Below are 42,796 nucleotides of genomic sequence, written 5' to 3' on the forward strand. Positions count from 1 at the left end.
CCGCAAGACCACCGCCGCCCGCCCATCCGGCCTCCGCCACACCCCGCCCGGCCCCCGGCCCCCGGCCTCCGGCTTCGGCACACGCCACCCGCCCTCCAGCACGCCCCGCACCCGGCCGATGCCCCCGCCCCGACTCTCGTCACACCCTCCCCCCCTTTTAGGGCGGGTGGTTGGGAAGAGGCCCGCGCCGCAGGCGCGGGGCGCGAAGGCGGGCTCCGGGCGGAATCCGGGACGCGGTGCCTGGGCCGGTGCGCTTCCGCGGGGCGGGGCTACTCCTCTGCCGTTTGGGCTGTCAGAGCCGCGTCCGAGACGTCTGGGGTCGGGTGGCGGCGCAGGGCGCGGAGGAGGTCGCGCCAGGGTTCGGACCAGCCCGAGCGGTCGCCGCCCGCCGTCGTCAGGGCGACGGCGAACAGGCCCGCCGCGTGCGTGCCGTCCCCCGCGAGGCGGGACGCGACCTCGCGGAGCCCGGCGTCCGTGCCCGACGCGCGGGCGTCATCGAGCCGGACCCGCAGGGCTGCGGACGTACGTTCCGCGAGTGCCGGGCGGCCCTCGTGGAGGCGGGCGAGGCCGGAGAGCTGCTCACCGAGGGCGGCCGGCCCGGCGTCCAGGTCCAAGGCGTCGACCAGGAGCCGTGCCGCGCTCGGCACGAACCCGCCATGGCGGGCGAGCAGTTCCGCCGTCTCCACCGCGACCGCGCGCGCCCCGTCGGGCCGCACGACAGCGCGTACGGCGAGTCGCTCCACGAGGTGTTCGACGCGGCGTCGTGCGGGCCGGTCCCGCCCGGCACCGGCATCCGCGTACGGCCCCACAGGCGCGGGGTACGCGCCCGCCCCCGCCCGCATGCCCGCACCCGCACCCGCACCCGCGTACGCGCCCGCGTCCGCCGCGACCAGCGCCCCCAGTACGCCACCCAGCGCCGCAGCCGCCCCCTCCACCGACGTGGCAAGCGACACGAGGCCGTCGGCCGCGGCACGCCACGTCCCGCGGTTGTCCAGGTCGGTGACGGCGGCCGCCAGTACGCCCGCCGCGTCCGGCGACCAGGGCGCCCAGCGCGCCAGCGCCCCGTAGGCGGACTCGGCGACCTCCCGGTCGTCGGTGTCGCTCGCCGCGGTCACCAGCCGTGCGTACCGCGCCCGTTGGTGTTCCGGCAGGTCGAGCGGTCCGGTGCGGAGGACGGCCTGCCTCAGGACGGGCGCTCCCGTCGCCGCGGACGCGGCCATGTCCCAGGCGCGCTCGTCGCCCAGCAGCCGGGCGGCGAAGGCCACGCAAGCGGCCCGTACGTCGCGGTGCTGCCCGGGCAGCTCGTACGCCTCGGCGAGCAGCGCCGCGGCCTCCGATACGGGCAGCCGCGTGGCGGCCAGCCGCGCCGCCTCCTTCCTGCTGGTGACCTTCACGCCAGAGCCCCCCGCGCCCCCGGCGCTCGCGGAAGCCCCGGCCCCCTCACCCGCGCCCCCCTTACCCGCGCTCCCGGCACCCGCACCCCGAACCCCCGCCACCAGCACACCCCGAAGCATCCCGCTGAGCCGGGACGGCTCCACGTACCGGCTGGCCCGGGTCGCCGCGTACGCCGCCACCCGCGCCCGGTCGTCCCCCACCCGCTCCAGCAGCATCGCCATGGCCTCCCCCGGCCGGTCCGTCCACGCCAGCGCCGCGAGGGCCGCCTCCGCAAGCTGCACGTCGGGCGAATCGGTCCAGCGGCGTACGGCGGCGGCGCCGAGTTCCGGTATCAGCGCGCCCTGCCGTAGAGCCGCCGTCCGCTGATGGGGCTGCAGCGAGGCGTCGCCCATCGCCCGCGTCATCAGCCGCGCGGCCGCGGCCTGCTGGCGCGGCAGCCAGCGGTCGACGTACCGGCCGACCGGCGGCAGCCAGTGACCGCCCGGGTAGCGGAAGCGGCCGTGCGGCGGCGTGCTCGCGAGGACGGCGTCGAGGAGATCGGTGCGGCGGCGGGTCAGCACCGACAGCACCGGCTCCAGAACGGCCGCCGAGGAGTCCAGCGCGAGGATCCGCCCGACCCGCTCGTCCCGCGTCCGCGGGTCCTCCAGCCACAGGTCGATCGCGGTCCGTACGGTCGCGTCGTTCCCGAACTGCACGGCCTGCCACAGCAGTTCCTGCAGCTCCGGCATCCCGGCGGCGCGCCGCGGCCCGACCGCGCGCGCGAGGGCGAAGGTCAGCCCGTGGTCGACCTTCTCCGCGCCCGCCTCGAGCCAGGGCCGCAGCGCCTCGAAGACCTCGTGCTCCTGCCCGCGCCGCAGCGAGCGGTCGAGCCGCCCCAGGTCGGCGCCGCCGGTGTTCCCCGACAGCCGTACGAGCGTGCGCAGGGCCCAGCCGATGAGCTGCCGCTCCGCGGTGGCGGCGTGCGCGCGCAGCAGCCCCACGGCGAGTTCGCTCAGGGCGCGGCGGGTCGCGAAGGAGGAGTCGCGGGACTGTATGGCGTCGGCGGCGATGCGGTCCAGGTATGGGGCGTCGTCGTCGGTGAAGCGGCCCGGCTGGACGCTGCGGAGGGCGGTCAGCGCGGCGGATCTGACCGGGTCGTGCTCGTTGCGCAGCCGCTCCATCTCGCGGAGCAGCCGCGACAGCGCGGCGGGGTCGCCGGAGGCGGAGCGCGCGGCGTTGCGGATGAGCAGAGCCCAGGCCTCCGCCCGGTCGTCGGCCGCGGGCCTGCGGGTGGCCGCGACCAGGTCGTCCCAGGCCTCGTCGACGGGCAGGTGGGCGACGGCGGCCAGGACGGCGAGGCCCACCGCCCCGCGCTCGCCCACCTCCCGCTCGCCTGCCCCGCGCTCGCCCGCCTCCCGCTCGCCCACCTCCCGCTCGCCCGCCTCCCGCTCGCCCACCTCCCGCTCATTCGCCTCCCGCTCACCCGCCGCGCCCCCGACGCCCTCCCGCTCGCGCGCCAGTCGGGCGAGCCGCCGCCCCTCGGCCTCGCGGCGGCTGCGCGGCAGGAGGTCCAGTACGGAGTCGGGCACCGGGTCGTCGGCGAGCCCGCGCCCCGCGGTCACGGTGTCGTAGAAGCGGCTCCTGCGGGCAGGCGGCAGGGCCCGCAGCAACGCGGCCAGGAGCTCCGGATACGGGGCCCAGGCGCGCCCGAGGGCGTCGAACTCCGGCAGAGCGGGCTCGTGCCGGGCGAGGCGGCTCAGGACGGACGCGGGCAGCCCGCGGCCGCGCAGGGCCTCCGCGTGCCGCGGGTCGAGGAGAAGGCGGAGCGTGCGGCCGGGGGCGGCGTCGGTCAGGGGGCCGAGGCAGTGCCACAGCGGCCCGGCCAGCGGTCCCGTGCCGCCCCGCTCGAGCAATTCCAGAACGCGGTCGGGGCGGGCGTGCACGGTGGCGGCGACCGTCGGCGCGTACCGCTGCCACCAGGTTTCCCGCAGCGCCTCGGGCAACCCGGCGAGCTGCCGCCCCGCCTCGTCCAGTACGGCGTCGGGGTGGCGGGCCGCGAGTCCGCGCAGCCCGCCGGCGGCGTGGAACAGCTCGGGCAGCAGCCGTGCGACGGTCCCTGCGCCGCAGCCGGGCAACAGCCTGGCCGCCTCGCGATCGCCCCAGCGCTCCCGGTACGGGCCGATGAGCCGCTCCGCGAGGGCGGTGCGGCCGCTCCCGGGCCCGCGGCCGACGATGACCCGGACCAGCTCCCTGCGTAGAGCCGCGGGCGCGTCCTCGAGCGCCGCCTCGAGGGCACCGTCGGAGACCGGCGCGGACTCGGCGGCGCGCAGGGCGTGGCCGCGCACCACCGCGTCCGGGTCGGCGAGCCGCGCCTCGAGGTAACCCGCGTCCCCTCCCACGGCCGCCGCGACGACGGCGAGCCGCTGCCCGTACGCGCCGCGCCGGGCGAGCTCGTCCAGCAGCGGACTGAGCTGCCCGCTCTCCGCGGACTTCCGCGCGCGGGCGGCGAGTTCGCGCATGCGCTGCGGGTACGGGAGCGGGTCGAGCGCGGCGAGCAGCTCGTCCACGTGGCTGGGCGGGTCCTGCGGGATCCGAGTCATGCCGGGGATTCTCCATGGAGGGCGGGTGCGGGGAGTAGAGGATTCGCCAGGGTGAAGTTCAGGATGGGTCCGCGTACCCGCGGGTACGAGCCGGTACGCCGGGTACGAGCCGATCACGCTTCCACAGGCCGTACGCCGGTCCGTACGCGGGCCCGTACACCGGTCCCTACGCAAGTCCGTCCGCAGGTCCGTCCGCCCGCACATCGTCGAGAGGGAACCACCGTGCCCAGCAAGAAGGCGTTGATCCGCCGCCCCAGTCCGCGCCTCGCGGAGGGCATCGTCACCCATATCGAGCGTTCGCCGGTGGACTACGGGCGGGCGCTGAGCCAGTGGGAGGCCTACGTCGGGGCGCTGCAGGCGCACGGCTGGGAGCCGTTCGAGGTGGAGCCCGCCCACGACTGCCCGGACAGCGTGTTCATCGAGGACACGGTGGTCGTCTACCGGAACGTGGCGCTGATCGCCCGCCCCGGCGCGGACGCCCGCAAGCCGGAGACGACGGAGGTCGAGGAGGCCGTGGCGCGGCTCGGCTGCTCGATCAACTGGGTGTGGGAGCCGGGCACGCTCGACGGCGGTGACGTCCTCAAGATCGGCGACACGATCTATGTGGGGCGGGGCGGGCGGACGAACGCCGCCGGGGTGCAGCAGCTACGGGCCGCCTTCGAGCCGCTGGGGGCCCGGGTGATCGCCGTACCCGTCAGCAAGGTGCTCCACCTGAAGTCGGCCGTGACGGCGCTTCCGGACGGCACGGTCATCGGACACCCGCCGCTCGTCGACGACCCGTCGCTGTTTCCGCACTTCCTGCCCGTGCCGGAGGAGTCGGGCGCGCATGTGGTGCTGCTGGGCGGCGGGAAGCTGCTGATGGCCACGAGCGCGCCGAAGACTGCGGAGCTGCTGGGCGGGCTCGGCTACGAGCCGGTGCCGGTGGACATCGGCGAGTTCGAGAAGCTGGAGGGCTGCGTGACGTGTCTGTCGGTGCGGCTCCGGGACCTGTACGCGTAGTGCCTCGCCGGTACGCGCAGCGCCCCGCCTGTACGCGTGGTGCCTCGCCGGTACGGGAAGCGCCGCACGCAGATACACAGCGCCATGACCCTGGACACGTAACGGGACAGAACGACCCACACATCCCCCACTCTTGGCCAGAACCTTACGGTGCCTTTAACCTACGGCTTCGTAACCTACGCAGCCGTAGCTGTTCTGCATGCCTGCCTTCGGCATGCCCGCGCGCGTCCCCCAGGAGCCACCGTGAGCATCACCCCCGCCCCGCTCGTCTCGTCGTCGGAGGCGTGGAGTGACGCCCGGCTGCTGTACGCGCTGGAGGAGGTCGTCGAGACCGAGCTCAACCGCCACCTCAAGATCGCCAAGGAGTGGATGCCGCACGAGTACGTGCCGTGGAGCGACGGCCGGAACTTCGACGGCCCGCTCGGCGGCGAGCCGTGGGCACCCGAGCAGTCGAAGGTCAGCGACATCGGCCGGGTAGCCCTGGTGGTGAACCTTCTCACCGAGGACAACCTCCCCAGCTACCACCACGAGATCGCCACCCTCTTCGGCCGCGACGGCGCCTGGGGCACCTGGGTGCACCGCTGGACCGCGGAGGAGGGCCGGCACGGCATCGTCATGCGCGACTATCTGCTCACCTCGCGGGCCGTCGACCCGGTGGAGCTGGAGCGCTTCCGCATGGCGCACATGTCGGAGGGCTTCGAGTCCGACAACCGGCACAGCATGCTGCACTCGGTCGCGTATGTGGCCTTCCAGGAGCTCGCGACCCGCATCTCGCACCGCAACACCGGCCACCACTCGGGGGACCCGGTGTGCGACCGGATGCTGGCCCGGATCGCCACCGACGAGAACCTCCACATGGTCTTCTACCGGAATCTGCTGGCCAAGGCGTTCGAGCTGGCCCCTGACCAGACCATGTCCGCGGTCCGCGACGTCGTCGTGAACTTCCGCATGCCGGGCCACGGCATGCCCGGCTTCGAGCGTGCCGCCGCCCAGATGGCCATCGGCGGGATCTACAACCTGCGCATCCACCACGACGACGTACTGCAGCCGGTGCTGCGGTACTTGAAGGTGCTGGAGATCTCGGGGCTTGGCCCGGAGGGCCTGAAGGCGCAGGAGGAACTGGGCCTGTTCATGGGCGGCCTGGACACTCAGGCGACGAAGTTCGACGAGCGCCGCGAGGCGCTGCTCGCCCGCCGGGCGGCACGGGCGGCGTCCGCCTGACGAGACGTCTCGACGACGCGCACCGCGGAAGCCGCCCCCTCGTACGCCGGCGGGCGGGGCGGTACAGCGCCGGCCCTCGTACGGCCTCAGGTCACCAGGTCCTCGTCCCCCGCAGGGGCATTCCGGCCGGCCACGGCAAGACGCAGCTGTTCCTCCTCCACGATCCGGCGGGCCAGGGACTGCTCGGAGATGTCGACGGCCTCGGGCGTCGACTCTGCGACATCGCTGCGCCGCGCGTACGCGTCGAAGAGGCGGCTCTTCGAGCTGAGGATCTCCAGCATCCGCTGGTCGATGCTGTCGGTGGTCAGCAGGCGGTGGACCTGAACGTGGCGGACCTGGCCCATGCGGTGGGCACGCGCCACGGCCTGGGTCTCCATGGTGGGTTTCACCTGCGGTTCGCAGAGGACGACGATGGACGCGGCCTGCATGTTGAGGCCCACCCCACCGGCCTGGATCTGGCTGAGCAGGACCGCGTGGCCAGGGGCTGCGGCGAACTCGTCGACCAGCTCCTGGCGTCTGACGGCGGTCAGGCTGCCGGTGATAGGGCCGTGGGTCAAGCCGTGAGTGGGGCCGTGGGCCCGGCCGGGGGCGCGGGATACGAGCGCTTCGTGCACGGTGCTCAGGACGTCGCGGAAGTAGGAGAACACGACGACCTTGAGGTCGTTCTCCGCCGCCTCACCGACGATCTCCAGCAGACGATTGAGCTTGGCGGAGTCGGCGGGCTCCGCGTAGGCGGCGCGGCGCATGGCCATGAAATTGCCGTCGTCGACGGCCGTGCGATAGGCGTTCAGGTCGGAGCGGGTGAACTCCTCCCATGCGTCGACCTGCACGAGCTCGGGAAGTTCGGTGAGGACGTCCTGCTGATTGCGGCGCAGGTAGGCGGGGGCGACCGCTTTCCGGAAGGCCTGGGAGCCCGCGACGGCGTCGCCGTGCCGGATATGCGGTACGAGGCCGGGCTGAAGGTAGTGGACGAGATTGCGGAACTCCTCGACCCGGTTCTCCATCGGCGTACCGGTGAGAAAGAGGACGTGGGCGGTGCGCCCCGTCCATTCGGCGACCGTCCGGGCGCGGCGGGCTTCCGGGTTCTTGACGTAGTGGGCCTCATCGACGACCAGCATGCCGAGCGGAACGTCGTCGGGGATGGGCAGGGAGTGGAGCGCGTCGAAGGTGGTGACGGCGACATCGCCCTGCTCGATCCACTCTTCGAGGGCCGCTTGACGGTACGGGCCGTGCACCCGGTAGGCGTCGAGGGCGCTGCGGGCTTCGATCTCGCGGATCCAGTTGATCAGTACGCTGGCCGGGCAGACCACCAGGAAGTGCGTCAGGCCCTGTGACTTGAGATGCGCGAGCGCGGCAATGGCCTGGATCGTCTTGCCCAGACCCATCTCATCCCCGATGATCACGCGCCGCCGGGCGAGGGCGAAGCGAGCGCCGAAGGCTTGATAACCGCGCAGTGAGACACGGCGATGGGTGTCGTCCAGCGGCTGGGCTCGGACCTGGTCCGAGATATCGGTCGGAAGATAGCCCTCGGAAGCCTGGGCGTCCGGCGCCATGTTGGCGATCTCGCCCAGCAGGCGGTAGTACTCGGCGGAGCGGAGCTCGAAGTCGATCCAGGCTTCGGTGGGGTCAGCGGGCGGGCGCAGCAGGTCTGCTGACGCCTGGGCGAGGAGGAGGTGCTGTTCCCGGGTCGCGGACTCGGCGACCAGGCCGCTGATCCGCGCGACCGCGTCCTGTGTCTCCCTGCGCCGCCGCTGCCCGGTGAGCAGCATCCGCAGCCGTCCCCGGGCCGGGCGGGCAGCGGGCAGGAGGCTCGCGAGTTCCCCGGCGATCCGCTCTGCCGAGTCCACGGCGCGGGCGGTTTCGGGGCCCGCGTTCACCATGCGGTGGAGCGCGATGACCAGCGCGGTGGTCCGGGGATCGTCGGTCGCATCGATGTCGATACGGACGGCAACGCTGTCCCGTACGGCTCCAGCGATCTGCCGGGCAGCGGAGATCGCCTGGCTCGCGCTCTGCGCGCCTATTCCGGGGATCTGCTGCAGCGCGTACGGCCTCGCGTCCAGGACCTGCCGGACCGTGGAGTACCCCGCCTGCTCCAGGGCCCCGAGCCGCAACCGCCCCCCGGTGACGTCCTTGAGCCTGGACACGGGGATGCCGTCGAGCTCGCGGGCGACCAGCCGTTCCCTCAGAGGGGACAGGGCGTGCTCGATATCCGCACGCACTCGGGCATGGTCGGAGAGAACGGTCCGAACGGCGGCGAGGAGCGCCTCGGCCTGCCGCAACACAGCCTTGGCACTCCTCCCGACGGACACCGGCTGCTGCTCCGCCCCCACCCCGTCCATGACGCCCCTTGAGATCCATGTGCCGCTTCGGGCACATGATTCCACCCTCAGGGCAGGGGGGCGCGTGCTCTGCGGCCATCGGGCAACCCGCAGCGATTGTCAACCAGAGTTGACGCGGAGCCCTTTGTAAACCTAAGTTGACACAAGCCCCGCGCGAATCCGCGCCCACCACGAAAGGAGGATTCCATGTCGCGCGCCCAGTCGGCGCCCGCCGTGGATGGTGCTGAGTCACCACCACCCCGCAAGCAGGCGGTTCCGGTCTTCATCGGACTGATGCTCGCCATGCTGCTGGGCACACTGGACACCCAGATCGTCGCCACCGCCATGCCGACCATCAGCGGTGACCTCGGCGGCGTCGTACAGTTCGCCTGGGTCAGCACCGCGTATCTGCTGACCTTCAGCGTGGCCACGCCGCTCTACGGAAAGTTGGGCGACCTCTTCGGACGCAAGCGCGTCTTCCTCTTCGCCATCGCGATTTTCTTAGTCGGCTCCGCGCTGTGCGGTGCCGCCGGGTCGATGACCCAACTGATCGTGTTCCGCGCCGTGCAGGGCGTCGGCGGCGGCGGACTCACCGTCTCGATCTTCGCGATCCTCGGCGATCTCTTCAGCCCCCGCGAAGGTGCCCGCTACCAGAGCTACGCCACCGCCACCTTCGCCGTCTCCAGCGTCAGCGGTCCCGTTCTGGGCGGACTGATCACCGACCACCTCGGCTGGCGCTGGGCCTTCTTCATCAACATGCCGGTCGGCGCGATCGCCCTGCTCATGGTCATCGCCTTTCTCTCGCTGCCGGACCGCCGCGGGACCCCGCGCGTCGACTACGTGGGCATCGTCACCCTCGGCGGCGCGGTCAGCTGCCTGGTGCTGCTCACCAACTGGGCGGGCACCGCATACGCATGGGGCTCCACCGTCATCATCGGACTGGCCGTCGCCGCCCCCGCCCTGGGTCTGCTGTGGTTCGCGGCGGAGCGCCGCGCGGCCGAACCCGTAGTTCCGCTCCGCATGTTCGGCAGCTCCACCTTCACCCTCTCCAACATCGTGGCGTTCATCGGCGGCTTCATCTCCATCGGCGCACTGAACTACCTGGCGCTCTACCTGCAGATGGTAACCGGCACCAGCCCGCAGAACGCCGGTCTGCTGATGCTCCCGATGACGGCCGGAATGCTCCTGGCCACGATGACCACCGGCCACTTCATGGCCAAGACGGGCCAGTACAAGTGGTATCCCGCCGCGAGCATGGCCACCTCCGCCCTCGCCCTGTACCTGCTGTCGACCATGACCAGCAGCACGAGCTTCGCCGTCGCCTCCGCCTTCATGGCCATGCTCGGCCTGGGCGCCGGCCTCTCCCAGCAGGTCACGGTCCTCGCCTCGCAGAGCGCGGTGGAGCCGCGCGACATCGGCGCCGCGACCTCCACCGTCACCTTCACCAGGATGTTGGGCACCTCGATCGGCGCCTCGGCCCTCGGCGCGATCCTCAACAACGGGCTCGCCGACCATGCGTCGAATCTCAGCCACGGCGCATCCATCAGTCCCGAGGCCGTACGCCGGCTGCCGCCGCCCGCCCAGGACGCGTACGCCTCGGCCTTCGCCGACTCCCTGTCCACGGTCTTCCTCACCGCCCTGCCACTCGCCCTTGCGGGCCTGGCCTTCGCACTCTTCCTCAAGAAGCTCCCGCTCCGGTCCCGCCGGGATCGGCGCGCGGGTGGGCCGGACAGGTCGGCCAGTTAAAGCAGTTGATGCAGATCGGCCCCCTGCGGAACCGTCGGCGGTCCGTCACGCCAGTCGGAAGGAGCCGCGGCGGCGATGACCGCTTCGCGGCTGCGTCAGTCGCAGGCGAGGGAGAGTTCGGCCCAGACCGTTTTGCCGACGGGGTCACGGGGTTCGGTGCCCCAGCGGGTGGCGAGGGCGTCGACGAGGAGCAGCCCGCGGCCGCACTCGGCGCCGGGCTCGGCCTCACCGCCGCCCCGCACGGGGACCTTCTCGCCGCGCGCGTCCGACACGTCGATCCGCAGGACGGCCGGGTCCGGCCGGTCCGGACCGGTGACGAGCGTCAAGCAGAGCCTGAAGTCACGCCCGGGTACGCGACCGTGGCGGGCGGCGTTCGCTGCCAGCTCAGCGACGAGGAGTGCGGCGTTGCCGCAGGTCTCGCTGTCGTGCGGCCAGCCCCACGCGACGAGTTGGCGAACGGCAGACATCCGGGCGAGACGCGCGCCGCGCGGGGTCGAGCTGAACTGCTGGGTGAACGTGGTTGCCGGGAGGGTGATTTCGGGCTTCATGTCACCGAGCGTGGTCGGCCGGACATAGCCTGACCAGGGAAAGACCCGGTACGGAGCGTGAGTTGTACGGACACGGACGGTTGCCTGTCCGGCCCGGCGGCCGTAACCGGGTGCGCGGGCGTGTGCGTAAGGCGGTAGGCAGCAATGGCAATGGATGACCGGGGCCGTGAACAGCGTCCGGAGCCCCCGGAGGACGCGGACGGCGCGACGGACCTCTTCCGGGCGATCGGCAAGCAGGTGAAGCTGCTGCGGGAGCGGGCGGGCTGGACCCAGAAGGAGTTGGGCGACCGGCTGGGATACGGGGAGGACCAGATCTCCTCCCTGGAGCGCGGGCGCCGTACGCCGCAGCCGGAGTTCCTGGAAGCGGCGGACGAACTGCTGGGTGCGGGCGGGCTGTTGAAAGCCCAGAAGGAGGATGTCGTACGGGCGAAGGCACGGGCTCGCGTACGGCACCCGGCGTGGTTTCGGGACTATGCGCGACTGGAGGCGGAGGCAGTCGAGCTGCACTACTACAGCAACCAGGCGGTCCCCGGTCTGCTCCAGACCGAGGATTACGCCCGTGCCATCTTCGCCATGCGGCGCCCTCTGTTGGACGAGGAGACGATCGAGCGCCGGTGGTCGACCGACTGGCCCGCCAGGAAGTCTTCAGCCGCTGGCCTGCGCCGACCGCGAGCTTCGTGCTGGAGGAGGTCGTGCTTCACCGGCCTGTCGGCGGACGGGCCGTACAGGCGGGCCAGCTCAAGCACTTGTTGCGGATCGGCGGCCTGCGGACCGTCGAGCTGCAGGTGATGCCGACGGACCGCGAGGAACATCCCAGCATGGGTGGTCCGTTCACCCTTGTGACCCCCAAGGGGAGGCAGCAGGTGGCCTACACGGAAGTCCAGGGCAACAACCGCTTGATCATCGATCAGGAAGAGGTCCGCATCATCGCTTCGCGGTATGGGATCCTGCGGGCACAGGCACTCACTCCGCGTGAGTCTTTGGCCCTGATCGAGAAACTGCTGGGAGAGCTATGAGCATCGAGGAACTCGCCTGGTTCAAGAGCAGCTACAGCGACGGCGAAGGAGGCGAATGCGTCGAGGTCGCCGTCTCCTGGCGCAAGAGCAGCTACAGCGACGGTGGATGCGGCGAATGCGTCGAGGTCGCCACCTGCCCCGGCGCCGTCCACGTCCGGGACTCCAAGGACCCGCAAGGCCCCCAGCTCACCGTCACGCCCGAAAGGTGGGCGGAGTTCGTGGAGTTCGCCTCCACGCTCTGAAAGGCCGGGCAGCCATGAACATGCGGCGGCGGAAGAAACTGTCGAAACGCCTGGTGCTCGCCGCCATGTTGGGCGAGCTCACGGAGGTGAACGCCCTCCTCCGAGCAGGCGCACCACCCGAGACAGCAAACGCCGACGGCACCACGCCCCTCTACGCGGCATCCGTCCACGGCGCGGCCGACGTCGTCCGCCGCCTCCTGGCCGCTGGCGCCTTGCCGGATACCGAGAGCGGGCGGGGCGAGGAGGGTACGCCGCTGTGCGCCGCGGCGTGCTGGGGGCACACCGGCGCCGTACGCGAGCTCCTCGCCCACGGCGCCGACGCCAATCTCCGCGAGGACCACGGAACCGGCCATTCTCCCCTCGAGTGGGCAGAACAGGGCCCCCACCCGGAAACCGTCGAATTGCTCCGCGCAGCAGGCGCACAAGCCGACGCAGCGAACGTGTAGCCCACTGGCCCGTCCGGTCACGGCTGCGTGTCCGGAGGTTCGGCGATCGGGCCGCCGACGCCGGCGCGGCCTCCGCCGGCGCGGAGGCCGTTTCGGTTCACGGCGCGGGCCTTGAAGAACGTGTAGTGGAAGGTCCCACCGTCGTCGGCGGTCCTGCGCAGATCGGCGATGCCCCGCTGCCAGTCGGCCGCCGTGGTGAGGCCCGCGGCCAGCGCGTCGTCCTGGACGGACTCGATCATGGCGATGAAGGTGTCCCTGGTGAAGCCCTCGGCCAGGGCGGGCCGGGTGCCGTCGGCGTAGACCGTGCGCGGGTGGACCATGACCTCGTCGTATCCGGCATCGGTCAGCAGTGGCTGCAGTTGCCGGCCGATCAGGGGGTTGCCGCCGACGGCGGTCTGCAGCCGGATCTGGCAGTCGATCGCCGCGCGGGCGTGGGCGCTGTCGGGGTGGAAGACCGCCGATCCGTGGTCCCCCTCGATCACGGTGATAGTGCCCCCGGGTCGCAGTACCCGTCGTACTCCGGCCAGCGCTCGCCGAGGATCCCGCAGATGCTCCAGGACGAAGCAGACAAACACGTGGTCGAACTCCGCATCGGGGAAGGGCAGATCGAACAGGTCGGCGCGGCACCACTCCACGTCCGCGCCGGTGGCATGGGCCGCCACATGGGCGCGGGCCTGGGCCAGCGACGCGTCGGAGCGGTCGACGGCGACGATGCGCGCTCCCGGGCTGGCGGCGGCAAGATGCACTGTCTGGGCGCCGACCCCGCAGCCGATCTCCAGCACGCGGCTCCCCGCGGGGAACGCCGTGCCGGCATGCAGCAGTGCCGCCAACGTGTCCGCCTGATCGGCCAACCGGCGGGTCTCCTGCTCCGAATACCCGTGCACATAGCCGCTCGTCATCGCGCCTCACCCTCGTTTTGCATGCGCCATTTCCCTCCGTTCCGGTGATTCCACCCTGCTGTGACAATGGCCCTGTGAACAGGTCCGACAGCGAGGCTTCTGACAGGGCCAAAAAGCCCGGAGCCGACTTCCTGCAGCTGGACACCGACCAGGCGCCGGTGGGCGGGCTGACCGACTGGCTGGCTTCACAGCTTCGGCTCGCGATATCCGACGGCCGCCTGCCGGTGGGCAGCAGACTGCCCGCCACGCGGGTGCTGGCAGCAGAGCTGCGGGTATCCCGCGGCGTCGTCACCGAGGCGTACCAGCGCCTGAGCGAAGACGGACAGGTCGCCGGGCGCGGGCGCAACGGGACGGTCGTCATCGCCGCCCCCCTGCCGGCCCCGGCGCCACCGCGTCCACACCCGACCGCGGAACCGCCCTCCCCGAAGGCGCTGTTCGCCGCCACGCCCGGCGCAGACGTCTTCGACGCGCTGCGAGAACTGCCGGTCCGGGTCGATCTGTCACCCGGCACGCCGGACCTGACGGCCTTCCCGAGGACGGCCTGGCTACGCGCCGAACGCTCCGTACTCGGCGGCCTCGCGGCCTCCGGCTTCGGGTACGGGGATCCCCGTGGTGCACCCGAGTTGCGTCGTGCCGTCGCGAACTGGCTGGCGCGCAACCGGGGAGTCCGGGTGGATCCGGAGGAGGTGCTCATCGTCGCCGGTACCGCCCAGACGCTCACCCTGTTCGCGCAGGTACTCCGCGATGAAGGGATCCGCGCGGTGGCCGTGGAAGACCCCGGCTCGCTCGGAGCACGGCAGCATCTGAACAGCCGGCAGGTGGATACCCCGCCGGTCCCGGTCGACGCGGAAGGTGTCCGCGTCGATGAGCTCCGCGCCACAGGCGCTCCGGCCGTGCTGCTGACCCCGGCTCATCAGTTCCCGATGGGAGTGGTACTCGGCGGTGTCAGACGCGGCGAGTTGATGCGCTGGGCTGTCGAGGGCGGACTGATCATCGAGGACGACTACGACGCCGAGCACCGTTACGACCGGCCTCCGGTCCCCGCTCTGCGATCCATGCTCCCGGAACACGTCGTCTACGCCGGGAGCGTGTCCAAGCTCCTCGCTCCCGCGCTGAGAGTGGGGTGGGTCCTCGCACCACCGAAGTACCGGGACGCCCTCGTGGAGGCCAAGCGGTACGCCGACCTGGGCAACGCCCTACTGCCGCAGCTCGTTCTTGCGCGGTTGATGGAATCGGGCGAGCTGGAACGCCATCTGCGCCTCCTGCGCGGCCGCCACCGCCGCCGGCGGGACACCATGATCGAGGCGGTCGCAAAGCACCTTCCGGGGGCGGTCGTACACGGCGCCGCAGCGGGCCTGCATCTGACGATCACCTTCGACGCCGCCGAGTTCGCCGACACCGACCTCGCGGCCGCCGCGCTCGCCGAGGGAGTGAAGGTCCAGCCGCTGTCGTGGCACACCCAGCACCCTCATAGCCCGCCAGGGCTTGTACTGGGCTATGCCGCGAGGACGCCGACCGACATCGACGAAGGAGTGGCGACCCTCGGCAATGTCCTGCGGCGGCTGGCCTGACGTTCTTTCAGCAATCCTGACGTGCTTTCAGAATTCAGAAGCCCTTGCGCCACAGCCAGATGCGCCGGGCCGTCCGTCGGCGGGCGATGAAGCGGGCGGGGCCGCTGAGTTTGGGCGGATGGTCCATGTGTTCCAGGCCGTCTGCGAGGGAGTTGACGACATTCCGTACCAGCTTGCGGCCCCGCCCCCTGGGCTGGCGCTTGAGCTCGCCCAGCAGCTTGGTCCAGGAGATGTTCAGCATCCTGTCGACCTGCGCGGTGAGCTGGTCCACCTCGACACCCTCGCTCTTGAGGACGGCCCGCTGCGTCTCCTCCACCCAGTCCGGGCCCTTGCCGAGCACCTTGCCCAGGTGGGCGACGGCGTCGAGGCGGCCGATCAGCCAGTCCCAGTCCCGCCAGGACGGGTCGCCGAAGGCGCCGAAGTGGTGGAGCTGCGTGCCGTAGAGCTTGCTTTCCGCCTTGATTTTGATTCGGGTGTTCAGACTCGGGCCAAGAATGGGCGATTCCACGTCAGGCCCGAGTCGTAGGAACTCGAACGGCGGCACCGGGCAGACCGGGGACCGGGCGTTGAAGGCGCGGGAGATCACCTCGACGCTCAGCGCGTACCGCAGGATGTCATGCGCACCGAACCTGGTCTGAGCAGCGCTCTTGTAGACGTCCACGGCTTGGCGGACCAGCCACGCGAGCGTTTCCGGTGCGCGCAGGCTCTCAAGCGAGCGGTTCATGGCGATCAGGGCCGCGGCGTCATCGGTTGCGTCCGCCTTCGCCAGCTCGGTCCGCTGAGCCCGGACGATCTCCTCACTCATGGCGTCGATACGGGGAATCCACTCCCTGCTCAGACCGGCGAGGCCGTCGCAGAGGGCGGTCCGCGCTCCGGCCGGCATGGTTTCGTCGGCCGAGTCGAGGCGTCTGCGCAGGTCGCGAAGGAGCAGGCGCACCGTCTGGCTCGCCCCGGTCACGCCCCAACGCCACGGGTCCGCGGCGAGGTCCCGGTCGAAGTCGGTGGCGCGGTCGGGGACCCACAGCGGGGCCGCGGGCAGGTCACGCCCCGCGGCCCTGGTCGGGGCGAGCGAGGAGGTGGCGACCAGCCGGCGGGCCTCGAACATGTCGCCGACGGTTCTCGCCCGGCAGTAGGTGGGCAGCAGCGTCCTGGCCGCGGCGGTCGCCCGCTCGCGCCGTTCGTCGGCGGCAGCCGCATACCGGGCATCGCCGGGCTCCTCCAGCAGACTGCCGAAGAACTCGGTGCCGTCGCCCCAGAGCCCGTCCGCCTGGCCGAGCAGGGACTGGATGCCTTCCACGTCCGCCCGGAAGTCAGCCTCCCTCGGATACTGGATCGCGGAGGAGACGATCTCCGTCCACCGGGGCATGGGGAGCGGACCCGCCGGTGCGGTCGCGGCCGCTGTCGCGGCGGCGGAGGCCTGGCTGCCGGAGGAGGGCACCACGTAGACCAGCAGCCTCCGCACCGGCCCGGACAGTTCGCGGCTCGCGATGGCCTGCAGTACGGGCGCGAAGGGGGCGTTGTCGAGGACTCCGCCGTCGATGAGCCACGCGGGGCCGCCCACCCGTGGCTCATCCACACGGAGCTCCTGGAGCCCGGTCTCGTCGACCGGCGCGAAGGCCACGGGGTACGAGGCGGAGGCGCGGGCGGCGGAGACGAGTGCCTCGGGGAAGCCGTTCTTGACGCCGAAGTCGTTGCGCGACAGCTTCTCGAACGCGTCCTGACGTGGCTCCAGACCGGCGACCACCGCGTGGTACCGGTACTTGTCCACGCGCCTCTCGAAGCGGAAGATCCGGCGGTGATCGGCGCAGGACAGCGGATTGCCGAACGCGTCGACATACGTCTGGGCCTCCGGCCCGGTCGACGTCGCCGTCACGAACAGGCTGACCGGCCGGTCCTCGGCCCCCGCCGCTCCCTCGGCTCCCTCCCCTCCCTCCGCCTCCGGGATGCTCTCGATGAAGGATCTGATCGCCGAGGCGAAGTGATCGCCGCTGAGGACGGAGGGACGGGGCCGGTCGCCGGGCCGGGGAAGGAGCTTGCCGAACTCCAGTGACGCGTCGTTGCGCCAGACGTTCTTCAGCTTCGGCCCATGGGAGTTCCTGCGCTTCGCGGGCTTGTCCGGGAGGGCGTCGAGGGCCGTGCCCCGCGCGATGGCGGTGGCGAGCAGCGTGCCGTTCAGCCCGCCGGCGCTGGTACCCGCGACCACGTCGACGACGACGCGGCGCTTCGGCCCGTCCGGCGACCCGCCGCACGCCTCGCGCCACCGCTCGAAGACGGGCCGGTCCTCGGGGCGCACCATCTTGGGTCCCACCTGCGGATCGGAGGCCCGGCGCAGCAGATCGATCTCGTGGGTGACCCCGCCCATCCATACGGCCAGGCTCACGCCGCCATTCATCACCAGCGCGAGCCGGATCTCCTCGTCAGTCGCAACGCTCATGTGGCCACCCTCGCCGCCGCGCCGTACGCACGCATGCGGTGACGAGCCGATCGGGCGTCGGCTCATCGAGCCGGCCGCCGCCCCGGCCTCAGTCCAGGATCACGCCCTGCGGATACAGTCCGTCGCAGTCCGCCCGCCCCGGATCGGTGGCCGGGCGGCCATCAGGGCGGAGGCCCCTCCCCCGGCAGGCCGGGGAAGGGATCTGCCGTCACGCCGGCCCCTTGATCAGGTCCGCGCACTTCTCGCCGATCATCATCGTCGTGATGCACGGGTTGACCGCCGTCAGGAACGGCATGATCGACGCGTCGGCGACCCGCAGCCCGGTGACTCCCTTGACCTTCAGCTGCGGGTCGAGTGGCGCGTCCGGGTCCTCGGGCGCTCCCATCCTCGCCGTGCACGCCGGGTGGTAAACGGTGTTGTGGGTCTTGCGGATGTAGTCGAAGAACTCGTCGTCCGACTGCGCCCCAGGGCCGGGAGCCAGTTCGGTGCCCGCCCAGTCCGCCAGCGGCTGCTGCTCCGCGATCCGCCGTGCGAGCCGGAGCCCGTACGTCATGACCCGGACGTCGTGCTCGTGCGTGAAGTAGCGGGGGTCGACCTTCGGCTTGTCGCGGAAGTCGCGGGTGCGGAGCCGGACGGTGCCGGTGGAGCGGGCCCGCGTGACGTTCGGGGTGAGGCAGAAGGCGTTCTCGGAGGTCGGGTAGCCGCGCCGGTAGGTGTTCATGTCGAAGGGCACCGAGCCGTAGTGGAACATCAGGTCCGGCCGGTCCAGGCCCGGTTCGGTGTCGGCGAAGATGCCGATCTCCCACCACTGCGTGGAGGAGGTGACCATGGGCTGCCTGGCGTCCCACATGATGACGCCCTCCGGGTGGTCCTGGAGGTTGCCGCCGACCCCGGGGGCGTCCGCCCGCACCTCGACGCCCGTCTCACGCAGGTGCTCCGCAGGTCCGATCCCGGACAGCATGAGCAGCTTCGGGGTGTCGATGGCCCCGCAGGAGACGATGACTTCCCGCCGGGCCCCGACCGCCAGCGTATGGATCAGGTCGGGCGCCAGGTACTCCACTCCCGTGCAGCGCCCGGCATCGTCCAGGACCAGGCGCTTGGCCTGCAGCCCGGTGCGGACGTCGAGGTTCGGCCGCTTGCCGAGGACCGGGTGCAGATACGAGACCGAGGCCGAGGAACGTACGCCGTCCTCACGGGCGTTGATCTGGAACCAGTTCGCGCCGCGCACCACCGTCCTGCCGGTGTTGAAGGGCGTGGTGGGGATGTCGACCGCGGCGCAGGCCTCCAGGAGCGCGCGCCCGCACGGGTCGTACGGCGGGACGGTGCGGAGGGTCACCGGGCCGTTCCTGCCGTGGTGGTCGCCGGGCGCGTCGTTGGACTCGAGCCGCTGGAAGAGAGGGAAGGTGTGCCTCGCGCCCCACCCCGTACAGCCCTGGGCCTCCCACTCGTCGAGGTCCTCCGCCGGGGCCCAGAAGGCGATGCAGGAGTTGTGGGAGGAACAGCCGCCGAGCACCTTGGCGCGGGCGTGCCGCAGGAAGCTGTTGCCGGACTCCTGGGGCTCCACGGGGTAGTCCCAGTCGTATCCGGACTCCAGCAGGTTCATCCAACGGTCGAGGCGGAGAATGTTCTCGTCGTCGACGTCGGGCGGTCCTGCTTCGAGGAGACAGACGGTGACGTCCGGGTCCTCCGACAGCCGGGCCGCGACGACGGATCCGGCCGTGCCGCCGCCGACGACCACGTAGTCGAACGAGCCCCCGTCCACGGTCGGATCATCCATGGTCACTCCTTCAGCAGCCCCGCGGGCTGGGCGCGGTGCTCTTCGAGGACGCCCGTGCGGTGCCGCTGGACGAACCAGTAGTAGGCGAAGCCCACGCCCGCGACGATGCCGATGAACAGGAAGGCGCCCCACTGCAGGTACCAGTGGCGCGGGCCCGTCGCGTTGTAGACGTCGGGGCGCGGCCAGGCGAGGTTGATGGACATCGCCGCGCCCCACAGCACGGCGATGATGTTGACCGGCAGCCCGAAGCGGCCGAGCGAGAAGCGCCCCTCGGCCGGCTTCCACCGGCCGCGCAGCCGCTGGACCAGCATCGGCGTGGTGACCGCCAGATAGGCCAGGTAGATCATGATGATCGCGATGCTGGTGATCACCGAGAAGATCTGCGGCTGGTTGATGTTGACCACCAGGATGACGACGCCGACCAGGCCGATGACGATGGCCGGCACCACCGGGGTCTGGAAGCGGGGGCTCACCCGGGCGAGGAGCGAGCCCGCGGGGAGGTTGTTGTCCCGGGCCATGGCGAACATCAGCCGGATGCCGGCGGCGTGCACGGCCAGCGCGCACACCGTGATCGCGACGACCACGCTCCACAGCACGATCTCGCCGATGGTCGATCCGAGCACCGTGAGCACCACGTACTGCAGACCGCCCGTGGACAGCTGCTCGGCTCGCAGATCCGGCACGGCCATCAGCGCGAAGAGCAGGATGAGCCCGCCGATGACGAAGGAGGCGACCAGGGCCCGCAGGATGGCGCGCGGCGCGTTGCGCGAGGGATCCAGGGACTCCTCGCCGAGGGACGACGCCGTGTCGAAGCCGTACATCACGTAAGCGGAGGCCAGCGACGCGGTCAGGAATGCGCCGAAGTAGCCGAGGTTCTCGCCGCCGCCGAGCCCGTAGGTCTCGGTCAGGGTGGAGCCGGGGCCCCGGGTGATGTGCGCGGCCAGCAGGATGATCAGCACGATGGCGGCGATCAGCTCGATGAAGACGCCTGCGGAGTTGATCCGGGCCATGAGCTTGACGCCGAAGGCGTTGATCAGCGTGGTGAAGAAGATGAGCGCGGAGCCGAGCAGTACGGCGTTGGCCGCGGCGTCGGTCTCGCCGGTGCCGTCGCCCACGAACTGGAAGAACTGGTCGATCTGCGGCAGCGTGATCTGGTAGGCGAGGGCGACGGCCGACAGCGTCACCATGGTCGCCGTCATCATCATCCAGCCGCCGATCCAGCCGACATGGGGGCCGCCGAGCTTCTTCGCCCAGTTGTAGACCGAGCCGGCCACCGGGTAGCGGGCGGCCAGCTCGCAGAAGCACAGGGCGACCATCAGCTGTCCCGCGAAGACCATGGGCCAGGACCACCAGTAGGCGGGCCCGCCGAAGGCGACGCCGAAGTAGAACAGCTGGAAGGTGCCGGTGAGGATGGAGATGTAGCTGACGCCGGCCGCGAAGGTGTGGAAATTGCCGAGCGTGCGCTTGAGTTCGGGGCGGTAGCCGAGTTCCGCGAGCGATTCGTCGTCGTGCCGGTCGCCGGGCGCGGGGGCCGGGCCCGACGGTTCCGTGGCGGTCACTCGAACCACCGCTGCGGCCGGGGCGATGTGTTGCGCCAGATGTGCTTGGACTCCTGGTACTCGGCGAGCCCCGCGGGCCCGAGCTCCCGGCCGATGCCCGATTGCTTCATGCCTCCCCATTCCGCCTGCGGTACGTAGGGGTGGAAGTCGTTGATCCAGACAGTGCCGGCGCGCAGCTTTGAGGCGATCCGCTCCGCTCGCCCGGCGTCCTGCGTCCACACGCCTCCGGCCAGGCCGTACATCGTGTCGTTGGCCAGCGCGAGGGCCTCGTCCTCGTCGCGGAAGCGCTCCACTGTCAGGACGGGGCCGAAGGACTCGTCCCGCACCACGGACATGCCGGGCACGCAGTCGTCCAGCACGGTCGGCAGGTAGTAGTAGCCGTCCCGGAGCGCCGGGTCGTCGGGGCGCTTGCCGCCCACGCGGAGCACCGCGCCCTCGTCCAGGCCCGCCGCCACGTACGCCTCGACCTTGTCGCGGTGCGCGGCCGAGATCAGCGGGCCGGTCCTGGCGTGCTCGTCGAAGGGGCCGCCGAGCCGGATCGTACGGGCCCTGGCCGCCAGCTCGTCGACGAACGCGTCGTGCAGCTCCTGCTGCACCAGCAGCCGCGCCCCGGCCGAGCAGACCTGCCCGGAGTGCAGGAAGACGGCGGTGAGGGCGTAGTCGACCGCGGTGTCGAAGTCGGCGTCGGCGAAGACGATGTTCGGGTTCTTGCCGCCCAGCTCGAGCGCGATCTTCTTCACGGTGGGCGCGGCCGCGGCCATGATGTGCCGCCCGGTGGCGACGCCTCCGGTGAAGGACACCAGGTCGACCCGCTCGTCGCTGGTCAGCGGCGCGCCGACGGCGGGCCCCGCGCCGAGCACCAGGTTCGCGGCCCCGCTCGGCAGCCCTGCCTCGGCCAGCAGGTGCATGAGCCCGATGGCGGTGTGCGGGGTGAGCTCGCTGGGTTTGAGGACGAAGGTGTTGCCCGCGGCGAGCGCGGGGGCGACCTTCCAGGCGGTCTGCAGCAGCGGATAGTTCCAGGGCGTGATCAGCGAGCAGACGCCGACCGGCTCGTGCACCACCCGGCTGTCGACGCCGGGCTGCCCGGTGTCGACGACCCGGTCGGCCGCCCCGGAGCCGATCAGGTTGCCGAAGTAGCGGAAGCAGTTCGCGATGTCGTCCAGGTCGTACTCGCTCTCCACGAGCCGTTTGCCGGTGTCCAGCGACTCGGCTCTGGCGAGGGCGTCCTTGTCGCGCTCCAGAAGGTCGGCGACGCGGAGCAGCAGGCGGGCCCGCTCGGCCGCAGGGGTGTGGGGCCAGGGGCCGCGGTCGAAGGCGTCGCGGGCCGCGGCGACCGCGGCTGCGGCGTCCTTCGGCCCGGCCTCGTCCACGGCGGCCACGAACGCGCCGTCCGCGGGGCAGCGGATCTCGCGGGTCTGTCCGTCCACGGCGGCGGTCCATCGGCCGTCGATGAAGAGCTCCGGCATGGGCTCCCTCCGGGTTCGCCCGGTGCCCCGGGCGCGGCATGCGCACGTGACGTGCACCACGGATGAGTTTATGTGATGCCCGTCACAGGCGCGCCACGCTGTTGATGAGACGTTCAGAGACCGTTGATCGGCGGCCGCGAGAGTGGCCCATATGTTGATCCACTTCATACGTCCGGACGTGCGCGAGCCCGACTGGGAGCAGGCGCTGTGCGCGCAGACCGGTCCCGAGTTCTTCTTCCCGGAGGCGGGCGGCTCGACGCGGGAGGCCAAGCGGGTGTGCCTGGCCTGCGAGGAGCGCGCCCAGTGCCTGGAGTACGCCCTGGTCAACGACGAGCGCTACGGCGTCTGGGGCGGCCTGTCGGAGAAGGAGCGGGCCAGGCTCCGTCGCCGCTGAGGGCGTGCTTCGCTGCGGGGGCGGCGCACGCGTAACGCTTGGACGGAGCAGGGGTCGAGCAGGTCGGGAGGGGTTGAGCAGGGGTTGATCAGGGGGCTTCTCTGGGGTTGATCAGGCGGCTGCTCTGGGGTTGAGCAGGGGCGGCGCGAGAACGATTTGGCGGAAGGGCCCCGAGCGCGTAAGGTCGTGTTCACCGACGCGGGGTGGAGCAGCTCGGTAGCTCGCTGGGCTCATAACCCAGAGGTCGCAGGTTCAAATCCTGTCCCCGCTACTCATCAGGTGGGCCCGGTGCAAGCGCACCGGGCCTGCTGCTTTGATGGGCGGCATGAGCATCTACGAGATTCCGCTGCGCACCCTGTCCGGCGAACCGACGACCCTCGCCGAGCACCGGGGCAAGGCCCTGCTGATCGTGAACGTCGCGTCCAAGTGCGGTCTGACCCCGCAGTACACCGGCCTGGAGCAGCTGCACGAGCACTTCGCAGGCCGCGGCTTCAGTGTCCTCGGCGTTCCCTGCAACCAGTTCGCCGGGCAGGAGCCGGGCACCTCGGAGGAGATCGCGGAGTTCTGCTCAGCGACGTACGGCGTGACCTTCCCGCTCCTGGAGAAGGCGGAGGTCAACGGCGAGGGACGGCACCCGCTGTACGCGGAGCTGGTGAAGACGCCGGACGCGGAGGGCGCCGCGGGCGATATCCAGTGGAACTTCGAGAAGTTCCTCGTCAGCCCGGCCGGCGAGGTGGTCGGGCGGTTCCGTCCGCGCACCGAGCCGGAGGACGCGGCGCTGGTCTCCGCCGTGGAGGCCCAACTCCCGGTGTAGACAAGCCCGGCCGGCCTCCGCTACGGCTTCACCGCGATGCGGCCCTCGTCCATGCGGAGCAGGAGGAGGGCCGCTCCGGTCTTCTCCAGGAACTCGTCCACGGCCTGGCGGGAGCCCTGCCAGTAGCCGTAGTCGTCGATGAGCAGCACGCCGCCGCTGACCAGGCGGGGGTAGAGGTGCTCCAGCTCGTGCCGGGTCGACTCGTACCAGTCGGTGTCCAGGCGCAGGACCGCGATCTCGTCCGGCGCGGCGGCGGGGACCGTGTCCTCGACCCGGCCCTGTACGTAGTGGATCCGCTCCCCGGGATACGGGATCTCCTCGAAGCCCCGCCGTACGTCGTCCAGCGTGGCGACGGCCCAGATGGGGCGGTCCTTCGACTGGCGGGCCAGAAGGTCCGCGGCGAATTCGCCGTCGCCCCGCCGGTCCTTGTCCGTGGGCGGGGGCATGCCCTCGAAGGTGTCGAAGAGATAGAGGTCGCGGGTGGTCTCGCGGGCGGACACGAGCGTACGGGCGACCGCCTGCATGCTGCCGCCGCGCCACACGCCGCACTCGACGAACGCGCCCGGGATCTGGTGCCTGGCGACGTGACGGGTGGCGAGGATGAGCGCGTTCAGCCGTTCGGGGGAGGTCATCGTGTACGGCCGCACGGCCTGGATGCACTCGCGCGCCTCGTCGTCGTAGTCGGCGGGGAGTCTCAGCGCACTCGGCGCACTCGGCGCACTCTGCCCGCTCGGCCCGCCGGACGACGGCGCCGGGGCCTTGCCCCTGGCGCGGCGCCGCAGCCGCGCGGCGGGCGCCTTGCGCACCTCGTAACCGGTGAGACCGCGAAGGGATCGGTTGACCGCGTCTTTCCAGCCCATACAGGCAACGTAGCCCCGGTCCGGCCCGGCCGCTCGGGGAGAGGGGCGGGGGGACGAGTGCGGCCGCTGCCCGAGCGCCTCAGCGCGGCACCCGGCCCGCCGCGCGGCGGAGGATCGGCTGCGGGGCGTACGGACCGGTCGCGCGCCGGCGCCATTCGCGCGGGTAGCCGAGCGAGACCTCGGTGAACCGGACGCCGTCCTGCCAGAGCGTGCGCGGGATGTGCAGATGCCCGTAGACGACTTCCGCGGCCCGGTACTTCACATGCCAGTCCGCGGTGAGCTCCGTGCCGCACCACAGGGCGAACTCCGGGTAGCGCAGGATGCGGGTCGGCTCACGGGTCAGCGGGAAGTGGTTGGCCAGGACGGTGCGCAGGCCGGGGTCGAGGTCCGCGAGCCGCCGCTCCGTCTCGGCGACGCGGGCGTGGCACCACTCCTCACGGGACGTCAGGGGATCGGGGTGCAGCAGCATCTCGTCCGTGCCCACCACCCCGGCGTCGTACGCCATGCGCAGCCCCTCGCGCGCGTTGGCGGCGCCCCCGGGCAGAAACGAGTAGTCGTAGAGCAGGAACATCGGTACGACGGCGACCGGCCCGCCTTCGCTCTCCCAGACGGGGTACGGGTCTTCGGGGGTCAGCACTCCCAACCGGCGGCACAGGGCGACGAGATGGCGGTAGCGCTCCTCGCCCCGCAGCTGCACCGGGTCGTCCGGCGGGGTCCACAGCTCGTGGTTGCCGGGCAGCCAGATCACCTCGGCGAAGTGCTGCTTGAGCGTGGTCAGAGCCCATTCGATGTCGCGGACGAACTCGCCCACATCGCCGGCCACGATCAGCCAGTCCTCGTCGGTCGTCGGCCGGAGCCCCTCGACGATGGGCCGGTTCTCCTTGTGTCCGACGTGCAGGTCGCTGACGGCGAGCAGACTCGGCAGACTCGGCAACGCCCCTCCTCTCCCTCCGCACGGGCCGAGCGGCCCGCTCGCACTCCAAGGATGGGGCATACGGCGGGGCGCGCACCGAGCGGGGCGCACACCGAGCGGGGCGCGCCCCACCGCGTGCCGCGCCCTGCGCCGGTCGGCTACGTTGTGTCGGGCGCCAACGGCGGCGCGGGTCTGTGTGGGGAGTTGCGTGCAATCCGGGGATGCGGCCACAGTGCTGCTGGCCGATGACGAGAAGGCCATCACCGAGCAGCTCAGGCCGGTGCTGCAGCGGGCAGGATTCCAGGTGAGTGTGGTGCACGACGGTTCCACGTCGTTACGGCGGATCGTCGAGGACGACCCGGACCTGATCGTCCTCGACGTCGTCATGCCGGGACTGAGCGGGCGCGACGTACTGCGGGAGCTGCGCCGGCAGGGACGGTGGACCCCGGTCGTCCTGCTGACCCGGGTCGGCGAGTCCACCGAGCGCGCGATGGCCCTGGAGGAGGGCGCGGACGACTACCTCAACAAGCCGTTCGACCCCTACGAGCTGGTGGCCCGGCTCCGCGCGGTACTGCGCCGGGCGCGGCGCGGGCTCCCCCCGCTGGTCGCCGCACAGCAACTGCGCGCGGGGGCGCTGCGCCTCGACCGGGTCTCGCGGCGGATCTGGCTCGCGGGGCGCGAACTGACGCTGACCCCGAAGGCCGCCCTGCTGCTGGACTACCTGATGACCCATCCCGACGAACTGCTGACCAGGGAGCGGCTGCTGGAGGCGCTGTGGGGATGGCAGTGCGCGACGGGCACCCGGGCGGTCGACAACCGGATAGCGGAGCTGCGCCGCGCCCTGGGTGACGAACCGGGCAGGTCGGCGCGGTGGATCGAGACCGTTCCGGGCCAGGGCTACCGCTTCGCGGCGCCGGTGGAGCGGATGGCATGACCGTGCGATCGCCTGCGCTACGGATGCTGCGCGTGTGGAAGGGGCCGCTGCTGTGCGTGGCGGTGACGGCGGGGGCGACCCTGTGGCTGAGGCGGACCGCTCCCGGCACGGAGGTCTACATCAGCGGCTCGGCCGCCGCGGCGGCGCTGGGCTGCGGGACGACACTGGTGCTGCTGGCCGCCGCCACGGTCCTGGTCCGGCTCCGGATCGTCGCGGCTCGCAGGACGGGGGCGCTCCAGGAGGCGGCGGTCGGCCGGGCGGCGCACCACCGTTTCCTGGAGCGGCTCGACCACGAACTCAAGAACCCGCTGACGGCGATCCGGGCGGGCCTGGCGAACATCGCGGCGTCCAGCGCGGCGACAGAGCCCCTCCGAGCCACCGTGACGGGCGTGGAGGCGCAGACGGTACGGCTGGAACGGCTGGTGCGGGACCTGCGCAAGCTCACGGATCTCGCCGACCGCCCGCTGGACCGGCAGCCGGTCGACATCGGGGAGCTGCTGACCGAGGCCGCGGAGGCGGCCGCGGACGTGGAGGGCATGAACGGGCGCGAGATCAAGGTGGTGGTCCCGACGGTCCCCTGGCCGCTCCCGCCGGTCGTCGGGGACGCCGACCTGCTGGCACTTGCCGTGCACAACCTGGTGGTCAACGCGGTCAAGTACAGCGGCCCGGACGGGACGGTGGAGCTGCGCGGCTTCCACGAGCGCGGGCATGTCGTCGTGGAGGCCGCGGACACCGGCATGGGCATCGAGGCGGACGAGGCCCCCCAGGTGTGGGAGGAACTCGTCCGCGGGCGCGCGGCGCGGGCCCTTCCCGGATGCGGGCTGGGGCTGTCGCTGGTGCGCACCATCGTGCAGCGGCATGAGGGCGGCTGCGAGCTGCACAGCGTCGCGGGGGTGGGAACGGTGGTACGGCTGCGCCTGCCGGTCCATCCGGACCTCCCCGGAAGGCCGGGGGCACGGCGGGATGTCGCGAACTCGGCACACGGTCGGCAAACCCGTGCCACACCCGCCCGCTACCGTAAGAGCGTTTCTTGACGCGGCAGTTCAGGACATCCCGGGGAGCGCCCATGCGCGTATGTGTCATCACCGCTGTCGGGGTCGGCCTGGCGGCGCTGGCGGTCAGCGCCTGCCAGGTGGGCGTGGTCGACAAGGCACCGCGCCCGACGGCCCCGACGGCAGCGCCCCCGGACCTCCCCGACGTCATCGAGGGCGATGAGCGGTCCTCCGACGCGCCCACCAAGTCCGCGCAGCCGACCACCCCCACCGCGACGGCGACGCCCTCGCACACCCCCAGTCGCGTCAGACCGGTCGAGCACACGACCGAGGTGCGCGAGGCGCCCGAGACGTCGGACAAGCCCCGGAAGCCGAGCAGTTCCCCCACGAGCCCGAAGCCGCAGCCCACATACGGCGCAGGTGTCCAGGAGTGGGATGGCGCCGCCATCGACTGCCAGGGCAGAGAGGTCGTCATCGAGGCCAGCGGTGCCACGGTGGGCCTCCGCGGCGAGTGCCCCAGCGTTTCGGTGTACGGCGACGTCAACGACATCGTCATCGACCAGGTGGGCGAGGTCACGGTGTACGGCGAGAGCAACGACGTGAGCTGCGGTGGCGGCCTCGACGGCGCGCAGCCGAGAGCCCACTCCAACGGCGGCGACAACGACTTCACCGGCTGCGGCACGCCCGACTGAGCCCTGCTCCTCCGGCACCCCGCGGCTTCTCGCGCCCGCCCGCGCCACCTGCCCTGACACCCGGCCGGCCCGCCCCGGCACCGGCCGGGCACCCTGCACGGAGCTCGGCCGCGGCCATTCCCGTACGCCCGCCGGGACGATGGCGTACGCCGAATTTCGTACAGCCGATTTCGTACAGCCGAATTTGGTACGCCGCACGGCGCTCGGACACCGCGACACCGGGGACGGGTGCGTGACCTCCGGTGCACCCGCCCCTCCGCCCCTCCGCCCCTCCGCCCCTCCGCCCCCAAGGAGGTTCGCCATGCGGCCACGCCGCGGTCCCCATTCCGACGATCGCGCGGAATCCCGCTCCGACGCCAAGCTGCTCAGCCTGGTGCGCGAGGGGTGGACCGCCGCGTTCGGGACGCTCTACCGCCGCCACTATCCCGCGGTGTTCGGCTACGCGGCCCACTGCGTCCGCCGTCCCGCCGACGCACACCAGCTCGCCTGCAGGGCCTACGCCGAAGTGCTGCGGGAGACCCTGGAGGGAACCGTCGCGGTGCTCGACCGGCGCCACCATGGCTGTCTGCGCTTACGGCTCCTGAACGCGGTGCGCACCACGGCCGTCCAGATGCACACCGCGGGCGTCCAGGGCCAGGCGTGCGAGGTCTCCTTCACACCGAGGTTCCGCAGTTGGGTGGCCCGTGGCTGCCAGTGGCCGCTGTACGACGACCGGCCGCTCATCACCTCGTTCACCGGCCTGCCGGAATGCGCGCGGTGCCTGCTGTGGCACGCCGTCGTGGAGCGGGACGAGCCCGGGCTGGTGGCGAGAATCACCGGGCTGGACCCGAGGCAGCTCGCCCTGAGAACGAGGCAGGCCGTGGACATGCTGCACCGCGCGGTCGCCGACCCCGGCACCGGGGCCGGCTCCTCCGAGGAGCTGTCCATCCGGCTGCGGCGGATGCTGCCGCCGCTGCTGCTGGGCTGGTGGCCGGGGCACACCTATCAGGTGACCAAGACAGCCACCGCGCCGCCGGAGCGCGAACCGCGGTTCCTCGAACGCGCGCTGCTCGGGCTGGACATCGAGAGCCTTCTGCCCGAACCGGCGCCGTATTCCCTCCCCGGATCCTTTCCGGAACCGATGCCCGAGACCGGCCCCGAGCTCATTCCCGAAAGCGGACCCGGACCGATACCCGAAACCGGACCCGGACCGATTCCCGAGTCCCGTCACGGATCAGTTCCCGAAGTGGTGCCTACCGGCCCGGGGCGCAGGCCCGGGGAGCGCGGAACCGGAGCCGCCGGCCGACGGCACCCGCTGCCATTGCCGTTGCCGCTGCGGGCCACTGGGCTCGGTGCCGTGGGGTTCATCGCTGTGCTGGCGGCCCTGGTGTGCCTGCCGAAGGGAGAGCCGACCGCTCAGGACAACCCGCCCGTGCCCGCCGACACCTACGCGGTGCAGGCCCGTACCGTGCCCGGCCGTGGCGAGCACCCACAGGCCAGGGCACTCGGCCCCTCCTCCTGGCTGCGCTACGACCGAGTGGACTTCACCGGCGCCGCGGCCACCCGGCTCAACGCCTGCATCTCGGCCCCGGTCGGCGGGCGCGGTGTGCTGGAAGTGCGGCTGGACTCGCTCGCCGCGCGCCCGCTCGCAGTGCTCGCCGCGCCCGCCGACGGCTCCGTCGGCGAGGTGTCCACCCCGATCCCCGCGACCCGGGGCGTGCACGAGGTGTACCTGACCGCCCGCTGTTCGACACCGGCCGCGGCGTGCACCGAGGTGCTGTGGTTCGGGGCGGGCCGGCCAGGTGGCGATCGGTGACGGACTCCCATCCACGCACACGGCCGCCTCCGGCGGTCGTCACCCCCGCGCCGTTCCGCCCCGTGAGGAGGAGAGCAGCCGTGTCCCACATCCCTTGGCGAGGCACCGAGCGGTCCCGGTGGGCGACGACCGGCGCGCCCCCGCGGCCGCATCGCCGCCCTCGCAGGCTCCGGGGACCTGCCTCGGGCCTGGTCGCTGCGGTCCGGATCGGCGGCGTGGTCGGGCCGACCGTGCGGGACAGCCGGACCGAGGCCGAGGGCTGGCTCCGCGGGGGCGCCTCGGACCGGCCCCCGCAAGGGGGCCGCAAGGGGGCCGCAAGGGGGCCGCAAGGGGCCCCGATACGGCGCCGTCAGCGGGCGGGCCCTGGAGGCCACGAACGAGTCGTCGGGCACCCCCCGCCCCAACTCCACCGACTCCACGGTGTGCTTGGAGAAACCGGACCCCCTCTCCGAAGGCGACCCGGCTGAGTCCCGCGTACTCGCGCAGAGCCTGGACGACGGCCCTTGTGGCCGAAGCTGAGCTACGGCCCCGGCTGAACGCGGCATCGGGTCGGGCGGCCAGGCGGCGAGTCCCTCATTACCCTCGCCTTCCAGGGCGCAGGACGAGGCCGCCGTCCGCCGGGGACTCCACGGTGACCGTCCAGCCATGTAGAACGAGTAGTACACTGGGCCCATGAGTGACAACGCGGAGGTCCCGCTGAGGGAACTCAACCAGCAGACATCGCGCGTCCTGGCCCGTGTGGCCGCCGGGGAGACGGTGACCATCACCAAGGACGGGGTGCCCATAGGAGACATCGTGCCCCGGGGTGCGTTGACGGGCCGGCCTGCGTACCCGTTCCGGACCGACCCCATGGGGGACCTGAACCTTCCGGATCTGGGCGGTCCCGTACTTGACGACGACGAGATCGAGGCGACTCTGCGGGGCATGGGCGGAGCCGATGCGGCTGAGGGGACAGATGACTGACATCCCGGTCGCGATCGCCGACACCAACGCCCTATACCGGCTGTTCACGGCGAAGGATCCCCGCCACGCGGCCCACCGGGAAGCACTCGCGCGAGTGGGCCACCTCGTGGTGTCGCCCATGGTGCTCACCGAGCTGGACTACCTGTTGACCTCAAGGATCGGCCCTACGGCGTCCATGAACGCGCTCGACTTCATTGCCCAGCAGGCGGAGACCCGCCGGTTCGAGATCCCGGATACCGCGCCGCACCTCCGGAGCGCCATGGCGGTGATGCGCGGGTACGCGGACGCGGGCGGCGGAGCGGGGGTGGGACTCGTTGACGCGATGAATGTGGCCCTGGCGTCAGCCTTCCAGACGGCGGACATGTTCACCACGGACAGCCACTTCCGCATGATGCGGCCGCTCACGGGCCAGCCCGCCTTCCGGCTGCTCCCCGACGATCTGTGACGACTTCCGGGGCATGGAGCCGCCTCCCGTCGAGGGGGGACGAGCTTCCCGAGGGCTGGGTCACCGGTTTGTCTCGACGGCGGGACTCGTGAACTGCACCGACTCGGGGCGTGGAGTAGGTCAGTATCGAGGTGGCGGGACTCGCCGTCGCCGTCGCCAGGCTTGCTCCAGGGCGATGCGCGAGCACAGACACAAAGACGCGGACTGCGACCGTCAGCCACAATCCGCGTCACTTGAACACATAGTTAAGAAGTAAGTGTCCGAGGGGGGACTTGAACCCCCACGCCCTTTACGGGCACTAGCACCTCAAGCTAGCGCGTCTGCCATTCCGCCACCCGGACGAGGTGAACCGCGGTCTCCCGCGGCGACGCCCACCACGATACCAGGGGTTCGACGTGGCTTTCACCTGCGTATCCACGGGTGCTGCCGCACTTGGAGTGAGCGGCCTGACACAGTCTGTGCCCAGCGGATCGCGATCTTGGAGATCCGGCGCGCGGGTGTGGCGCCGCCACAGGTGACGCGGCGGCTGTTCGCTGCGCTGGACCACCTGATGCTGCTCGCGCCCGCTGTTCGCAGGGAGCCGCTGCTGCGGCACCGGGCGCTCCTGGAAATGGCGCTGGGGCGCACGCTGCCTGACCCTGCCGAGCGGCAGTTCTCCAACTCCCCAGACCGGCAGGGCGTCAGCTGAGGCCGGGGCCGGGACCGTCGGCCGGCCCGGGCCGGGACGGGACGGGCCGGTGGCCGGGCGGCGGGGCTGCGGGGCCGGGCGCGCGCCGAGGCCCGTCCCCGCACCCGCCGAGGCCCGTCCCCGCATCCCCGCCGTTCTACGCCGCCGTCGGCATCAAGTGGTAGTCGGGGAAGTTCCCCGGCAGCCGCTCGCCCGCCGGGCCCTGGGTCACCGCCCGTACGAGCAACTCGCCGCCCACGAACGCGCCGCGCCAGGACGCGCCGAAGCCGCCGAAGAGCTCCTCCCGGTCGCCGCGCGAGCGCGGCTTGCCCAGGCCGACCTTGAAGGCCCGCACCTCGGAGGCGAGCCGCCGCGCGGTCTCCTCGTTGTCGCAGGACAGCGTCGCGACCAGCGCGCCGTTGCTGGCGTTCATCGCGGCCAGCAGCTCGGCTTCGGTGTCCACCAGCACGATGGTGTCGACGGGGCCGAAGGGCTCGGCGTGGTGCAGCGGCGAGCTGGGCGGGGGACCCAGCAGCGTCACGGGCGGGAGGTACGCGGAGGTGTCCTGCCCGGACAGGAAGCGGCTGTCATCCAGGCTCCCCCGGTGCAGGGGTACGGCGCCCCGGTCGATGGCCTCGGCCACCTGGTCGGCCAGCTCCTTGGCCTTCGCCGCGTTGATCAGCGGGCCGAAGTCGAGCTCGGGCAGCGGGTCGTCGGGGAATGCGACCGCGAGCGGGTGGCCCAGGCGTACGGACTTCACCGCCGGGAGGTAGGCGGCGAGGAAGGAGTCGAAGAGCGAGCGCTGGACGACGAAGCGCGGGTAGGCGGTGCAGCGCTGCTTGCCGTAGTCGAAGAGCTTGGGGATCACGGCCGAGAGGGCGTCCCAGTCGCTGTACTCCCAGATCCCCCAGCAGTTGAGGCCCTCCTGCTCGAGGATGTGGCGCTTGCCGAGGTCGGCTACGGCGGTGGCGACCCGGCCGCCGGTGTCGCGGCCGCCGACGAAGGAGACGCAGCCGATCTCCGGTGAGCGGACCAGGGCCTCGGACAGCTCGCTGCCGCTGCCGCTGACCAGCGTGACCGGGACGCCCTCGCGGTGGATCAGGGCGCACGCGAGGGTGAGGCAGGCCAGGCCGCCGTCGGTGGGGGCCTTGGCGATGACGGCGTCCCCGGCCAGCGCCTGGACGAGCATGGCGTGGACGAGCACGCTCATCGGGTAGTTCCAGCTGGCGATGTTGCTGACCGGTCCGTCGAGCGGGACGCGGTCGCCGAGCATGGGCTCGATGCCGTCGACGTACCAGCGCACCCCGTCGATGGCGCGATCCACATCCGCCTGGGCCAGCCGCCACGGCTTGCCGATCTCCCAGACGAGCAGCAGGGCGAGCAGCTCGCGGTGCTCGGTGAGCGCGTCGAGAGCGGCGGCGATGCGGGCCCTGCGCTCGGGCAGCGGTGCGTGCCGCCAGCCGCGGTGCTGGTCGAGGGAGGCGCGTACGGCCTGCTGGGCGGTGGTGGAGTCGAGCCGGGGCGGTCCGGCGATGGGGCTGCCGTCGACGGGACTGGCAGCGGGCAGCGGGCGGCCGTCGGCCTGCCAGCTCCCGGCCCAGAGGTTGAGGACGCGGTCCTCCCGGAAGGCCTCGGGAGCGACGGCGAGACAGCGCTGCCACGCGTCGGACCAGGCGGTTCCGGGCTTGAGGGTGAGGGTGGATGCCATCGGGTGTCTCCGCTCTCGTTGCACGGGCGGGGCGGGGATGTGGCTTTTCGGCCGGGCACCCCGAGCGAAGTGCCCGACCTCTCTTTACTGGACGGTAGTGAGTGAGGGGGGATCCGGATACGGGCTCCGTGTCAACTATGAGTCAGGTCACCTGCGGCCGCGATCCGGTCCAGGACGAGACCGGTGGTCTCGGACGGCGTGCCCCCGACCCTGATGCCTGCGGCCTCCAGGGCCTGGCCTCCTTCTTCGCCTGCGCCGTGCCGGACGAGCCCGGCACGATGGCCCCGGCGTGGCCCGTCGTCCTGCCCTCCGGTGCGGTGAAGCCCGCGACGCAGCCGATGACCGGCTCGCTGACGTGCTCGGCGGCGTACGCGGCGGCGCGCTCCCCACGTCGCCGCCTCTCCGGTGAGCACGTCAGCAACTCCTGCACCGCGGCTTCGGGCCGGGCCGCGTCAGGACGAAGCTCAGCGGTGAGCGGCCCGGCCGCGAACGGCGCTGCCGTCAGCCCGAGTACCGCCGGCTGCGCATCCTCGTGGAAGGCCGTACCGGCCCAACTGATATACCGATCCCAGGCATTCGTGGAGCGGGGAGTCGTCGGTGAGTCAGTTGGAGAACGAGCCGGGCGCGCGGATTCGCCGCGCCCGCCAGGAGGAGCGGGACGCGATCAGCAGGCTGCTGGGAGAGGCGTTCATGGACGACCCGGTCAGCGGCTGGGTGTTCCCCGACGAAGCGCACCGACGGGCCGTCCAGCCCCGCTTCTTCGGCGTCTTCCTGGACGCGGCCCTGAGCGAGGGGTGGGTCGACGTCACCGACGACCTCTCGGCGACAGCGCTGTGGCTGCCCGTACCGGCGGGGAACGGGGAGGGCGACGAGGACGAGGGCGACGAGGACGAGGGCGACGACATCGGCGCCCTGCTGGCGGAGGCCGACCCCGGCAACGAGCGCACCGGCATCGTCGGCCGCCTCACCTCCGAGGTCCACCCCCAGCACAGCGCCCACTACTACCTGCCCCTCATCGCCGTCACCCCTTCCCGCCACGGCCAGGGCCTCGGCAGCGCGCTGCTGGCCCAGGTCCTGCGGCGCTGCGACCGCGAGGGAACCCCCGCCTACCTGGAGGCGAGCAACGAGCGCAGCAAGGCTCTCTACGAGCGCCTCGGCTTCGTCTCCACCGGCAAGACGGTCGACCTCCCGGGCGGCCCGCACATGTGGCCCATGTGGCGCGAACCACGCCCCTGACCCGTATTTCGTCCGCAGCCGGGAAGGGCTGTTCGGGCGCCGCACGTGGCGGACGATGGCCGTGGCGTGGCCCGAGCGAGCCGGCGACCCGTTCGCCGACCGGATGAACACCATCCCGAAGTACGTCGTGTCCGGCACGCACGGGCGTGCACGTGTGCACCTACCGGCCGGTCGCCGAGCGGTAGGTCGCTGTCGGACATCCTCTAGCCGGGCAATACGCACACCGGGGCCGGTGCCGCGAACGGGCTGCCGGTGGCGGCCAGTTCGCCCGTGGACCCGTCCACCGTGAAGGTGGTCACGGAGCCGGACTTCTGGTTCGCGGCGAACAGCAGCTTTCCGTCGTTGGAGAAGGCGGTGTGCCGGGGGTAGTCGCCGCCCACCGGCACCGCGTCCAGCAGCGTGAGCGTCGCCCCGCCGTCGCCCACGGCGTAGCGCGTGATGCCGTTGAGTCCGCGGTTGGCCAGGTAGACGAACCGGCCGTCGGCCGACACCAGCACCTCGGACGGGTAGTTGCGCTCGACTGCCGGGGCGTCCTTGGGGGCCGTGGGCTGGGGTGTGCCGACGCTGAGCTTTCCGGTGCCGCTCTCGTAACCGCAGACGGCGATCGTGTTGTCCAGCTCGTTCGCCAGATAGACGAATCGCCCCGACGGGTGGAAGGCGAGGTGGCGCGGCCCGGCGCCCGGCCGCGTGGCGGCCTCCGACGCGTGCGCCAGCCGGCCCGTGCGCTCGTCGAGGCGGTAGCTGTGCACCCTGTCGGAGCCCAGGTCCACCGCCAGGACGTGCGCGCCGTCCGGGTCGGTGATGACCTGGTGCGCATGCGGGCCGGTCTGCCGATCGGGGTCGGGACCGGAGCCGGTGTGCTGTACGAGATCGGTACGCGCACCCAGGCTCGCGTCCTCGCGTATCGGGTGCACGGCGACGCTGCCGGAGCCGTAGTTCGCGCTCAGCAGGTAGCGGCCGCCCGGGTGCACGGACAGATGGCAGGGAGCGGCGCCTCCGGTGCTCTCCGAGCCGAGTACGACCGGCCCGCCTGCGCCGCCGCCGAGCGCGATGGCGGTCACCGCGCCCTGATCCTGTTCGTTGACCGCGTAGAGGACCTGCCCGCCTCGCGCGAGCGCGAGGAAGGAGGGGTCCGCGACTCCCTCGATCACTCCGGTCGAGGTGAGCTGTCCGGTCTCAGGCTGATACGTGGCGAGCCCTATGCCGGTGCCGCCACCGCCGCCCGAGGTGTACGTACCGAGATAGCACGGCCTCGTACGAGTGGGGCGGCCGTGGCCGTCGCCGTTGCCCTGGCCCTGGCCGTTCTGGAGCGGCGGGGTCGCGACAGCGTTCCCGGCTGCCGCCGACCCCGCGGCTATACCCGTTGCCGCCATGCCCGTTGCGGCCACGCCGAGGAAACGGCGGCGGCCCATCCCTCCATGTGCGCCCATGCTCTGCACCCTCCGGATTCCGGTTCGGTTCCTGTCGACCGTGGGTGAAACATTGGCCTGAACCAATGCACATGACAAGTGACGCAATCGAGATTGCACAAGGCGCAACGAAAGGAAGGGGCGGGGCTCAGGCTCAACTCCTCGTGAAACGCCATGTCTTGCTGTCGCTGACCACGCAGACGCCGGGCGAGAGCACGATGACCCGCAGCGTCCCGGTGCGGCGGTCGAAGTCGATGCCTTCGGCCTCGAAGTTCCCGGAGCAGCTGCTCTGCAGGGGCAGTTGGCGCAGCGCCGTCACGTGGCCGGTGACATCCGAGCCGGACGGGGCCGCCGAGAGGTCCACCTGGAGCAGGGGCTTGGTGATGCCGAAGAGCGACCCCTCCGGGTCGTCGGAGGAGCACAGCAGCGTGACCGGGCCGGAGAAGTCGCAGCCCTGCACATCGCGTACGGCGTGGTCGAGGTTGATGGCGAAGCCGTAGGGCAGGTCCGCCGAGGGGGAGGTCGCGGGGTGGATGCCCGGGGTGGGGAAGACCAGCAGCCGGGTGGTCGTACCCCACTCCCCGGAGACCATCCACTGCCCGTCCGGCGAGATCGTGACGAACGAGTTGTTCAGCGCCTCCCCGGACACCAGCTCGTGGGTGTACTCGGACCAGCTGCCGTCCGGCGCCTGCACGCGGAACATCTTGGCGCCGCCGTCGTCCCGCTGGTACGGCTCGATGTAGTGGCCGTCGTAGGAGGCGTCCGGGTCACCGACATGGTTCCAGCCGCGGCTGCTGACGTCGCCGGGGATGGTGCCGATGCCGGTGTAGCGGTTGGGGCTGTCCGCGGGGACCTCGACCGAGGTCAGCCCCTGACTCTCCGTCAACGGATCCGCGCGGTCCGACCCGGCCTCCGTCCAGGTGTCCGCGCCCAGCGCGGGCGCGGCACATACGGCTACGGACACCGCCGCCGCGACCGCCATGGTGACCCCGCGCCGACCGAAACGACCGCGCCGACCGTGCCGACAACGTTGCCAGAAACTCATCGTGACCCCTTTCAACCGCACCGGACCGCTTGGGACTGCGGCTCAGTCTGGCAGAGGGATCAGTCATGGACAGGCCAACTTCTCCCCAACTTCCGTGTCATCTCAGGGGATGTGAAGTGGCGGACACGCGGAAACCACCCGACGGCGGTCTGCGTCAGCTCGCGGCCGGGCAGGGGTCCAGGTCCGGGTAGGGCGCCGCACCCGTGGTCTTCCACAGCGTCTTCGACAGCGCGTCGACCCACGTCCCGTCCCGGTAGGAGCGGCTCAGGGCTCTGCTGAGGAACTCGCACATCTGGGTGTCGCCCTTGCGGTACCCCACGCCGTAGCGCTCGGTGCTGAACGGATCGCCGACAACCTTCAGTTCTTCGGGCTTCTCTGCGGCGTAGCCCAGCAGGAGCGCGCCGTCCGTGGTGACCACGTCGACCGACTCGGCGAGGAGCCGGTCGACGCACGCGGTGTAGGACTTGTCGGCAATCGGCTCGGCCCCGTACGTCTCCTCGACCCGCTGAATCGATGTCGTGCCCGCGACCGAGCAGACCCTCTTGCCCTTGAGGTCCTGCGGGCCGGAGATGCTCGTGTCGTTCTTCCGTACGAGCAGCTGCTGACCGGTCTCGTAGTAGGGACCGGCGAGGCCGACGACCTTGCGGCGCTCGGGGGTGATCGAGTAGGTGGCGAGGACCAGGTCGACCGTCCCGTTCCGCAGGTGCGCCTCGCGGTCCTTCGGCACCGCCTCGACCCACTCGATCTTCTCGGGCGCGATGCCCAGCTTCCCGGCGATGATCTTCGCCATCTCGATGTCGAAGCCCTCCGGCTCTTCGGAGCCGGACTTCTTCAAGCCGACCCCGGGCTGGTCGAACCCCACGCCGATCCTGATCCTGCCCGCGGAGTGGAGCTTCTCCATGGTGCTGCCGGGCTCGAAGGTGGGGTTGGGCGCCACCCACACCTCGTCCTCGGCGTCGGTGTCCGTGGCGCCGCATCCGGTGGCCGTGAGAGCGGTGGCGATGCATACGGCGATGCCCGCCGCGAATCTCTGTCTGCGTCTGCGGGCGGTTATGCGGACGGTCATGCTGCGCTCCAAGGGTGTGTGCCGGGCTCGCCGACGGTCGAGACCTCGCGTGGCTCGCCCCCCTCACCCCGCTCTCCTCCGTCCCGCCGAGGCGAGCACTGTACGGCACGGCAACGGGCCGTCGGTATCGCGCGGAACTGCGGAGCACGTCACATGTGAGAGTCGCGCTCCGTACTGCGGTGTGGGATGCAACCTGACCCTGCACGTGCAGGACAATGAGATCGTGAAGGTCACCTCACCGCACGACAACCCGGTGACCCACGGCAACCTCTGCATCTAGGGCCGCTTCGGCTACCAGCACATACGCAGCGTTGATTGAACCGAGTGAGGCTGATCATGGGACGGGTCACCGAGCGACGCCGCGTCGTACGCATCCGGGACGAGGCGGTCAGCACGCGCCCCGACACGCTCGTCGCCGAGGAGCCACTGGAGATCCGGCTCAGCGGCAAGCCGCTGGCGATCACCATGCGCACGCCGGGCGACGACTTCGCGCTCGCCGCCGGGTTCCTGGTGAGCGAGGGCGTTCTCGGCACGGCGGACGAGCTGGCGAACATCGTCTACTGCGCGGGGGCTACGGCCGACGGCCCGAACACGTACAACGTGGTGGACGTGCAGCTCGCGCCCGGTGTGCCCGTCCCCGACATCACCCTCGAGCGGAACGTCTACACCACCTCGTCATGCGGGCTGTGCGGCAAGGCCAGCCTGGACGCCGTACGGACCACGGCCCGCTGGCCGATCACCGACACTCCCCCGGTCCGGGTCGATCCCGCCCTCCTGTCCGCACTCCCCGACCGGCTGCGGGTCGCTCAGCGGGTCTTCGACCGGACCGGGGGGCTGCACGCGGCGGGGCTGTTCTCCGCGGAGGGCGAGCTGCTGGACCTGCGGGAGGACGTCGGCCGCCACAACGCCGTCGACAAGCTGATCGGCCGGGCGCTGCAGTCCGGGTCGCTGCCGCTGTCGCGGACGATCCTGCTGGTCTCGGGCCGCGCGTCGTTCGAGCTGGCCCAGAAGGCGGTCATGGCGGGCATCCCGGTGCTCGCGGCGGTCTCGGCGCCCTCGTCGCTCGCGGTGGACCTGGCGGTCGAGAGCGGGCTGACGCTGGTCGGGTTCCTGCGCGGCAGGTCCATGAACGTGTACGCGGGTGAGGAGCGGGTCGCCCTGCGGGCCGCGGCCGCGGAACGAATGCCCACAACGCTAGGCGAGCGTCACCGGCAGGGCACGGATGCCGTTCGAGACGATCGACGGGAGGGGCTCGAGGTCGCCGGGCCTCGCGGCGAGCGCGAGATCCGGGAACCGCTCGAAGAGGCGGCTCAGCGCCATCTCGCCCTCCGTCCGGGCCAGCCCCGCCCCTAAGCAGAAGTGCGCCCCGTACCCGAAGGACAGGTGCCGGGCCGGCCCGCGGGTGATGTCGAAGCTCCCGGCGTCCTCGCCGTACTTGTGCGGGTCGCGCCCGGCCGCGGCGTACGAGGCGAGGACCGCCTCGCCCTTGCGGATGGCCCTGCCCTCCACCTCCACATCCTCGGTGGCGTAGCGCATCGGGAACTGCCCGACCGGGCTGTCGAACCGCAGCGTCTCCTCGACGACGGCGCCCCAGGACCGCTCCCCCGACGTCACGAGCGCGAGCTGCCCGCGATGGGTGAGCAGCGCCCGTACGGCGTTGCAGATGAGGTTCGTCGTGGTCGCGTGCCCGGCGAGGAACATCAGCAGCAGCGTCCCGACGAGCTCCTCCTCGCTGAGCCGGTCCCCCTCCTCGCGGGCGGCGATGAGCGCGGAGGTGAGGTCGTCGGCGGGGGCCCGCCGCTTGCCCTCGATGATCTCGCCGAGTACGGCGTGCAGGGCGCGGACGTTGGCGATCGCGTCTGCCGGGGCGGTGTCGCTGCTGACGAGGACCTCGCACAGCCGGTGGAGTTCGTCGCGGCGGTCCTCCGGGACGCCGAGGAGCTCGGAGATGACGCTCATCGGCAGCGGGTACGCATAGCGGGCGCGCAGGTCGACGGGGCCCGGCGCGGCGGAGGCGAGGCCGTCGAGGAGCTCGTCGGTGAGCGCCTCGATCCGGGGGCGCAGGGCGGCGACGCGGCGCGGCGTGAACGCCTGGGTGACCAGGGTGCGCAGCCGCCGGTGCTCCTCGCCGTCGGCCGTGGTCATGCCCTTGTTGACGATGAAGGTCATCAGCGGCCAGCCGGGCGGCACCCTGCCTTCGGCGAGCGCGGCCCAGTGCTCGTGGGACTTGGCGAACCGCGGGTCGGCGAGGGCCGCTTGGAGCGCATCGTGGCGGGTTATCGCCCAGGCGGGGACGTCCCCGGGAAGCTCCACCGGGGCCGCGGCTCCGGCCTCCCGCAGCCGGGCGTTGTCGGCGTGCTGGTCGTAGCCGAGGGGGCAGGCCGGTCCGGTTCTGCGGCTGGCAGTGTCCATGAGCGTCAACTTCCTCTGGGCGTCACTGAATTGGAGCAGTGGGAGCACTCGGGTACATATGATCCGGCGCCGCCGCTCCGACCGCGACCCGGCGCACTCTCGCGGGGCTGCCGCGGGATCTGACGGCGAGTCGCGGGCCAATCCGGGGAAGGGTCGTACTCCGGACGAGCCGAGTCGCGCACGGCGCTTGTGGGAAGGATTACCAGGCACGTACCTTCGACGCCCGGACATGGGACGTGGGATGTCCGGACTATCGGCTGAAGGGACGTGTCATGCCGTCAGTTCTCCCCGCACGCACAGCCGCCAGACGCCCTCTTCTCCGCGCCATGGCCTTACTCGCCGTCGCGGCCCTCATCTCACCGGCCGTCACCGTACGGGCCGCGGCCGCGGAGGAGTCCCCGGCCGCGGCCCGTACCGGCATCGAGCAGCAGGTGCTCTTCAAGGCCTCGCAGGATCCCGGGTACGCCTGCTTCCGGATCCCGGCGATAGTGAAGTCCACCCGCGGCACGCTGCTCGCCTTCGCCGAGGGCCGGGTGGACAACTGCGGCGACGCCGGGGACATCGACCTGGTCCTCAAACGGTCCACCGACGGCGGGCGCACCTGGGGTCCGCTCCAGGTGATCGACGAGGGCCGCGGCGACACACACGGGAACCCGGCGCCGATCGTGGACCGGCGGACCGGCCGGATCGTGCTCGCCAGCACGTACAACAAGGGCCGCGACGACTCCCTGCCGTGCGACGTGCCGTGCGACAGGACCCCGCATCTGCAGTACAGCGAGGACGAAGGGGCGAGCTGGTCCGAGCCGCAGGACCTGACCGGCTCCATCCGCCGTCCGGACTGGAACTCCTGGTACGCCACCGGTCCCGTGCACGGCATCCAGCTGGCGCACGGCCCGCACGCCGGGCGGCTGGTGTTCGGAGTCAACACCGAGACCCACGACGGGACGCGGATAACCGCCAACCACGCCGCCCTGGTGCACAGCGACGACGGCGGCCGCAACTGGCGCATCGGCGCGGTGGACAGCTGGGCCATAGCGCCTGACGGGCTGTTCCGCCAGAAGCCGTCCGAGATGACCCTGGTGGAGCGGAACGACGGCACGATCTACGTCAACGGGCGCGAGCAGGACGGCACCGACCTGGGCCACCGCACGTACGCGGTGAGCCGGGACGGCGGGGATAGCTTCGAGCATTCGTTCCGCGCGATCCCCGACCTCTACACGCCCATGGTGCAGGGCTCGGTCCTGCGACTGCCCGGCGGCTCCCGCACCGACCCCGGCCGGCTGCTGTTCTCCGCCCCCTCCGACCCCGACCGGCGCCGCACGATGAGCATCCGCTCCTCGTACGACGAGGGCAGGACCTGGGAGAGCGTGGACCGCGGAGCGACCGTGACCACCGACTGGTCGGGCTACTCCGACATGGCCGCCATCTCCGGGAAGGAGGTCGGCCTGCTGTACGAGGGCGGGGCGGTCGACGCGCGGGACGAGATCCGCTTCGCGCGCTTCACCGAGGACTGGCTCGGCCCCCGGCGCGGTCCGGATCCGACGACGCCGGATCTGGCACCGTTCGCCCGGGGTGCGTCGGTGCTCGGCGGGGCGTCCGCGGTGGACGGACGGTTCGGCCGTGCGCTGTCCTTCGACGGCACCGACGACGCGGTGCGGCTTCCGTTCCGACGCTCGCTGCCGCTCGGCACCCGGGACTTCACCGCGAGCCTGTGGTTCCGCTACAGCGCGACTGACGGCGACCAGCCGTACCTGTGGATGGGCGGCGTCGGGACCAGGAACCCGCAGGTCTGGGTGCGCGGCGAGCCCGACCGGGGCAGGGTCACGGCCCTGATGACCACGGTGAACGGCGCGGCACCGGCCGCGACGGCCGCCGTCAGGACCACCCAGCCGTACAACGACGGCCAGTGGCACCACCTGGCGCTGCGCCGCACCGACGGGCAGCTCCACCTCACCGTCGACGGAGTGGACACGGTCGCGCCGGACGTGCCGGGCACGGTGAGCCGCAGCTCGACGTTCGGCGTCCACGTGGGCCAGAAGGCCGACAGCCGCGGCTGGTTGACCGGATCGCTCGACGAGGTGAGGGTCTACAGCCGGGCGCTGTCCGACGCCGAACTCGAGCGCGTCCGCGAGTCCAACGCCCCGATCTACGGCTCCACGGTCCTGTGGCTGCCGTTCGACCGCACCAGTTAGCCCCTCCTGTCCATCGCCGTGGGGGGGGGGGGGGGGGCTTTCA

The 42,796-nt window shown here is 71.7% G+C and carries 32 protein-coding genes, 2 tRNA genes and 5 pseudogenes; 22 read left to right on the top strand and 17 right to left on the bottom strand.

The window, feature by feature from the left end:
* Positions 1-269: 269 nt before the first annotated feature.
* On the bottom strand, positions 270-3,974 hold the full coding sequence (locus tag ACTWQC_RS33585) for a hypothetical protein (protein ID WP_443319643.1): 3,705 nt from the start codon (positions 3,972-3,974) through the stop codon (positions 270-272).
* A 222-nt stretch (positions 3,975-4,196) separates the two neighbouring features.
* Here ACTWQC_RS33585 and ddaH point away from each other — a divergent pair, with 222 nt between their 5' ends.
* Together ddaH and ACTWQC_RS33595 are read left to right on the top strand one after the other, a co-directional pair.
* Positions 4,197-4,973 carry a dimethylargininase gene (ddaH, locus tag ACTWQC_RS33590; RefSeq protein ID WP_443319644.1) on the top strand — a complete coding sequence of 259 codons (777 nt, stop codon included), beginning with the start codon at positions 4,197-4,199 and terminating at the stop codon, positions 4,971-4,973.
* A 249-nt stretch (positions 4,974-5,222) separates the two neighbouring features.
* Positions 5,223-6,194, top strand: coding sequence for an acyl-ACP desaturase (locus ACTWQC_RS33595; RefSeq protein ID WP_443319674.1), 972 nt, complete (start codon positions 5,223-5,225; stop codon positions 6,192-6,194).
* Between the two features lie 86 nt (positions 6,195-6,280).
* Here the strand turns inward: ACTWQC_RS33595 and ACTWQC_RS33600 are convergent, their stop codons facing one another.
* Positions 6,281-8,533 (bottom strand): DEAD/DEAH box helicase, encoded by a 2,253-nt coding sequence (locus ACTWQC_RS33600; protein WP_443319645.1) that lies wholly within the window; start codon positions 8,531-8,533, stop codon positions 6,281-6,283.
* Between the two features lie 186 nt (positions 8,534-8,719).
* Here ACTWQC_RS33600 and ACTWQC_RS33605 point away from each other — a divergent pair, with 186 nt between their 5' ends.
* Positions 8,720-10,258 carry an MDR family MFS transporter gene (locus ACTWQC_RS33605; protein ID WP_443319646.1) on the top strand — a complete coding sequence of 513 codons (1,539 nt, stop codon included), beginning with the start codon at positions 8,720-8,722 and terminating at the stop codon, positions 10,256-10,258.
* 95 nt (positions 10,259-10,353) lie between these two features.
* On the opposite strand, the gene ACTWQC_RS33610 is transcribed toward ACTWQC_RS33605, so the two are convergent.
* Positions 10,354-10,806 carry an ATP-binding protein gene (locus tag ACTWQC_RS33610; RefSeq protein WP_443319647.1) on the bottom strand — a complete coding sequence of 151 codons (453 nt, stop codon included), beginning with the start codon at positions 10,804-10,806 and terminating at the stop codon, positions 10,354-10,356.
* A 150-nt stretch (positions 10,807-10,956) separates the two neighbouring features.
* Between ACTWQC_RS33610 and ACTWQC_RS33615 the strand changes: the two are divergent.
* From ACTWQC_RS33615 to ACTWQC_RS33625, 3 genes and pseudogenes are all read left to right on the top strand, one after another.
* Positions 10,957-11,822, top strand: a pseudogene (locus ACTWQC_RS33615) (helix-turn-helix domain-containing protein).
* Positions 11,819-12,064 carry a DUF397 domain-containing protein gene (locus ACTWQC_RS33620; protein ID WP_443319648.1) on the top strand — a complete coding sequence of 82 codons (246 nt, stop codon included), beginning with the start codon at positions 11,819-11,821 and terminating at the stop codon, positions 12,062-12,064. The pseudogene ACTWQC_RS33615 and the gene ACTWQC_RS33620 overlap by 4 nt, the downstream one beginning before the upstream one ends.
* 14 nt (positions 12,065-12,078) lie before the next feature.
* Positions 12,079-12,510 (top strand): ankyrin repeat domain-containing protein, encoded by a 432-nt coding sequence (locus ACTWQC_RS33625; protein ID WP_443319649.1) that lies wholly within the window; start codon positions 12,079-12,081, stop codon positions 12,508-12,510.
* Between the two features lie 17 nt (positions 12,511-12,527).
* Here the strand turns inward: ACTWQC_RS33625 and ACTWQC_RS33630 are convergent, their stop codons facing one another.
* Positions 12,528-13,409 carry a methyltransferase domain-containing protein gene (locus ACTWQC_RS33630; RefSeq protein WP_443319650.1) on the bottom strand — a complete coding sequence of 294 codons (882 nt, stop codon included), beginning with the start codon at positions 13,407-13,409 and terminating at the stop codon, positions 12,528-12,530.
* Between the two features lie 74 nt (positions 13,410-13,483).
* Here ACTWQC_RS33630 and pdxR point away from each other — a divergent pair, with 74 nt between their 5' ends.
* Positions 13,484-14,980, top strand: coding sequence for a MocR-like pyridoxine biosynthesis transcription factor PdxR (gene pdxR / locus ACTWQC_RS33635; RefSeq protein WP_443319651.1), 1,497 nt, complete (start codon positions 13,484-13,486; stop codon positions 14,978-14,980).
* Between the two features lie 34 nt (positions 14,981-15,014).
* Here the strand turns inward: pdxR and ACTWQC_RS33640 are convergent, their stop codons facing one another.
* The 4 genes from ACTWQC_RS33640 to ACTWQC_RS33655 form a co-directional block, all read right to left on the bottom strand.
* Positions 15,015-17,414, bottom strand: a complete 2,400-nt coding sequence (locus tag ACTWQC_RS33640) for a DUF3376 domain-containing protein (RefSeq protein ID WP_443319652.1) — start codon at positions 17,412-17,414, stop codon at positions 15,015-15,017.
* A gap of 208 nt (positions 17,415-17,622) precedes the next feature.
* Positions 17,623-19,191, bottom strand: coding sequence for a GMC family oxidoreductase (locus tag ACTWQC_RS33645; RefSeq protein ID WP_443319653.1), 1,569 nt, complete (start codon positions 19,189-19,191; stop codon positions 17,623-17,625).
* 2 nt (positions 19,192-19,193) lie between these two features.
* Positions 19,194-20,750, bottom strand: coding sequence for an APC family permease (locus tag ACTWQC_RS33650; protein WP_443319654.1), 1,557 nt, complete (start codon positions 20,748-20,750; stop codon positions 19,194-19,196).
* The gene (locus tag ACTWQC_RS33655) at positions 20,747-22,216 is read right to left on the bottom strand and encodes an aldehyde dehydrogenase family protein (protein WP_443319655.1); all 1,470 of its coding nucleotides are present in this window, start codon (positions 22,214-22,216) and stop codon (positions 20,747-20,749) included. Before ACTWQC_RS33655 ends, ACTWQC_RS33650 begins: the two co-directional genes overlap by 4 nt.
* 151 nt (positions 22,217-22,367) lie before the next feature.
* On the opposite strand from ACTWQC_RS33655, the gene ACTWQC_RS33660 reads away from it, so the two are divergent.
* The 3 genes from ACTWQC_RS33660 to ACTWQC_RS33670 all read left to right on the top strand — a co-directional run bounded on the left by ACTWQC_RS33660 (position 22,368) and on the right by ACTWQC_RS33670 (position 23,424).
* Complete coding sequence (locus ACTWQC_RS33660) at positions 22,368-22,610, top strand: WhiB family transcriptional regulator (protein WP_443319656.1); 243 nt, start codon at positions 22,368-22,370, stop codon at positions 22,608-22,610.
* A gap of 197 nt (positions 22,611-22,807) precedes the next feature.
* Positions 22,808-22,881 (top strand) — tRNA-Met (locus ACTWQC_RS33665).
* 54 nt (positions 22,882-22,935) lie between these two features.
* Positions 22,936-23,424 (top strand): glutathione peroxidase, encoded by a 489-nt coding sequence (locus ACTWQC_RS33670; RefSeq protein WP_443319657.1) that lies wholly within the window; start codon positions 22,936-22,938, stop codon positions 23,422-23,424.
* Positions 23,425-23,444: 20 nt separating this feature from the next.
* Here ACTWQC_RS33670 and ACTWQC_RS33675 read toward each other — a convergent pair whose 3' ends face one another.
* Both ACTWQC_RS33675 and ACTWQC_RS33680 read right to left on the bottom strand, forming a co-directional pair.
* On the bottom strand, positions 23,445-24,284 hold the full coding sequence (locus ACTWQC_RS33675; protein ID WP_443319658.1) for a TylF/MycF/NovP-related O-methyltransferase: 840 nt from the start codon (positions 24,282-24,284) through the stop codon (positions 23,445-23,447).
* A 79-nt stretch (positions 24,285-24,363) separates the two neighbouring features.
* Entirely contained in the window at positions 24,364-25,278 is a 915-nt protein-coding gene (locus ACTWQC_RS33680) for a metallophosphoesterase family protein (RefSeq protein WP_443319659.1), read from the bottom strand.
* Between the two features lie 127 nt (positions 25,279-25,405).
* Between ACTWQC_RS33680 and ACTWQC_RS33685 the strand changes: the two genes are divergently transcribed.
* The 6 genes from ACTWQC_RS33685 (at position 25,406) to ACTWQC_RS33710 (ending at position 31,018) form a co-directional block, all read left to right on the top strand.
* Positions 25,406-26,131 (top strand): response regulator transcription factor, encoded by a 726-nt coding sequence (locus tag ACTWQC_RS33685; RefSeq protein ID WP_443319660.1) that lies wholly within the window; start codon positions 25,406-25,408, stop codon positions 26,129-26,131.
* On the top strand, positions 26,128-27,165 hold the full coding sequence (locus ACTWQC_RS33690) for a sensor histidine kinase (RefSeq protein WP_443319661.1): 1,038 nt from the start codon (positions 26,128-26,130) through the stop codon (positions 27,163-27,165). The genes ACTWQC_RS33685 and ACTWQC_RS33690 overlap by 4 nt, the downstream gene beginning before the upstream one ends.
* Before the next feature lie 32 nt (positions 27,166-27,197).
* The gene (locus ACTWQC_RS33695; RefSeq protein WP_443319662.1) at positions 27,198-27,815 is read left to right on the top strand and encodes a DUF3060 domain-containing protein; all 618 of its coding nucleotides are present in this window, start codon (positions 27,198-27,200) and stop codon (positions 27,813-27,815) included.
* A gap of 301 nt (positions 27,816-28,116) precedes the next feature.
* Positions 28,117-29,610 (top strand): carbohydrate-binding protein, encoded by a 1,494-nt coding sequence (locus ACTWQC_RS33700; RefSeq protein WP_443319663.1) that lies wholly within the window; start codon positions 28,117-28,119, stop codon positions 29,608-29,610.
* A gap of 672 nt (positions 29,611-30,282) precedes the next feature.
* Entirely contained in the window at positions 30,283-30,573 is a 291-nt protein-coding gene (locus ACTWQC_RS33705) for a type II toxin-antitoxin system Phd/YefM family antitoxin (protein ID WP_443319664.1), read from the top strand.
* Positions 30,566-31,018, top strand: coding sequence for a PIN domain-containing protein (locus ACTWQC_RS33710; RefSeq protein WP_443319665.1), 453 nt, complete (start codon positions 30,566-30,568; stop codon positions 31,016-31,018). Before ACTWQC_RS33705 ends, ACTWQC_RS33710 begins: the two co-directional genes overlap by 8 nt.
* 257 nt (positions 31,019-31,275) lie before the next feature.
* Here ACTWQC_RS33710 and ACTWQC_RS33715 read toward each other — a convergent pair.
* Positions 31,276-31,359, bottom strand: a tRNA-Leu gene (locus ACTWQC_RS33715).
* 137 nt (positions 31,360-31,496) lie between these two features.
* Here ACTWQC_RS33715 and ACTWQC_RS33720 point away from each other — a divergent pair.
* Positions 31,497-31,706 (top strand): hypothetical protein, encoded by a 210-nt coding sequence (locus tag ACTWQC_RS33720; protein ID WP_443319666.1) that lies wholly within the window; start codon positions 31,497-31,499, stop codon positions 31,704-31,706.
* 136 nt (positions 31,707-31,842) lie between these two features.
* Here the strand turns inward: ACTWQC_RS33720 and ACTWQC_RS33725 are convergent, their stop codons facing one another.
* Both ACTWQC_RS33725 and ACTWQC_RS33730 read right to left on the bottom strand, forming a co-directional pair.
* Positions 31,843-33,393, bottom strand: a complete 1,551-nt coding sequence (locus tag ACTWQC_RS33725) for an aldehyde dehydrogenase family protein (protein WP_443319667.1) — start codon at positions 33,391-33,393, stop codon at positions 31,843-31,845.
* Positions 33,394-33,524: 131 nt separating this feature from the next.
* A pseudogene (locus ACTWQC_RS33730) lies at positions 33,525-33,778 on the bottom strand (succinate--CoA ligase subunit alpha); the annotation flags it as partial.
* Between the two features lie 212 nt (positions 33,779-33,990).
* Here ACTWQC_RS33730 and ACTWQC_RS33735 point away from each other — a divergent pair.
* Positions 33,991-34,629: a GNAT family N-acetyltransferase gene (locus ACTWQC_RS33735; RefSeq protein ID WP_443319668.1), complete on the top strand. Its 639-nt coding sequence runs from the start codon at positions 33,991-33,993 to the stop codon at positions 34,627-34,629.
* A gap of 28 nt (positions 34,630-34,657) precedes the next feature.
* Positions 34,658-34,775: pseudogene (locus ACTWQC_RS33740) on the top strand (dihydrofolate reductase family protein); the annotation flags it as partial.
* Positions 34,776-34,832: 57 nt separating this feature from the next.
* Here the strand turns inward: ACTWQC_RS33740 and ACTWQC_RS33745 are convergent.
* The 3 genes from ACTWQC_RS33745 to ACTWQC_RS33755 all read right to left on the bottom strand — a co-directional run bounded on the left by ACTWQC_RS33745 (position 34,833) and on the right by ACTWQC_RS33755 (position 38,149).
* The gene (locus tag ACTWQC_RS33745; protein ID WP_443319669.1) at positions 34,833-36,059 is read right to left on the bottom strand and encodes a lactonase family protein; all 1,227 of its coding nucleotides are present in this window, start codon (positions 36,057-36,059) and stop codon (positions 34,833-34,835) included.
* Positions 36,060-36,192: 133 nt separating this feature from the next.
* Positions 36,193-37,020, bottom strand: coding sequence for a hypothetical protein (locus ACTWQC_RS33750; RefSeq protein WP_443319670.1), 828 nt, complete (start codon positions 37,018-37,020; stop codon positions 36,193-36,195).
* A 217-nt stretch (positions 37,021-37,237) separates the two neighbouring features.
* Positions 37,238-38,149, bottom strand: coding sequence for a glutamate ABC transporter substrate-binding protein (locus tag ACTWQC_RS33755; protein ID WP_443319671.1), 912 nt, complete (start codon positions 38,147-38,149; stop codon positions 37,238-37,240).
* A gap of 172 nt (positions 38,150-38,321) precedes the next feature.
* Here ACTWQC_RS33755 and ACTWQC_RS33760 point away from each other — a divergent pair.
* A pseudogene (locus ACTWQC_RS33760) lies at positions 38,322-38,429 on the top strand (2Fe-2S iron-sulfur cluster-binding protein); the annotation flags it as partial.
* A 56-nt stretch (positions 38,430-38,485) separates the two neighbouring features.
* Positions 38,486-39,328 (top strand): annotated as a pseudogene (gene fdhD, locus ACTWQC_RS33765) (formate dehydrogenase accessory sulfurtransferase FdhD); the annotation flags it as partial.
* 15 nt (positions 39,329-39,343) lie between these two features.
* Here fdhD and ACTWQC_RS33770 read toward each other — a convergent pair.
* Positions 39,344-40,561, bottom strand: coding sequence for a cytochrome P450 family protein (locus ACTWQC_RS33770; RefSeq protein ID WP_443319672.1), 1,218 nt, complete (start codon positions 40,559-40,561; stop codon positions 39,344-39,346).
* Positions 40,562-40,833: 272 nt separating this feature from the next.
* Here ACTWQC_RS33770 and ACTWQC_RS33775 point away from each other — a divergent pair, with 272 nt between their 5' ends.
* Complete coding sequence (locus ACTWQC_RS33775) at positions 40,834-42,753, top strand: exo-alpha-sialidase (protein ID WP_443319673.1); 1,920 nt, start codon at positions 40,834-40,836, stop codon at positions 42,751-42,753.
* The last annotated feature ends 43 nt before the right edge of the window (positions 42,754-42,796 follow it).

Source organism: Streptomyces sp. 8N616 (assembly GCF_052246385.1).
Lineage (GTDB): Bacteria > Actinomycetota > Actinomycetes > Streptomycetales > Streptomycetaceae > Streptomyces.

Coding starts and splice junctions, on each gene's coding strand:
- ACTWQC_RS33585 (WP_443319643.1), bottom strand. CDS start 3,974: ATGACTCGGATCCCGCAGGACCCGCCCAGCCACGTGGACGAGCTGCTC.
- ACTWQC_RS33600 (WP_443319645.1), bottom strand. CDS start 8,533: ATGGACGGGGTGGGGGCGGAGCAGCAGCCGGTGTCCGTCGGGAGGAGT.
- ACTWQC_RS33605 (WP_443319646.1), top strand. CDS start 8,720: ATGTCGCGCGCCCAGTCGGCGCCCGCCGTGGATGGTGCTGAGTCACCA.
- ACTWQC_RS33610 (WP_443319647.1), bottom strand. CDS start 10,806: ATGAAGCCCGAAATCACCCTCCCGGCAACCACGTTCACCCAGCAGTTC.
- ACTWQC_RS33620 (WP_443319648.1), top strand. CDS start 11,819: ATGAGCATCGAGGAACTCGCCTGGTTCAAGAGCAGCTACAGCGACGGC.
- ACTWQC_RS33625 (WP_443319649.1), top strand. CDS start 12,079: ATGAACATGCGGCGGCGGAAGAAACTGTCGAAACGCCTGGTGCTCGCC.
- ACTWQC_RS33630 (WP_443319650.1), bottom strand. CDS start 13,409: ATGACGAGCGGCTATGTGCACGGGTATTCGGAGCAGGAGACCCGCCGG.
- ACTWQC_RS33640 (WP_443319652.1), bottom strand. CDS start 17,414: ATGAGCGTTGCGACTGACGAGGAGATCCGGCTCGCGCTGGTGATGAAT.
- ACTWQC_RS33645 (WP_443319653.1), bottom strand. CDS start 19,191: ATGGATGATCCGACCGTGGACGGGGGCTCGTTCGACTACGTGGTCGTC.
- ACTWQC_RS33655 (WP_443319655.1), bottom strand. CDS start 22,216: ATGCCGGAGCTCTTCATCGACGGCCGATGGACCGCCGCCGTGGACGGA.
- ACTWQC_RS33660 (WP_443319656.1), top strand. CDS start 22,368: ATGTTGATCCACTTCATACGTCCGGACGTGCGCGAGCCCGACTGGGAG.
- ACTWQC_RS33670 (WP_443319657.1), top strand. CDS start 22,936: ATGAGCATCTACGAGATTCCGCTGCGCACCCTGTCCGGCGAACCGACG.
- ACTWQC_RS33675 (WP_443319658.1), bottom strand. CDS start 24,284: ATGGGCTGGAAAGACGCGGTCAACCGATCCCTTCGCGGTCTCACCGGT.
- ACTWQC_RS33680 (WP_443319659.1), bottom strand. CDS start 25,278: ATGCCCCATCCTTGGAGTGCGAGCGGGCCGCTCGGCCCGTGCGGAGGG.
- ACTWQC_RS33690 (WP_443319661.1), top strand. CDS start 26,128: ATGACCGTGCGATCGCCTGCGCTACGGATGCTGCGCGTGTGGAAGGGG.
- ACTWQC_RS33695 (WP_443319662.1), top strand. CDS start 27,198: ATGCGCGTATGTGTCATCACCGCTGTCGGGGTCGGCCTGGCGGCGCTG.
- ACTWQC_RS33700 (WP_443319663.1), top strand. CDS start 28,117: ATGCGGCCACGCCGCGGTCCCCATTCCGACGATCGCGCGGAATCCCGC.
- ACTWQC_RS33705 (WP_443319664.1), top strand. CDS start 30,283: ATGAGTGACAACGCGGAGGTCCCGCTGAGGGAACTCAACCAGCAGACA.
- ACTWQC_RS33710 (WP_443319665.1), top strand. CDS start 30,566: ATGACTGACATCCCGGTCGCGATCGCCGACACCAACGCCCTATACCGG.
- ACTWQC_RS33725 (WP_443319667.1), bottom strand. CDS start 33,393: ATGGCATCCACCCTCACCCTCAAGCCCGGAACCGCCTGGTCCGACGCG.
- ACTWQC_RS33745 (WP_443319669.1), bottom strand. CDS start 36,059: ATGGGCGCACATGGAGGGATGGGCCGCCGCCGTTTCCTCGGCGTGGCC.
- ACTWQC_RS33750 (WP_443319670.1), bottom strand. CDS start 37,020: ATGGCGGTCGCGGCGGCGGTGTCCGTAGCCGTATGTGCCGCGCCCGCG.
- ACTWQC_RS33755 (WP_443319671.1), bottom strand. CDS start 38,149: ATGACCGTCCGCATAACCGCCCGCAGACGCAGACAGAGATTCGCGGCG.
- ACTWQC_RS33770 (WP_443319672.1), bottom strand. CDS start 40,561: ATGGACACTGCCAGCCGCAGAACCGGACCGGCCTGCCCCCTCGGCTAC.
- ACTWQC_RS33775 (WP_443319673.1), top strand. CDS start 40,834: ATGCCGTCAGTTCTCCCCGCACGCACAGCCGCCAGACGCCCTCTTCTC.